Source organism: Streptomyces sp. ADI95-17 (assembly GCF_003846175.1).
GTDB lineage: Bacteria > Actinomycetota > Actinomycetes > Streptomycetales > Streptomycetaceae > Streptomyces > Streptomyces sanglieri.
This window is the reverse complement of sequence record NZ_ML123045.1, coordinates 1,195,183-1,251,238: the sequence shown is the minus strand read 5'-3', so window position 1 is coordinate 1,251,238 and position 56,056 is coordinate 1,195,183. Positions and strand designations below refer to the sequence as shown.

At 72.7% G+C, this 56,056-nt stretch carries 54 protein-coding genes, 3 pseudogenes and 1 riboswitch (2 of these 58 running past the window's edge); of the genes and pseudogenes, 31 read left to right on the top strand and 26 right to left on the bottom strand.

Annotated elements, in window-relative coordinates; genetic code table 11:
* On the bottom strand, window positions 1-615 hold the 5' portion of the coding sequence (locus tag EES42_RS13705; RefSeq protein WP_124718403.1) for a sterol desaturase family protein. It extends 264 nt beyond the left edge of the window; only the first 615 of its 879 coding nucleotides appear in the window; its start codon is at window positions 613-615; its stop codon lies off the left edge, out of view.
* A gap of 149 nt (window positions 616-764) precedes the next feature.
* Between EES42_RS13705 and EES42_RS46105 the strand changes: the two are divergent.
* A pseudogene (locus EES42_RS46105) lies at window positions 765-1,334 on the top strand (ATP-binding protein); the annotation flags it as partial.
* Between the two features lie 51 nt (window positions 1,335-1,385).
* On the opposite strand, the gene EES42_RS13695 reads toward EES42_RS46105, so the two are convergent.
* From EES42_RS13695 to EES42_RS13675, 5 genes are read right to left on the bottom strand one after another with little or no spacing between them, the layout of a single operon-like run.
* Window positions 1,386-2,099: a VIT1/CCC1 transporter family protein gene (locus EES42_RS13695; protein WP_124718402.1), complete on the bottom strand. Its 714-nt coding sequence runs from the start codon at window positions 2,097-2,099 to the stop codon at window positions 1,386-1,388.
* 25 nt (window positions 2,100-2,124) lie between these two features.
* Complete coding sequence (locus EES42_RS13690) at window positions 2,125-3,354, bottom strand: amidohydrolase family protein (RefSeq protein ID WP_124718401.1); 1,230 nt, start codon at window positions 3,352-3,354, stop codon at window positions 2,125-2,127.
* Window positions 3,354-4,631 (bottom strand): amidohydrolase family protein, encoded by a 1,278-nt coding sequence (locus tag EES42_RS13685; RefSeq protein ID WP_124718400.1) that lies wholly within the window; start codon window positions 4,629-4,631, stop codon window positions 3,354-3,356. Before EES42_RS13685 ends, EES42_RS13690 begins: the two co-directional genes overlap by 1 nt.
* 10 nt (window positions 4,632-4,641) lie before the next feature.
* The gene (locus tag EES42_RS13680) at window positions 4,642-5,526 is read right to left on the bottom strand and encodes an SDR family NAD(P)-dependent oxidoreductase (protein WP_124718399.1); all 885 of its coding nucleotides are present in this window, start codon (window positions 5,524-5,526) and stop codon (window positions 4,642-4,644) included.
* On the bottom strand, window positions 5,523-6,323 hold the full coding sequence (locus EES42_RS13675; RefSeq protein WP_124718398.1) for an acetoacetate decarboxylase family protein: 801 nt from the start codon (window positions 6,321-6,323) through the stop codon (window positions 5,523-5,525). Before EES42_RS13675 ends, EES42_RS13680 begins: the two co-directional genes overlap by 4 nt.
* A 127-nt stretch (window positions 6,324-6,450) precedes the next feature.
* Between EES42_RS13675 and EES42_RS13670 the strand changes: the two genes are divergently transcribed.
* The 6 genes from EES42_RS13670 to EES42_RS13645 all read left to right on the top strand — a co-directional run bounded on the left by EES42_RS13670 (window position 6,451) and on the right by EES42_RS13645 (window position 12,005).
* The gene (locus EES42_RS13670) at window positions 6,451-7,125 is read left to right on the top strand and encodes a TetR/AcrR family transcriptional regulator (RefSeq protein ID WP_124718397.1); all 675 of its coding nucleotides are present in this window, start codon (window positions 6,451-6,453) and stop codon (window positions 7,123-7,125) included.
* A gap of 37 nt (window positions 7,126-7,162) precedes the next feature.
* Window positions 7,163-8,161, top strand: coding sequence for a DEDDh family exonuclease (locus tag EES42_RS13665; RefSeq protein ID WP_124718396.1), 999 nt, complete (start codon window positions 7,163-7,165; stop codon window positions 8,159-8,161).
* A gap of 64 nt (window positions 8,162-8,225) precedes the next feature.
* On the top strand, window positions 8,226-8,459 hold the full coding sequence (locus tag EES42_RS13660) for a hypothetical protein (RefSeq protein WP_072482991.1): 234 nt from the start codon (window positions 8,226-8,228) through the stop codon (window positions 8,457-8,459).
* A gap of 71 nt (window positions 8,460-8,530) precedes the next feature.
* Complete coding sequence (locus EES42_RS13655) at window positions 8,531-9,346, top strand: SURF1 family cytochrome oxidase biogenesis protein (RefSeq protein ID WP_124718395.1); 816 nt, start codon at window positions 8,531-8,533, stop codon at window positions 9,344-9,346.
* A 99-nt stretch (window positions 9,347-9,445) separates the two neighbouring features.
* A complete protein-coding gene (locus EES42_RS13650; RefSeq protein WP_124718394.1) occupies window positions 9,446-11,245 on the top strand; it encodes a glycoside hydrolase family 15 protein in 1,800 nt (599 codons plus the stop codon).
* A gap of 4 nt (window positions 11,246-11,249) precedes the next feature.
* Window positions 11,250-12,005, top strand: coding sequence for an SDR family oxidoreductase (locus EES42_RS13645; RefSeq protein ID WP_124718393.1), 756 nt, complete (start codon window positions 11,250-11,252; stop codon window positions 12,003-12,005).
* Between the two features lie 66 nt (window positions 12,006-12,071).
* On the opposite strand, the gene amaP is transcribed toward EES42_RS13645, so the two are convergent.
* From amaP to EES42_RS13620, 5 genes are read right to left on the bottom strand one after another with little or no spacing between them, the layout of a single operon-like run.
* On the bottom strand, window positions 12,072-12,650 hold the full coding sequence (gene amaP, locus EES42_RS13640) for an alkaline shock response membrane anchor protein AmaP (RefSeq protein ID WP_206433468.1): 579 nt from the start codon (window positions 12,648-12,650) through the stop codon (window positions 12,072-12,074).
* 5 nt (window positions 12,651-12,655) lie between these two features.
* Window positions 12,656-13,342: a DUF6286 domain-containing protein gene (locus EES42_RS13635; RefSeq protein ID WP_124718391.1), complete on the bottom strand. Its 687-nt coding sequence runs from the start codon at window positions 13,340-13,342 to the stop codon at window positions 12,656-12,658.
* Window positions 13,339-13,692: an Asp23/Gls24 family envelope stress response protein gene (locus tag EES42_RS13630; protein WP_206433454.1), complete on the bottom strand. Its 354-nt coding sequence runs from the start codon at window positions 13,690-13,692 to the stop codon at window positions 13,339-13,341. Before EES42_RS13630 ends, EES42_RS13635 begins: the two co-directional genes overlap by 4 nt.
* A 5-nt stretch (window positions 13,693-13,697) precedes the next feature.
* Entirely contained in the window at window positions 13,698-13,889 is a 192-nt protein-coding gene (locus EES42_RS13625; protein WP_124718389.1) for a hypothetical protein, read from the bottom strand.
* A gap of 32 nt (window positions 13,890-13,921) precedes the next feature.
* Window positions 13,922-14,395 carry an Asp23/Gls24 family envelope stress response protein gene (locus tag EES42_RS13620; RefSeq protein WP_124718388.1) on the bottom strand — a complete coding sequence of 158 codons (474 nt, stop codon included), beginning with the start codon at window positions 14,393-14,395 and terminating at the stop codon, window positions 13,922-13,924.
* Between the two features lie 92 nt (window positions 14,396-14,487).
* Between EES42_RS13620 and EES42_RS13615 the strand changes: the two genes are divergently transcribed.
* Window positions 14,488-15,180 carry a hypothetical protein gene (locus tag EES42_RS13615; protein ID WP_124718387.1) on the top strand — a complete coding sequence of 231 codons (693 nt, stop codon included), beginning with the start codon at window positions 14,488-14,490 and terminating at the stop codon, window positions 15,178-15,180.
* A 77-nt stretch (window positions 15,181-15,257) separates the two neighbouring features.
* Here the strand turns inward: EES42_RS13615 and EES42_RS13610 are convergent, their stop codons facing one another.
* From EES42_RS13610 to EES42_RS13600, 3 genes are all read right to left on the bottom strand, one after another.
* Entirely contained in the window at window positions 15,258-16,049 is a 792-nt protein-coding gene (locus EES42_RS13610; RefSeq protein ID WP_124718386.1) for an enoyl-CoA hydratase/isomerase family protein, read from the bottom strand.
* Between the two features lie 150 nt (window positions 16,050-16,199).
* The gene (locus EES42_RS13605) at window positions 16,200-16,421 is read right to left on the bottom strand and encodes a helix-turn-helix domain-containing protein (RefSeq protein WP_018518904.1); all 222 of its coding nucleotides are present in this window, start codon (window positions 16,419-16,421) and stop codon (window positions 16,200-16,202) included.
* 342 nt (window positions 16,422-16,763) lie between these two features.
* Complete coding sequence (locus tag EES42_RS13600) at window positions 16,764-18,362, bottom strand: ABC-F family ATP-binding cassette domain-containing protein (protein WP_124718384.1); 1,599 nt, start codon at window positions 18,360-18,362, stop codon at window positions 16,764-16,766.
* A gap of 275 nt (window positions 18,363-18,637) precedes the next feature.
* On the opposite strand from EES42_RS13600, the gene EES42_RS13595 reads away from it, so the two are divergent.
* Both EES42_RS13595 and EES42_RS13590 read left to right on the top strand, forming a co-directional pair.
* Entirely contained in the window at window positions 18,638-19,528 is an 891-nt protein-coding gene (locus EES42_RS13595; RefSeq protein WP_124718383.1) for a KPN_02809 family neutral zinc metallopeptidase, read from the top strand.
* A gap of 97 nt (window positions 19,529-19,625) precedes the next feature.
* The gene (locus tag EES42_RS13590) at window positions 19,626-20,054 is read left to right on the top strand and encodes a VOC family protein (RefSeq protein WP_124718382.1); all 429 of its coding nucleotides are present in this window, start codon (window positions 19,626-19,628) and stop codon (window positions 20,052-20,054) included.
* Window positions 20,055-20,114: 60 nt separating this feature from the next.
* Here the strand turns inward: EES42_RS13590 and EES42_RS13585 are convergent, their stop codons facing one another.
* The 3 genes from EES42_RS13585 to EES42_RS13575 all read right to left on the bottom strand — a co-directional run bounded on the left by EES42_RS13585 (window position 20,115) and on the right by EES42_RS13575 (window position 23,506).
* Window positions 20,115-21,425 carry a hypothetical protein gene (locus EES42_RS13585; RefSeq protein ID WP_124718543.1) on the bottom strand — a complete coding sequence of 437 codons (1,311 nt, stop codon included), beginning with the start codon at window positions 21,423-21,425 and terminating at the stop codon, window positions 20,115-20,117.
* Between the two features lie 183 nt (window positions 21,426-21,608).
* Entirely contained in the window at window positions 21,609-22,736 is a 1,128-nt protein-coding gene (locus EES42_RS13580; RefSeq protein WP_124718381.1) for an alpha/beta hydrolase, read from the bottom strand.
* Window positions 22,737-22,846: 110 nt separating this feature from the next.
* Window positions 22,847-23,506, bottom strand: coding sequence for a class II aldolase/adducin family protein (locus EES42_RS13575; RefSeq protein ID WP_124718380.1), 660 nt, complete (start codon window positions 23,504-23,506; stop codon window positions 22,847-22,849).
* A gap of 209 nt (window positions 23,507-23,715) precedes the next feature.
* On the opposite strand from EES42_RS13575, the gene EES42_RS13570 reads away from it, so the two are divergent.
* From EES42_RS13570 to EES42_RS13540, 7 genes are all read left to right on the top strand, one after another.
* Window positions 23,716-24,987, top strand: a complete 1,272-nt coding sequence (locus EES42_RS13570) for an inorganic phosphate transporter (protein WP_124718379.1) — start codon at window positions 23,716-23,718, stop codon at window positions 24,985-24,987.
* A 44-nt stretch (window positions 24,988-25,031) separates the two neighbouring features.
* Window positions 25,032-25,262 (top strand): hypothetical protein, encoded by a 231-nt coding sequence (locus EES42_RS13565; RefSeq protein WP_124718378.1) that lies wholly within the window; start codon window positions 25,032-25,034, stop codon window positions 25,260-25,262.
* 151 nt (window positions 25,263-25,413) lie between these two features.
* Window positions 25,414-25,546, top strand: a riboswitch (cobalamin riboswitch).
* A gap of 144 nt (window positions 25,547-25,690) precedes the next feature.
* Complete coding sequence (locus tag EES42_RS13560) at window positions 25,691-26,704, top strand: cobalamin biosynthesis protein (RefSeq protein ID WP_124718377.1); 1,014 nt, start codon at window positions 25,691-25,693, stop codon at window positions 26,702-26,704.
* Complete coding sequence (locus EES42_RS13555; protein WP_124718376.1) at window positions 26,701-28,236, top strand: cobyric acid synthase; 1,536 nt, start codon at window positions 26,701-26,703, stop codon at window positions 28,234-28,236. The genes EES42_RS13560 and EES42_RS13555 overlap by 4 nt, the downstream gene beginning before the upstream one ends.
* A 58-nt stretch (window positions 28,237-28,294) precedes the next feature.
* Complete coding sequence (locus EES42_RS13550; protein ID WP_124718375.1) at window positions 28,295-30,313, top strand: putative cobaltochelatase; 2,019 nt, start codon at window positions 28,295-28,297, stop codon at window positions 30,311-30,313.
* A complete protein-coding gene (gene cobO, locus EES42_RS13545) occupies window positions 30,313-30,912 on the top strand; it encodes a cob(I)yrinic acid a,c-diamide adenosyltransferase (RefSeq protein ID WP_124718374.1) in 600 nt (199 codons plus the stop codon). The genes EES42_RS13550 and cobO overlap by 1 nt, the downstream gene beginning before the upstream one ends.
* A gap of 10 nt (window positions 30,913-30,922) precedes the next feature.
* On the top strand, window positions 30,923-32,296 hold the full coding sequence (locus EES42_RS13540) for a cobyrinate a,c-diamide synthase (protein ID WP_124718373.1): 1,374 nt from the start codon (window positions 30,923-30,925) through the stop codon (window positions 32,294-32,296).
* A gap of 55 nt (window positions 32,297-32,351) precedes the next feature.
* Here EES42_RS13540 and EES42_RS13535 read toward each other — a convergent pair whose 3' ends face one another.
* Window positions 32,352-33,074 carry a ZIP family metal transporter gene (locus EES42_RS13535; RefSeq protein ID WP_124718372.1) on the bottom strand — a complete coding sequence of 241 codons (723 nt, stop codon included), beginning with the start codon at window positions 33,072-33,074 and terminating at the stop codon, window positions 32,352-32,354.
* Between the two features lie 131 nt (window positions 33,075-33,205).
* Here EES42_RS13535 and cobC point away from each other — a divergent pair.
* Window positions 33,206-34,864, top strand: a pseudogene (cobC, locus tag EES42_RS44695) (Rv2231c family pyridoxal phosphate-dependent protein CobC); the annotation flags it as partial.
* 180 nt (window positions 34,865-35,044) lie between these two features.
* Here cobC and EES42_RS13520 read toward each other — a convergent pair.
* Window positions 35,045-36,148, bottom strand: a complete 1,104-nt coding sequence (locus tag EES42_RS13520; RefSeq protein ID WP_124718369.1) for an SCO1860 family LAETG-anchored protein — start codon at window positions 36,146-36,148, stop codon at window positions 35,045-35,047.
* A gap of 324 nt (window positions 36,149-36,472) precedes the next feature.
* Complete coding sequence (locus EES42_RS13515) at window positions 36,473-37,573, bottom strand: amidohydrolase family protein (protein ID WP_241196368.1); 1,101 nt, start codon at window positions 37,571-37,573, stop codon at window positions 36,473-36,475.
* 127 nt (window positions 37,574-37,700) lie between these two features.
* Here EES42_RS13515 and EES42_RS13510 point away from each other — a divergent pair, with 127 nt between their 5' ends.
* The 6 genes from EES42_RS13510 to EES42_RS13485 all read left to right on the top strand — a co-directional run bounded on the left by EES42_RS13510 (window position 37,701) and on the right by EES42_RS13485 (window position 43,591).
* The gene (locus tag EES42_RS13510; RefSeq protein WP_124718368.1) at window positions 37,701-38,807 is read left to right on the top strand and encodes a pyridoxal-phosphate-dependent aminotransferase family protein; all 1,107 of its coding nucleotides are present in this window, start codon (window positions 37,701-37,703) and stop codon (window positions 38,805-38,807) included.
* A 338-nt stretch (window positions 38,808-39,145) separates the two neighbouring features.
* On the top strand, window positions 39,146-39,676 hold the full coding sequence (gene ectA, locus EES42_RS13505) for a diaminobutyrate acetyltransferase (RefSeq protein ID WP_266494959.1): 531 nt from the start codon (window positions 39,146-39,148) through the stop codon (window positions 39,674-39,676).
* A 112-nt stretch (window positions 39,677-39,788) separates the two neighbouring features.
* Complete coding sequence (gene ectB / locus EES42_RS13500) at window positions 39,789-41,057, top strand: diaminobutyrate--2-oxoglutarate transaminase (RefSeq protein ID WP_124718367.1); 1,269 nt, start codon at window positions 39,789-39,791, stop codon at window positions 41,055-41,057.
* Between the two features lie 114 nt (window positions 41,058-41,171).
* Complete coding sequence (locus EES42_RS13495) at window positions 41,172-41,570, top strand: ectoine synthase (RefSeq protein WP_124718366.1); 399 nt, start codon at window positions 41,172-41,174, stop codon at window positions 41,568-41,570.
* A gap of 3 nt (window positions 41,571-41,573) precedes the next feature.
* The gene (thpD, locus tag EES42_RS13490; protein WP_124718365.1) at window positions 41,574-42,467 is read left to right on the top strand and encodes an ectoine hydroxylase; all 894 of its coding nucleotides are present in this window, start codon (window positions 41,574-41,576) and stop codon (window positions 42,465-42,467) included.
* A gap of 98 nt (window positions 42,468-42,565) precedes the next feature.
* Window positions 42,566-43,591: a VOC family protein gene (locus EES42_RS13485; RefSeq protein ID WP_124718364.1), complete on the top strand. Its 1,026-nt coding sequence runs from the start codon at window positions 42,566-42,568 to the stop codon at window positions 43,589-43,591.
* A gap of 248 nt (window positions 43,592-43,839) precedes the next feature.
* Here EES42_RS13485 and EES42_RS13480 read toward each other — a convergent pair whose 3' ends face one another.
* Entirely contained in the window at window positions 43,840-44,949 is a 1,110-nt protein-coding gene (locus EES42_RS13480) for an alkene reductase (RefSeq protein ID WP_124718363.1), read from the bottom strand.
* 151 nt (window positions 44,950-45,100) lie between these two features.
* Between EES42_RS13480 and EES42_RS13475 the strand changes: the two genes are divergently transcribed.
* Window positions 45,101-45,616, top strand: coding sequence for a MarR family winged helix-turn-helix transcriptional regulator (locus EES42_RS13475; protein WP_124718362.1), 516 nt, complete (start codon window positions 45,101-45,103; stop codon window positions 45,614-45,616).
* A 19-nt stretch (window positions 45,617-45,635) separates the two neighbouring features.
* Here the strand turns inward: EES42_RS13475 and EES42_RS13470 are convergent, their stop codons facing one another.
* The 5 genes from EES42_RS13470 to EES42_RS13450 all read right to left on the bottom strand — a co-directional run bounded on the left by EES42_RS13470 (window position 45,636) and on the right by EES42_RS13450 (window position 50,314).
* Entirely contained in the window at window positions 45,636-46,697 is a 1,062-nt protein-coding gene (locus EES42_RS13470) for an aminotransferase class V-fold PLP-dependent enzyme (RefSeq protein WP_124718361.1), read from the bottom strand.
* A 148-nt stretch (window positions 46,698-46,845) separates the two neighbouring features.
* Window positions 46,846-47,565, bottom strand: a complete 720-nt coding sequence (locus tag EES42_RS13465) for a DsbA family oxidoreductase (RefSeq protein WP_124718360.1) — start codon at window positions 47,563-47,565, stop codon at window positions 46,846-46,848.
* A gap of 102 nt (window positions 47,566-47,667) precedes the next feature.
* On the bottom strand, window positions 47,668-48,186 hold the full coding sequence (locus EES42_RS13460; protein ID WP_124718359.1) for a hypothetical protein: 519 nt from the start codon (window positions 48,184-48,186) through the stop codon (window positions 47,668-47,670).
* The gene (locus EES42_RS13455) at window positions 48,186-48,797 is read right to left on the bottom strand and encodes a DUF1349 domain-containing protein (RefSeq protein WP_124718358.1); all 612 of its coding nucleotides are present in this window, start codon (window positions 48,795-48,797) and stop codon (window positions 48,186-48,188) included. Before EES42_RS13455 ends, EES42_RS13460 begins: the two co-directional genes overlap by 1 nt.
* Window positions 48,794-50,314, bottom strand: coding sequence for an aldehyde dehydrogenase (NADP(+)) (locus EES42_RS13450; RefSeq protein ID WP_277426119.1), 1,521 nt, complete (start codon window positions 50,312-50,314; stop codon window positions 48,794-48,796). The genes EES42_RS13455 and EES42_RS13450 overlap by 4 nt, the downstream gene beginning before the upstream one ends.
* A 205-nt stretch (window positions 50,315-50,519) precedes the next feature.
* Between EES42_RS13450 and EES42_RS13445 the strand changes: the two genes are divergently transcribed.
* From EES42_RS13445 to EES42_RS13420, 6 genes and pseudogenes are all read left to right on the top strand, one after another.
* Window positions 50,520-51,290, top strand: a complete 771-nt coding sequence (locus tag EES42_RS13445; RefSeq protein ID WP_124718356.1) for an IclR family transcriptional regulator — start codon at window positions 50,520-50,522, stop codon at window positions 51,288-51,290.
* A gap of 12 nt (window positions 51,291-51,302) precedes the next feature.
* Window positions 51,303-51,521 (top strand): annotated as a pseudogene (locus EES42_RS13440) (GNAT family N-acetyltransferase); the annotation flags it as partial.
* Window positions 51,522-51,611: 90 nt separating this feature from the next.
* The gene (locus tag EES42_RS13435) at window positions 51,612-52,655 is read left to right on the top strand and encodes a hypothetical protein (RefSeq protein ID WP_124718354.1); all 1,044 of its coding nucleotides are present in this window, start codon (window positions 51,612-51,614) and stop codon (window positions 52,653-52,655) included.
* Window positions 52,652-53,905 carry a sensor histidine kinase gene (locus EES42_RS13430; RefSeq protein ID WP_241196367.1) on the top strand — a complete coding sequence of 418 codons (1,254 nt, stop codon included), beginning with the start codon at window positions 52,652-52,654 and terminating at the stop codon, window positions 53,903-53,905. The genes EES42_RS13435 and EES42_RS13430 overlap by 4 nt, the downstream gene beginning before the upstream one ends.
* Window positions 53,902-54,573, top strand: coding sequence for a response regulator transcription factor (locus tag EES42_RS13425; protein WP_124718353.1), 672 nt, complete (start codon window positions 53,902-53,904; stop codon window positions 54,571-54,573). Before EES42_RS13430 ends, EES42_RS13425 begins: the two co-directional genes overlap by 4 nt.
* A 64-nt stretch (window positions 54,574-54,637) precedes the next feature.
* A protein-coding gene (locus EES42_RS13420) for a penicillin-binding transpeptidase domain-containing protein (protein WP_124718352.1) crosses the window boundary here: on the top strand, window positions 54,638-56,056 show its 5' portion. Its footprint extends 33 nt past the window's final position; the window shows 1,419 of its 1,452 coding nt (coding positions 1-1,419); the start codon lies at window positions 54,638-54,640; its stop codon lies off the right edge, out of view.

Genomic DNA, 56,056 nt, shown 5'->3' with positions numbered 1-56,056 from the left:
GTTCCGGTCCAGGTAGCCGCCCTGCGACGCGTGGTGCACCCGGTGGTGGGAGGGCGTGTTCAGTACGTACTCGAAGGGCCTGGGGAGCTTGTCGACGCGCTCCGTGTGCACCCAGAACTGGTAGACGAGGTTGGCCGACGAGCAGAAGGCGAGCGCCGCCGGATGGACTCCGCACGCGATCATCGGCAGGTAGAACGGCCAGACGGTCAGCGAGGTCCAGGGCTGGCGCAGCGCGGTGGAGAGGTTGAACTTCCGGCTGGAGTGGTGGACCACGTGGCAGGCCCAGAGGATCCGGATGACGTGGTGGCCGCGGTGGGACCAGTAGTAGAAGAAGTCCTGTGCGAGCAGCATCAGCAGGACGGTCCACCACAGCACGGGGACGCGGAGCGGGGTCAGTTCGTAGACCGCGGTGTAGATCGCGACGATGGGCACTTTCCACAGCAGGTCGAAGACCAGGCTGCCCAGCCCCATGGTGATGCTGGTGACGGCGTCCTTCGCCTCGTATCCGGCGGCGTCCTCGTCGGGGTGGAAGTGGTGGAGGGCCATTTCCAGCACAGTGAGCAGGACGAAGGCCGGTATGGACCAGAGCACTACATCGGGCAGGTTCGGCGGCATGCCTGCACCGTAGAGCCGCAGGTCGGCCGGGGACTAGACGTTGTTACCAACAAGTATGCGAGACGCGGTGTCAGCAGTCTTTGGTGACTTCTGCCAACACCGGCGTCGTACGATCCCGTTACCGGGGCCGACGTGGAAGAGGAACTGCCGTGCAGGGGCTGGAAGTTGCGCTGGTCCGACTGGCGACGACGGTGATCGGGACGGTCACCAGGTCACTGATGACACCGAAGCCCGGCGCGGGCCTGGTCCCGGACCCGGTGCGCCCCCTCCCCCGACCGACGAAGCCGGACCGGCTGGCGAAGGTGCTCGGCGGCCGGCCGGCCCAGTCGTACGCCGGGCTGCCGGAGCACGAGCGGCTGGCCGCCGTGGACGCGGTGCGGGACACCTTCGCGGCGGCGGGCGAGCTGACGGCGGACCGGTTGTTCGCCGTGGACCTGGATCCGGAGCGGCTGGCCGCCGGGCTGCCGGCGCCCGCCGCGGGGCTGTCGGAGCGTGCGGCCGGGCTGTACGGGGAGCTGCTCGGCCGGTGCTGCGCACATGTCGTGGAGCAGCTGACCGCCGAGCCGTCCTTCGCGGCGCGCGCGGCGGTGGAGCAGACCCGCGCGGCGGAGCGGACGCGGGAGCTGGTGAAGGACGTACGGGAACGGGTCGGCCCGCGCCCGGATGCCGCCGCCCTGGACTTCGAGCGCCGGTACGCGGATTTCATGGCCGAGGCACATCGGCACCGAACTCTTCCCGCCCGAGCGGATCGTACGGCCCGGCTAGAGCCCTCAGACCCCCACCGCCCCCAACAAATGCCCCGCCCCATAGGTCACCGCCATCGCCAACGCTCCCCCGCCCATGTTCCGCAGCACCGCCGGCCCCACCCTCGCCTCGCCCAGCCGGGCGCTCCACCAGCCCGTGAGGGCCAGCGCGGCCAGTACCGACAGCACGGTCACCAGGAGCCGCAGCGACGAGGGCGGCAGCACGATCGCCAGCAGCGGCAGCAGCGCCCCCACCGTGAACGCCAGGAAGCTCGCGCCCGCCGCGTGCCACGGGTTCGTCAGCTGGTCCGGGTCGATGCCCAGCTCCACCACCGCGTGGGCGCGCAGCGCATCGCGTTCGGTGAGCTGGACGGCGGCCTCGCGGGCGACCTCGCGGCTCAGGCCCTTGCCCTCCAGCAGGCCGGTCAGCTCGACCAGTTCCGCCTCGGGTGCCTCCGTCAGCTCCTGCTTCTCCGTCGCCAGCGCGGCCATCTCCGAATCGCGCTGGGTGGAGACCGAGACGTACTCGCCCGCCGCCATCGACATGGACCCGGCCAGCAGTCCCGCCAGGCCGGCGGTGAGCAGGGTGCCCCGGTCGGCCGTGGCGCCGGCCACGCCGACGACCAGTCCGGCGGTGGAGACCACCCCGTCGTTGGCGCCGAGGACCGCGGCACGCAGCCAGTTCAGCCGCGTACCGAGCCCATTGCCGTGCGGTTCGTCGTGCGCCCGGGTATCCGTCACCCGGGGATGGTCTCACCCCGCCCGGTCACCAGACGCGTACCGACCCGCCCGGGGCGAAGGCGGGGCTGGTAGCGCCTGCCGGGATCTCCTTCAGCGGCTCGGCGATCTCCTCGACCGTCGGGCCGACCTCCGCCGCGACGCGGTCGAGCGCGGCCAGGTCGAAGCCGTAGACGCGGGCCGCGTTGCCGCCGGTCATCGCCGCGACCTCCTCGGGCTCCACTCCCGCGTACGCGATCCGCAGGGCCTCCCTCGTGTACGGGGCGGTGCCCTCGTCGTGCGGGTAGTCGCTGCCCCACATGATCTTGTCGAGGCCGATCCGGTCGCGCATCGGCACCTCGTGGGGGCGCATGAAGCTGGCGCCGACGAAGCAGTTGTCGCGCCAGACCTCGCCGGGGCTCGCGCCCATCGAGGCGGCCAGGCCCGCACCGAACCTGGATTCGGCGGTGGTCGCCCGGGCCGTCGCCGCGACCAGGCGGCCGTGGTAGTAGTCCAGCATCTCCACGACGCCCGGGATCCAGCCGGAGCCCTGTTCGGTGAGGACCAGTTTCAGTCCGGGGTGGCGGCGGAAGGCCCCGCCGAAGATCAGGTGCCACAGCGCCCGGTGGGAGAACCAGGTCGTCTCCACCATGAAGACGGCTCGGGCCGCCGGTTCGTCGCCGAGCGGCGGGGAGGCCGAGCCGCCGTGGTGGTTCACCGGTACGTCCAGCTCCTCGCAGACGGCCCACAGCGGGTCGTACGTCTGCGAGTACAGCTCCGGGACACCCGAGCCGGGCGGGGCGCCGGGCAGCAGGATGCCGCCGGTGAGCCCCGCCTCCTTGGTGCGGCGGATCTCGCGGACCGCCTCGGCCGGGTCGTTGAGGAGGATCTGCGCTACGCCCGCGCGCCGGCCCGGTGCCTGCGCGCAGAAGTCGGTGAGCCAGCGGTTGTGGGCGCGCAGGCCGGCCCAGCGCTGTTCGTACTCCGCCCGCGAGGGCGCGGGCGCCATCAGCGAGGCGGAGGGGAAGAAGGGCGGGATGGTGTTGGGGAAGACGACCTCCGCGACGATGCCGTCGGCCTCCAGTTCGGCGAGGCGGCGCTCCGAGTTCCAGTTGCGGTCGGCGGTGTCGGCGAGGAGGTCCTCGTACGGATTGACGTACGTCGCCGCCCATGCGTCGAAGTCGTCGTGGTACTTCGTCTCCAGGTACGGCCGGTAGTCGAGGAGGTCCGCGCCCGCGTGGCAGTCGGCGGAGATGACGGTGTAGCGCTCGCGGGGCATCAGTCGACCCCCAGGGCCGGGAAGTCGTGGCCGGTCAGCCAGTGCCGGCCGGTCTCGCGCGAGCGGGCCCAGGACGCCTCGACCGCCGCCTGGTCGGGGCTCTGGCCCAGTTCGGCGGGGGTGGGGCCGATGCGTTCTGCGATCGGGGCGAGCTTTTCCGTGTCGAAGCCGAACACCTCGGCGGCGGCTAGGCCCAGCATGCGGCGGGTCTCGGCGACGGGGATGTCGTGGAAGGTGTCGCGCAGCCACTGGGCGGTGTTCGGCCAGGTGCCTTCGGGGTGCGGGAAGTCGCTGCCCCACAGGATGTTGTCGACGCCGATCTCGTACCGCTGGGCGAGTTCGCGGCGCTTGGTGTTGGTGGCGCAGATGAAGACCTGGCGGTCCAGGTACTCGTGCGGGGGCCGTTTCAGTTCGGCGAACGGCGAGAGTTTCTTGCCGCCGTGGGCGCCGAGGTAGAGCCGGTCCATGAACCAGAGGAGGTTCGGCAGCCACCAGCAGCCGGACTCGGCGACGCCGAACCGCAGCCCGGGGTGGCGTTCGAAGGCGCCCGACCAGAGCAGGAACCAGAGCGGGCGGGACGGCCACCAGGTGACCTCGGAGACGTAGATCCCGAGGTGGTCGCCGTACTCGTGGCGCGGGGCCGCGCCGGAGTGGGTGACGACGGGCATGCCCGTCTCGGCGGCGGCCGCCCAGACGGGGTCGTAACGCCGGTCGTGGTAGGGGGCCTTGTCCACCCACATGGAGGGGATCATCAGCGCACCGAGGCCGGACCCCTTCGCCCGGTGGATCTCCGCGACGACCCGGTCGACCTCGCCGGTGACGGGCAGCAGGGCGACCCCGCAGTGGCGTTCGGGGTTCTGCGAGACGAAGTCGGCGAGCCAGCGGTTGTGGGCCTGCGCGCCCGCCATGCCCAGCTCCGGGTCCTGGTCGCCGGAGAGGCCGAGGCCCACGCCGAACGGGGCGGCGGTCCGGCTGTCGACGGCGTCCGCGTCGGGGAAGACGACCTCGGCGGCCACCCCGTCGCCGTCCAGTTCCTTCAGGCGCCGGGCGGCGTCCCAACCGCCTTTCAGGCCCTCCTCGTTGTCGTGGAACCACTTGTCGGCGAAGGCCTCGTTGCGTACGCCGAGGCGGGTCATCTCCTCGCGGCGGCGGTCGCGCCCGGCGAGGAAGTCGTCGAATTCCCGGTGGAAGCGGGGGTCGAGATAGGGCCGGTACTCCTCGGTGGGCAGCCCGGCGTGGCAGTCGGAGGAGATGATCAGGTAGGGGTCGTCGGTCATCGCTCGCTCCTCAGTCGAGTATGAAACTCTCCAGGTACGACGGATTGGCCCGGTCCAGCATCGACTGCGACCTGGCGCGGATCTGCCGGTCGCTGTGCTCGCTGTCCGGCAGCATCCAGAAGCGGTCGGCGCGGATCCCGTCCACGACGGTCGCCGCGACGTCCTCCACCGGGGTGAACTCCACCTCGTGGCCCGCCTCCCGCATGGCGGACTCCCACTGGCCGAGGCTGCGGTACGGGGTCCTGCGGGGGCGTTCCTTGGCGTACCGCTCCGGCCGGTTGCGGTGCGACTCCCACAGTCCGGTGCGGAGCATGTGCGGGCCGGGGAAGAGCACCGAGGCGCCGACCGCCGCGCCCTCCGCCCGCAGATGCGCGTACAGCGACTCGGTCATCGTGACGACGGCGGACTTGGTGACCGCGTACACGGAGGCGGTCGGCATCGGGGCGATCCCGCCGTCCCCGGACGAGGTGTTGACGACATGGCCGGGGCCGCCGTCGGCGATCATGCGCGGCACGAACGCCTGGATGCCGTGGAAGACGCCCCACACATTGACGGCGAACGCCCACTTCCAGTCGTTCGGTTCGTGCTCCCACATCCGGCCCTCGGCCCCGGAGCCGACACCGGCGTTGTTGCACAGCACATGCACGGCGCCGAAGGCGTCGTACGCGGCTTCGGCCAGCGCCTGTACGGAGTCGCGTTCGCCGACGTCGACGGCCCTGGCCAGCACCTGCGCACCGTCCTGGCGCAGTTCGCCCGCCGCCTTGCCGAGCGCGCCCTCCTCCACGTCGGCGAGGACGACCTTCAGTCCCTCGGCGGCGAACCTGCGTGCCATCGCGAGGCCGATGCCGCTCGCGGCGCCGGTGACGACGGCGACCTGGCCCTCCTCCAGTCTCATCGGACGCTCCCTTCCGGCGGTCCGTCGTGGATCTGCTGCGGGTCGTCGTAGCGCTGGTGGATGTACGGCAGCAGCGCCTCGCCGCTCACCCTGGCCACGGCCCTGCCCCGCTGGTCGCTGGTCTTCTCGCCGATGGTGAGCTCGACCAGCCGGCGTACCGGGAGGTCGGCGACCGGGTCGTACACCGACTCGCGCAGCACCACGTCGCCCGAGATCCGTTCCAGTCTGCGGACCTTCTCGTGGCGGGTGCAGTGGACCAGGACGGGGTCGGAGTCGAAGCCCTCGCCGTCCACCGCGGGCAGGTACTTGAAGTAGAAGTCGAGCTTGCCGGCCGGTTCGGGCAGGGGGAGCGGTCCGCTCACCGCGCCGCGCACCTCGACGAAGGCGATGCCGTGCCGGGCGAGCGCGGCGCGGACGACGAGGCCGTCGCGTTCGACGGTCACCTCGCCGAGCTTCTTCGGTTCGCCGAACACCTCACGGCCGCCGATCAGCGCCCGTTCATGGGTCATCGGCATGACGAGCGGATACCAGCCCTCGTGGCCGTCGTGGACGGCGGCGACCGCGACGGAGCCGGCGCCGAGCGGGTAGCCGGGGAGTTCGACCGTACTGATGCCGGCCCGGACGAGCGGGCGCTCGGCGGGCTTGAGAGGTGGCGGGAGGACGGCCGCCACCGCGTCGGGGTCGCTCTCCCAGAGGGCCACCACGCCGGTGGACCAGATGTCGGGGAGCTGGGAGCGGGCCGCGCGGGCCGCCGCGATCTCGGCCTCGGTGCGCGCGCCGTACCGTACACGTGCCATGTCGTACCACCCTTCTCGGTCGTCCGTGGATCGGTACTCCGTGCCGGGTTCTGTAACACAGTTACACCGGCGCGGATGAAGGGTAAATAGGCGTGCACGTAACGGAGTCCGAGAATCGAGGAGCGCTGTGGCGCGATCGTCGCTGACCCGCGAAGAGGTCCTGGACACGGCCGCCGCCCTGCTGAAGCAACACGGCCCGCAGGCCCTCACCATGCGCGCCCTCGCCGCGGAGCTGGGCACCGCGGTCACCTCGATCTACTGGCACGTCGGCAACCGTGAGTCGCTGCTGGACGCCCTCGTCGAGCGCACCGTGCGGGAGATGGGCACCCTGCGCCCGGCCGGCCGGACCCCGGCGGCCCGCATCGTCTCCGTCGCCCGCGCCCTGCGCCGCGAGCTGCGGGCGAGGCCGCATCTGATCGCGATGGTCCACGAACGGGGGCTCACCGAGCGGATGTTCCTCCCCGCGCAACAGGCCCTCGTCCACGAGGTGCACGCCGCGGGGCTGCGCGGGGCACGGGCGGCCGCGGCGGTGCGGGCGGTGCAGTTCCAGACCGTCGGTTTCCTGCTCGTCGAGCGCAACCGGGAGCGGTCCCCCGTCCAGTCCCCCGGCGAGGGCGATCTGTGGACCGCGTCCGCCGCGGACGACGACCCGGCACTGGCCCGCGCCCTGGCCCGGCCCGCCGACCCGGACCGGCTGTTCGCCGATTCCGTACGGGCCCTGGTGGAAGGGCTGCTGGCGGGCCCCGTACGACAGGGGCCGGGCGGCGGAACCGGGACGCGGGGGCAAAGGACGGCCGAATAGCCGAATAGGAGACTGTCAGTCGCGGCCCGTATTCTCTGTGACCATGCTCGACGACCGCCAGACCGCAGCACCGTGGCCGACCGCCTACCCGCAGGGGTACGCGGTCGTCGACGTGGAGACCACCGGACTCGCACGGGACGACCGGATAGTGTCCGCCGCCGTCTACCGCCTGGACGCCCAGGGCAACGTCGAGGACCACTGGTACACCCTCGTCAACCCCGAGCGCGATCCCGGCCCGGTCTGGATCCACGGCCTGACCAGTGAGGTGCTCGAAGGCGCCCCGCTCTTCCCGGAGGTCGCAGCCCAGCTCTCCGAGCGGCTCGCGGACCGCGTCCTCGTCGCGCACAACGCGGCCTTCGACTGGTCGATGCTGGCCCGGGAGTACGCCCGGGCCTCGGTCGTCGCCCCCGTCGAGCAGCGGCTGTGCACCATCGCGCTCGCCAAGGAGCTGCGGCTGCCGCTGCCCAACCACAAGCTGGCGTCGCTGGCCGCGCACTTCGGCGTCGTGCAGCAGCACGCCCACCACGCGCTGGACGACGCCCGGGTGCTGGCCGAGGCGTTCCGGCCGAGTCTGCACGCGGCGGCGCGGGGCGGGGTACGGCTGCCGCTGCTGGAGTGCCGGCCGCTGACCGAGTGGTCGGACTCCCCGGTCACGCCGCGGATCGGCTATCAGCCTTCGTACGGTCAGAACAGCTGGCGCGCCTCGCGCAAGCGCCCGGCGTGCCCGTATCCGAACCCCGGGCGGTACGAGAAGGACAAGCCCCTGATGCAGGGCATGCGGGTGGCCTTCTCCGGGGACACCTCGGTGGACCGCGAGCTGCTGGAGGACCGGGCCGTGGAGGCGGGGCTGCACGTGGCGACCAGCGTCTCCCGGCTGACCAGCCTGCTGGTCACCAACGACCCGGACTCGGCGACGTCGAAGACGGTCAAGGCGAAGTCGTTCGGCACCCCGATCCTGGACGAGAGCGCCTTCACCCATCTGCTGCGCGATGTGGCACCCGCTTGCGGCCAGGTGCCCGCGCCGTCATCGGAGTGAACCGGCGGCGACTCGCCCGCCCACCGCTCGCCCGCCGCCGTCCCGGCGTCCCACCCTGTGGCGCATGGCACGTTGTGAGGTTTGCGGAAACGACTACGGGATGTCCTTCGAGGTGCACGCGCAGGGCGCGGTGCACGTCTTCGACTGCTTCTCCTGCGCCATCCACCGCATGGCACCCATCTGTGAGCACTGCCGGGTCCAGATCATCGGCCAGGGCGTCGAGGTCGACGGGCACTGGTTCTGCGGCGGCCACTGCGCCCGCGCCGAGGGGAAGGTGGGCATCATCGACAAAGTCTGAGCAGCGGCCGCCGCGTCCTCTTCCCCGACCCCTGCGCGATGCGCCCCACGGCACAGTTGTACCGTCGTGGGGTGTACCGCTTCCTGTTGACCCGGCAGTGGCTGATCCTCGCCCTCCTCGCCCTCGTCCTGATTCCCACCATGGTCGAGCTGGGCTTCTGGCAGCTGCACCGGCATGAGCACAAGGTCGCGCAGAACGCCCTGATCTCCCGCAATCTCAAGGCGGCACCGGTGCCGGTCGCCTCGCTCACCGCCCCGGGCCACACGGTCCCGCGCTCCGACTACTGGCGGACGGTGACGGCCACCGGCACGTACGACACCGCGCATCAGGTGGTCGTGCGCCGCAGGACCTCCGCCGACGGCCGGATCGGCGTCCACGTACTGATCCCGCTCGACCTCAAGGGCGGCGGCACGGTCCTGGTCAACCGCGGCTGGGTGCCCTCCGCCGCGAGCCAGCAGGCCTTCCCCGACGTGCCGGGCGTGCCCGCGGGCGAGGTGACCGTCACCGGGCGGCTCAAGGCCGACGAGACGACGAGTACCAGCGGCATCAAGGACATCTCGGACCTGCCGGACCGCCAGGTGATGCTGATCAGCAGCACCCAGGAGGCCGAGCGGCTCGCCCGGCCGGTGCTCGGCGGCTACATCGAGCAGACCGCGCCGGAGTCCGTCGGCGACTCCCCGGAACTGATCGAGGCCCCCGACGACGGCTCGATCGGCCCGCACATGGCGTACGCCGTGCAGTGGTGGCTCTTCGCCGCCGGTGTCCCCGTCGGGTACGTGGTGCTGGCCCGCAGGGAGAAGCGCGACCGGGTGGAGGCGGCGGCGAAGGCCGCTGCCGGGGAGCAGCAGCCCGCCGGGCCGGAGAAGCCGGAACCCGCCACGGCCTGACACCGTGTCCGCCGGATGCGGGCCGCGACGATCCCGGCCGGGTGACTCCCGCGGGCCGGGATTGCTTAACGGGGGCCGGGTTCGGGAACACGCCAGAACGTGACCCCACGCATCGAGGACTACGCCCTCATCGGCGATCTCCAGACGGCCGCCCTGGTCGGCAGAAACGGTTCTGTCGACTGGCTCTGTCTGCCCCGCTTCGACTCGGGCGCCTGCTTCGCCGCCCTGCTCGGCGACGAGGACAACGGCCACTGGCGGATCGCCCCGAAGGGCGCGGAGACCTGTACTCGGCGCGGCTACGCGGGTGACTCCCTCGTCCTGGAGACGTTCTGGGAGACCCGCACCGGCACGGTCAAGGTCATCGACTTCATGCCGCAGCGCGACCGGGAACCCGACGTCATGCGGATCGTCGAGGGCGTCAGCGGCACCGTCGAGATGAGCTCCGTGATCCGGCTGCGCTTCGACTTCGGCTCGGTCGTGCCGTGGATGCGCCGCTCGCAGGGGCACCGGGTGGCGGTCGCCGGTCCGGACTCGGCCTGGCTGCGCAGCGAGCCGTCGGTCAAGACCTGGGGCCAGCAGTTCTCCACCTGCTCGTCGTTCAGCGTCTCCGCGGGCGAGAAGGTGGCGTTCGTACTGACCTGGCACCCCTCGCACTCGCCCCGCCCCGAGCTGGTCGACCCGTACGAGGCGCTGGAGAACACCCTGTCCGACTGGGCCGAGTGGTCCGCCCGGTGCAAGTACCGGGGGCCCTACCGGGAAGCGGTGATCCGCTCGCTGATCACGCTGAAGGCGCTGACCTTCGGCCCGACCGGCGGCATCGTGGCGGCGCCCACCACCTCGCTCCCGGAGGAGATCGGGGGCGTACGGAACTGGGACTACCGCTTCTGCTGGCTGCGGGACTCCACGCTGGCCCTCGGCGCCCTCGTCTCTGCCGGTTACCTGGAGGAGGCGGCCGCCTGGCGGGACTGGCTGCTGCGGGCGGTCGCCGGGGATCCGGCCGACCTCCAGATCATGTACGGCCTCGCGGGCGAGCGCAGACTGCCCGAGGCGGAGCTGCCGTGGCTGCGCGGCTACGAGAACTCCGCCCCGGTCCGGATCGGCAACGCCGCGGTCCGCCAGCGTCAGCTCGATGTGTACGGGGAGGTCATCGACTCCTTGCGGCTCGCCCGTGAGGCGGGCCTCGACGACAAGCCGCACGCCTGGAATCTGCAGCTCAGCCTGCTCGGCTTCCTGGAGTCCACCTGGCGCGAGCCGGACGAGGGGCTGTGGGAGATCCGCGGCCAGCGCCGTCACTTCGTGCACTCCAAGGTGATGGCCTGGGTCGCCGCCGACCGCGCCGTACGCGCTCTGGAGAACAACCCTTCGCTGGCCGGCGACGCCGACCGGTGGCGGGCGATGCGGGACGCCGTGCACCGGGAGGTGTGCGAGAAGGGGTACGACCCGGAACGGAACACCTTCACGCAGTCCTACGGATCGCGGAACCTGGACGCCGCGACGCTGCTGATCCCCCGGACCGGCTTCCTGCCGCCGGACGATCCCCGGGTGATCGGTACGGTCGACGCGGTCCGGGCCGAGCTGGGCAGGGACTGCCTGGTCCGCCGCTACAGCACGGACGGCGCCTCGATCGACGGGCTGCCCGGCAGCGAAGGGGCCTTCCTGGCGTGCTCGTTCTGGCTGGCCGACGCCCTGCGCCTGACCGGGCGAACCGAGGAGGCCCGGGATCTCTTCGAGCGGCTCCTCGCTCTCCGCAACGATGTGGGGCTGCTGGCCGAGGAGTACGACACCGTCGGCCGCCGCCAGCTGGGCAACTTCCCGCAGGCGTTCAGCCACATCGGCCTGGTGGGCACCGCCATGGCACTGGCCGGGGAGGACACGCTGGAGCCCGACGCGGCAGGATAGGGCCATGGATCTTGGACTGAAGGACCGTGTGTACATCGTCACCGGAGCGACCCGGGGGCTGGGCAACGCCACGGCGCGGGCGCTCACCGACGACGGGGCGCGGGTGATCATCACCGGCCGGGACGAGAAGCGTGCCGAGGCGGCCGCCGCCGAACTGGGGCCGGACGCGGTCGGCCTCGCCGCCGACAACGCCGACCCCGCGTCCGCGCGGCGCCTGGTGGACGCGGCGCACGAGCGGTTCGGCCGGCTGGACGGCATCCTCATCAGCGTCGGCGGGCCGGCCCCCGGTTTCCTCGCCGACAACACCGACGAGCAGTGGCAGTCGGCCTTCGAGTCGGTGTTCCTGGGTGCGGTGCGGCTCGCCAGGGCCGCGGCGAACGTGCTCGGCGAGGGCGGCGTCATCGGCTTCGTGCTCTCCGGCTCCGTGTACGAGCCGATCCCCGGGCTGACCATCTCCAACGGCCTGCGTCCCGGCCTGGCCGGTTTCGCCAAGTCCCTGGCCGACGAGCTCGGTCCGCGCGGCATCCGGGTGGTGGGCGTGCTGCCGGCCCGGATCGACACGGACCGGGTGCGTGAGCTGGACGCCCTCTCGGGCGACGCGGAGGCCGCCCGGGCGGCCGGCGAGGCACAGATCCCGCTGCGGCGCTACGGCACTCCGGAGGAGTTCGGCCGGACCGCGGCGTTCCTGCTCTCGCCCGCGGCCTCGTATCTGACGGGCATCATGGTGCCGGTCGACGGCGGCTCCCGGCACGGCTTCTGAGCCGGAGCCCGCTCCCGGTCGCCGGCCGGAACCGTCCGGCGGCCGGGAGGGCCACGGCAGCGGCGGTCAGCTCACCCGCTCCGCGCGGTGCCTGACCGCCCTCAGCCGCACCTCGGCCGGCAGCTCGGCCAGCCCCGCCGAATCCCGCGCATGGGCCAGCGCCTCGTCGCTGAGGCGGCCGAGCGCCTCGTCCGGCGCCGCGTGCGGCTCCATCAGCAGGCGGATCCTGGCGTGCGGCGAGCTGCGCCGGCCGGTCAGCGCGACCTGGGCGCGGGCCACCCCGTCCAGCGTCCCCGCCTCACCGGCGAGCACCCCTTCCAGGGCCCGGCCCCGCAGCAGCGCCCCCTCGCCGTCCCCGCTGTCCACCAGGACCTCGGAGAGGCGGGCCCGGCGCAGCTGGGCCAGCAGCCACCACAGGGCGAGCACGACCACGAGGGCCAGGACGGCGATGACCGTCGGCCACCACCAGCCCTGGTCGCGCCAGCGGTACCGGTCGGCCGCGCTGATGAGCACATCGTCCTTGCCGTACCAGGGCCACCAGGACGGCACGGCGAGGCCGAGACCGGCGGCGAGCACCGCGCCGCCGCCGCAGATCAGTACCAGCCCGGCGAGGCCGAGCAGTATCCGGTTGACGTTCCTGAGCAACGGGTTCACCCCTTCTTCGCGGGCCGGCGGACATGTACGGACAGGCTCGGCGGCCGGGCCAGCCCCAGCTCCCTGATGCCGGTCCCGAGCACGGTGTCCAGGTCGGCCCGTACGTCGTCGAGTTCGCGGAAGTGCGACACGGCGCGCACCACTGCCCTGCCCCGGCCCATCCGGACCCGCACCGACTGCACCCCGGACACCTCGACGGCGCGGTCGCGCAGCACCAGTGCGGCCGCGGATCGGTCGAGTGCGGCGCGTACGCCGGGGCGGTCTCGGCGCATGGGCAGCAGGGCACGGAGGCCGGGAGTGGCGGCGAGCACCAGCAGCCACAGGCCGATCGCCACGGCCGCCGCGGCGGCACCGAGCAGCCAGGCGCTCTGCAGCGGGCGCTCGGCGAGCTGGTCGGCCAGCGACCGGCGCCAGCGCATCGCCGGGTGGCCGGCCCGCACCGCCGCCACGTCGTAGAGCAGCAGTCCGGCGCCGCCGAGGACCAGCAGCGCGAGGACCGCCGCGGGGATCCGGCGCGCCGACCAGAAGCGGCCCGCCCCGGCAGCGCCCGCCCGCCGGGCGGGCACGGGGTCGTACGCGGCGGAGGAGGCGGACTGGTCGAGTTCGAGCACGTCCCCCTCTTCGACGGGGCCGGTGGCGGGCGGCCCCGGAGTCGGCCGCTCCGGTCCGTGGGGTCCGGTCACTGGATCCTCCCCTGTGCCGCGGCGCTCGCTCCCGTCGGGTGCAAGCGCTCGACCTGTACGGCCACCTCGGGCACTTCCATCCCCGCCAACGCCCTTACCCGCTCGGCGACATGCCGACGCACGCCGCCGCACTGGCGGCCGATGTCGCAGGGGTAGCCGAGCTCCAGGCTCACCCGTACCCGGGCGGTGTCCCGGTGCACCGTGACGGTGGCACGCGGCGGGGCACCCTGCTCCGGCGGCTCGTCGACCGCCTCCTTCGCCGCCTGCGCGGCGATCTTCGCTACCACCCGGTCCGCGATCCGGGTCTCCCCGCGCTCGCCTGCGGCGGTCCGGTCCTTCACCCCCGACAACGCCGTCACCGCCGCCGGTCGCCGCGCTCGCGACTCCGGAAGAAGTCGCCGAGCTCCAGGTCGCCCTCCAGGAGGCGACCGACTACGAAGCCGACCGCCCCGAGTGCGGCCACCAGCAGAAAGGCCCCGAAGCCGCCGAAGTACCCGGCGAATGCGAGCGCCATGCCGGCCACCATGCCGACCACAGCCATGCTCATCGTGCACTCCTCAACTGCCTCTCGCCGGAGGCCTACTGGAGACGTGGCTCCGGCTGGTCCTCGTCGTCGTCCTCGTCGGGCAGCTTCACGTCGCTCACCGCGATATTGACCTCGACGACCTCCAGGCCGGTCATCCGCTCGACCGCCGCGACCACGTTCTCCCGTACGTCACGGGCCACGTCGGAGATCGACACGCCGTACTCGACGACGATCTCCAGGTCGAGCGCGGTCTGCGACTCACCGACCTCCGCCTTCACCCCGCGGGTGACGGACTTGCCGCCACCGGGTACCCGGTCGCGCACCGCTCCGAAGGTGCGTGAGAAGCCGCTGCCCATCGCATGGACGCCGACCACGTCGCGGGTGGCCATGCCCGCGATCTTCTCGACCACGCCGTCGGCGATGGTCGTACGGCCGCGAGTGGCGGGGGCTCCCCCGCCACGCTTGACGAGCGGGCTCGATTCCTTGTCGGGGCTCTCGGGGCGGTTCCGCTGCGTGGTGTCGGTCATCGCCATCTTTCCCTTCTGGACAGATTGGAACTCTTTGCCCACATTAGGTGCGCTTGCTCCGTAGCGCGCCGTGGATGCGGCAGGCTGGGGCAATGACGACTGACGGCCCACGCAGGGCGGACGGATGGACAGCGGCGGTCCGGCAACGGCTCGGCCTCGGCCGGCTGCTTCCGCTGGGCGGTCCGGCGGACGGGGCCTGGATCGCCGAGCGGGCCGCGGTCGCGGTGCTGCGCCGCGCGGTGACGGGGCCCGGCCCCGTGCTCGGGGAGCTGAGGATCTCGCTGGCCGATCCGGACGGGGCGCCGGAGGCGGAGGTGGAGCCGCCGCCGAGCGCGCTGCGGCCGGGCCCGCTGCGGATCGAGGCGACCATGTCGGCGGTGTCCGGTCAGCCGCTGCCCGCCGCGGCCGAGGCGCTGCGTTCGGCGTTGCTGACGGCGGCCGGCCATCGGCTGGGCCTGGTGGTCGCGGCGGTGGACGTCCGGGTGACGGAACTGCTGGACGCGGCACCCGAGCCACCGGCCGCCGTCCCGGCCGAGGTGCGCGACGCCGAGGCGGAGGGGGCCGTGGGGGCTGCGGCGGCGGGTGTCGCGGGTGTGGTGACGCTGACCCGGGTGCTGGGGCATGCGGTGCACGCGCGTCCGGACCATGTGCGGGTCGAGCTGGCGACGGCCCCGGACCACCGGGCGCTCGACGTGGCCCGTGCGGTGCGGGGCGCCGTGGCGGCCGCGGTGGAGGGCGATCCCACGGTCGCGGTGCTGGTCACGGCGGTGATGGAGCGGGAATGAGCGTGGACCCGCCCCGGAGATCGCCGCTCCGGTGATCGCCGCGCCGGGGCGGGCCCATCGCGATCGGGGACCGCCGCTCAGTCGGTGATGCCCGCCAGATCGCGCAGCCGACGGCCCTGCGCGGCTCGTTCGGCGACGCGCTGTTCCTCGTAACCACGCGAGACGGCGCCGCTCAGCAGCGCCTTGGTCTCCACGACGGCGTCGCGCGGGGCGGCCAGCAGTGCGCCGGCCAGATCGCGGGCCGCCGCGTCCAGCTCACCGGCGGGGACGACGAGATTGGCCAGGCCGGTGCGCTCGGCCTCCTCGGCGTGCACGAAGCGGCCCGTGGCGCAGATTTCGAGCGCGCGGGCGTACCCCACCAGGTTGACCAGGGGGTGCGTACCGGTGAGGTCGGGCACCAGACCGAGGCTGGTCTCGCGCATGGCGAACTGCACGTCCTCGGCGACGATCCGCAGATCGCAGGCGAGGGCGAGCTGGAAGCCGGCACCGATCGCATGCCCCTGGACGGCCGCGATCGACACGATGTCGTTGCGGCGCCACCAGGTGAACGCCTCCTGGTACTCGGCGATGGTCGCGTCGAGCTCGGCCTCCGGGCCGCGCGCCATGTCAAGGAAGGACGGCTCGCCGTCGAACCCCTCGGGGGTGAACGCCTGACGGTCGAGTCCCGCGGAGAAGGACTTGCCCTCGCCGCGGAGCACGACGACCCGCACACTGCCGGGCAGTGCCCGTCCGGCCTCCGTCAACGCCCGCCACAGAGCGGGGGACTGAGCGTTGCGCTTGGCCGGATTGGTGAGGGTCACCGTGGCGACCGCGTCGTCGACGGTGAGTCGTACGCCGTCCTTGTCGAGCACAGAGTCGAGCGAGGTCATGGGGCGCCTCCGGTTCGGTTCAGTCAGCATGCAGAGCTAAGTGACTGAACAGTAACCACCCGGTCGACATCACTGCCGGCCGGGTGGCCACCGCCGAAAACCGGTGAACCCCGGGGCGGGCCTGACGGCCTGCCCCGACCGCGCGGGCCGTCAGGCCGTGGCGGCCTTCTTGCCCCGTGTCGCTCCGCCGCGTCCCCGCAGCGTGACTCCGGACTCACTGAGCATCCGGTGGACGAATCCGTAGGAGCGGCCGGTTTCTTCGGCCAACGCCCGGATGCTCGCACCGGAGTCGTACTTCTTCTTCAGGTCTGCCGCGAGCTTGTCGCGCGCGGCGCCGGTTACCCGGCTGCCCTTCTTCAGAGTCTCGGCCACCCGTGCCTCCTCATGGGAAGTGCGCTCTGGACTCTCATGATCACCCCTCGGGGGCCTCCTGGCCACCCATTCGGCAAGGTCCGTGCAACCCGGTCCCCCGCCGGGGAACGGGCCGACACGACCGGAATCCCGCATTCCGTGGGGCTGTGGCGGCGGACGGAACGGGGCCCGGGACGAATCGGCAGGTCAGGGCCACACGGGGAACAGGACCCCCGTACGGGTGCGCCCGGCAGGTATCTGCCGGGCGCCGCGCCGAGGTACGAGACGTACTCACGCAGATGATGGATCACGCGTAGGCCGAATGATCCAGACGGAGTGGATCAGACGGGCGTCGGGGCGGGATCAGGCCAGGGCGACCAGGTCCCGGTAGTCCGCGCCCCACAGGTCCTCGACACCGTCGGGCAGCAGGATGATGCGCTCCGGCTGGAGTGCCTCGACCGCTCCCTCGTCGTGGGTGACGAGGACGACGGCGCCCTTGTACGTGCTCAGGGCGCCGAGGATCTCCGCGCGGCTGGCCAGGTCGAGGTTGTTGGTCGGCTCGTCAAGCAGCAGCACATTGGCGGAGGACACCACCAGGGTCGCCAGGGCGAGACGGGTCTTCTCGCCGCCGGAGAGGACACCGGCGGGCTTGTCGACGTCGTCGCCGGAGAAGAGGAAGGAGCCCAGCGTCTTGCGGACCTCGACCAGGTCGAGGTCGGGCGCCGCGGAGCGCATGTTCTCCAGGACGGAGCGGTCCGGGTCGAGGGTCTCGTGCTCCTGGGCGTAGTAGCCGAGCTTGAGACCGTGGCCCTCGATCACCTTGCCGGTGTCGGGCTGCTCGGCGCCGCCGAGGAGCCGGAGCAGGGTGGTCTTGCCCGCGCCGTTGAGGCCGAGGATGACGACCCGGGAGCCCTTGTCGATGGCGAGGTCCACATCGGTGAAGATTTCCAGCGAGCCGTACGACTTGGACAGGCCCTCCGCCATCAGCGGGGTCTTGCCGCACGGTGCGGGCTCGGGGAAGCGGAGCTTGGCCACCTTGTCGGAGACCCGGACGGCCTCCAGGCCGGAGAGCAGCCGCTCGGCACGCTTGGCCATGTTCTGCGCGGCGACGGTCTTGGTGGCCTTCGCGCGCATCTTGTCGGCCTGCGAGTTGAGGGCCGCGGCCTTCTTCTCGGCGTTCTGCCGCTCGCGCTTGCGGCGCTTCTCGTCGGCCTCGCGCTGCTGCTGGTAGAGCTTCCAGCCCATGTTGTAGATGTCGATCTGCGAGCGGTTGGCGTCGAGGTAGAAGACCTTGTTGACGACCGTCTCGACGAGCTCGGCATCGTGGGAGATCACGATGAAGCCGCCGCGGTAGGTCTTGAGGTAGTCGCGCAGCCAGACGATCGAGTCGGCGTCGAGGTGGTTGGTCGGCTCGTCGAGCAGCAGGATGTCGGCGTCCGAGAAGAGGATGCGGGCCAGCTCGACGCGGCGGCGCTGACCGCCGGAGAGTGTATGGAGCGGCTGTCCGAGCACCCGGTCGGGCAGGCTGAGCGCGGCGGCGATGGTGGCGGCCTCGGCCTCGGCGGCGTACCCGCCCTTGGTGAGGAACTCCGTCTCCAGACGCTCGTACTTCTTCATCGCCTTCTCGCGGGTGGCGCCCTTGCCGGTCGCCATCCGCTCCTCGTTCTCCCGCATCTTGCGCAGGATCTCGTCGAGGCCGCGGGCGGAGAGGATCCGGTCGCGGGCCAGCACGTCGAGGTCGCCGGTGCGGGGGTCCTGCGGGAGGTAGCCCACCTCGCCGGAGCGGGTGATGGTGCCGCCGACGGGGTTGCCCTCGCCCGCGAGGCACTTGGTGAGGGTGGTCTTGCCCGCTCCGTTGCGGCCGACGAGGCCGATGCGGTCGCCCTTGGCGATACGGAAGGAGGCGGACTCGATGAGAATGCGGGCGCCGGCGCGCAGCTCGATGCCGGAAACGGTGATCACGGTAAAACTCCAGGGCGGTTGGACGGCGGACGGGACGAGGGCGGAGGTGTCTCGACGCCGCTAATGCACAAGGAGAATTGCCATACGGGCCATTCTACTGGCGGTGTGCAACTGCTTTTCCGCATGCGTCCACGGCACTTGCCGCACGGCCACCCGGCGTCGCCGCCCCACTCCACCGCGCAACGAAACAGGGCATAGCGGTGTGAACTATCCGATACTCGGCGGAGGTGTGGAGGCGGTGGGAGCACCGCGGCCGGAGCGGAGGGTGGTGCGCCATGCAGTTCGACGACGACGCCGACCTGGACACGTCCGAGGTCCAGGATGTGCGCGGCAGCCGGATCCCGGGCGGCAGGGCCACCGTGGGCGGCGGCATCGCCGGTCTCGTCGCACTGATCCTGGGGCTGCTCTTCGGCGTCGGCCCGGAGCAGCTCGGTCTGTCGGACGGCGGCCCGGCCACGTCGCCGACCGCGTCGACGGCGGCGCAGGTGGAGCAGTCCTGCCGCACCGGGAAGGACGCGAACACCAGGGACGACTGCCGGACCGTGGCCGTGGTCAACAGCGTGCAGGACTTCTGGCGGCAGGAGTTCCAGCGCCGCCAGGGCACGTACACACCGTCGCGCACGGTCCTGTTCAGCGACCGGATCGGCACCGCGTGCGGCTCCGCGACCTCGGCGGTCGGGCCGTTCTACTGCCCGGGCGACCGGCAGGTCTACCTGGACCTGGGGTTCTTCGACGAGCTGCGGACGAAGTTCGGCTCCAGCGGCGGCCCGTTCGCCCAGGCCTATGTCGTCGCCCATGAGTACGGCCACCATGTGCAGGACCTGATGGGGACGCTGAACCGGTCCCAGGACGGCCGGACCGGCTCGGACAGCAACGCGGTCCGGGTGGAGCTCCAGGCGGACTGCTACGCCGGGGTCTGGGCGCACCACGCGACGACCACGCCGGACGAGTCGACCGGACGGCCGCTGATCACCTCGCTGACGCAGGCGGACATCCGGGACGGGCTCGACGCGGCGGCCGCGGTCGGCGACGACCGGATCCAGGAGAAGTTCCAGGGCCGGGTCACTCCGGAGTCCTGGACGCACGGCTCGGCCGCGCAGCGCCAGCAGTGGTTCACCACCGGCTTCCGCAGCGGCGACATGGCCGACTGCAACACCTTCCGCTGAGGTCCGCGGCCGTGCCGGGCCGTTGTCGGTGGCGGATGGAAGACTGAGACGCGGATCACAGAACCGGGTCACGGGAGCACGAAAAGGGGTGAGCGTCATGGCAGGCGCACCGGCCGGCGTTCCGACGATCTATCCGACGATTCTGTACGACGACGCGAAGACCGCGATCAGGACGCTGACGGAGGGCCTCGGCTTCACCGAGGAAGCGGTGTACGAGGGCGAGGGCGGACAGGTGCTCCACGCCGAGCTGTCCTGCGGCAACGGCAGGGTGATGCTGGGCTCCAAGGGCCGCGGGGGCGTCTTCGCCGAGGCGATGCGGGGCGCGGGCCCCGCCGGTGTCTACGTCGTGGTCGACGAGGTCGACGAGCACCATGCCCGGGCGGTGGAGTACGGGGTGGAGATCCTGATGCCGCCCACCGATCAGGACTACGGCTCGCGCGACTACATGGCGCGGGACGCCGAGGGCAATGTGTGGAGCTTCGGTACGTACGCGCCGGGGGCGGCGGACCGGGCCGACACGGCCTGAGCGCGCGCAGGCCCCGATCCGCCGGGCGGGCCCGGGGCGGACCCGTCCGGCGCGGGGGTGTCAGGCGCCGCCGGTGTGGACCTGGAACGCGGCCCGGCGCACCGCCTTGGCCAGCGCCGGGTCCGGATGCGCGGCGGCCAGGGCCACCAGCACCTGCACGGTGCGCGGGTGGCCGACGGCGCGTACCTCGTCCAGCAGGGCCGGCACCGTGCCCTGGACGGCCGAGTCGAGGTGGCGGACCAGCAGCCCGGTCTCGCCGTGGTCGGCGACGGCCGCCGCCGTGTCGACCCAGAGCCAGGTGGCCTCCTCCCGGCTGAGGACGTCCTGGGCGTCCTCGGGGTCGGTTCCGTCGTACTCGGCCAGCCAGAGCAGCGCGTAGGGGCGCAGCGAGGGGTCGGCGACGACGGCGCGGACCTCGGGCTCGGCCGGGGCGCCGACGACCCGGAGCGCCTCGAAGGCGAGCCCCCGCAGCAGCGCGTCCTCGCCGCGGGCGACGGCGAGGAGCTCCGCGACGGCGCTGCCGACGGGGCGGGCGGCCAGCCAGGCGCGGTATTCGTCGCGGGCCGGGCCGGGGGTGAGCCGGGCGCAGCCGAGCAGCATGTCGGCGGCGGACTGCTCGATGTTCCCGGCCGGACTCTGGGCCGCGACGCAGATCTGTTCCAGCTTGACCCAGACCGCCCAGTTGCCGAGCGGGGTGAGGGTGGCGTGGCCGGCGCCGAGGGTGAGTGCCCCGACGGCGGCCAGGCCCTCCAGGGCCCAGTCCAGCAGGAGCGCCACCAGGGCGGCGGGGTGTGCGGGGGGCGCGGTCTCGGCCGGTGCGGGCAGCGGCTGGGGGCCGTAGGGCACCTCGCAGCGCTCCTCGCGCAGTTCCGCGACGCGCTGGCCGAGCAGGTCCAGCAGGGCGGGCACGGTGACCGGGCCGGCCGAGAGCTGGAGCAGGGAGAGGACCTGCGGCACGGCCTCGACGGCCTCGGCGACCGCGGTGGACTCGATGTCGGCGGGCGCCGGATGGACCAGCGACCAGGCGTCGAAGAGCGCCACCCAGCCGCGGAGCACGGCGGAGTCGTCGCGGTCCCAGGCGCGCAGCCGCCAGCCGGGGCGTGCCTGCTCGCCGTGCAGTTCGACGAGGCCGGCGAGCCGGGCCCGGTCCCAGCCGGAGCGCACCTGGGCCGGGGACAATTCCAGGGCTGTCGCGGCCCGTTGGAGCGCCTGGGCGGCGAGCGGTGGTGCGCCGGGGATCGCGCCGTCGGCCGCCCAGCGGGCGATCCGTACGGCGTCGGCGAGGGCCGTCCTGGCCTGCCGGGCCAGTTCCGACCGGGGCGGGGTGCCCTCCGGTGGGCGGGGTGCCGGCCTGGTGCGCCGGGTGGTCACGGCCTTGCGAGCGGTGGCAAGGGGTCGCGGGCGGACAAGTCGCAGCCTGGAGTCGCGCGGGTTACGGGACGTCACGGGGAGCAGTCTTGCTCCTGACGGCCCGAAAGCCCAAACGGAACCCGAATTCCCGGTGGGGACCGGTGGGACGGGCCCGGGACCAACCGGCCGATCCCTCGCATCAGGTCACATCAGGGGCGTGAGGAAGCGGCGCAGGGTCTCTTCGTAGTGCGCCGGGTCGGCATTCCACATCGCCGCATGCGGAGCCTGCTCCACGGCGTGCAGGGCGATCAGGTCCGGGCGGCGGGCGGCGAGGTCGCGGGAGGGCTGCCAGGGGGCGAGCCGGTCGTCGGGCCCGTGGAAGATCAGGGTCGGCACGTGCAGCGCCGGGGCGAGGGAGCCGTCCAGCAGCCGGGCGCCGTGCAGTCCGGTCTGTCCCTCGGCGGCACGGACGGCGAGCGGCAGCAGGGCGGACGGGACGCCGCGGGCCACGGCCAGGGCGCGCAGCGTGGTGACCCAGTCCAGCACCGGGGAGTCGAGGACGAGGCCGCAGATCCGGTCGCGCAGCGCGGAGTTGACGGTCGCGAGCAGCGCCATGGAGGCGCCGGTGGACCAGCCGTGCAGGACGACCTTCTCGGCTCCGTACCGCACGGCGAAGCGGATCGCGGCGTCCAGGTCGCGCCATTCGGATTCGCCGAGATGAGCGAGGCCGTCGGGGGAACGCGGGGCTCCGGCGTCGCCTCGGTAGGCCAGGTCGAGCACGGGCAGCCGCAGGGCGTGCAGGAACCTCATGATGTTCATGGGGTGTTCTCTGGTGGTGCCGAGGCCGTGCACCGTGATGACCCAGGTGTCGCGCGGGCCGGGCAGGAACCAGGCGGGCAGGGTGCCCAGTTCGCCGGGGATCTCGACGTCCCGGTGGGACAGGCCCAGGGCCGAGGACGGGTCGCCGCTGTGCAGCTGCGGGGTGACGCGGACCTTGGAGCCGGTCTCCAGGCTGCCGCGGTCGACGCGTTCGAGCCGGCGGACGACGGTGTCGGGGGCGTGGTGGGCGTCCTCGATCACCGGGCCGACCACGGCGTGGACGTCCTTGCCCGTCAGTCCGTACGTGCCGGGCCGCAGGGCGGTGAAGGAGCGGGTCAGGGTGACCTGCCCGGCGGCCGTGGCGTGCACGGTGAGTCTGCGGTCGGCGGGGAGTGGCCGCCCGGACGGCGCCCTGAGGGCGGCGTCGCTGGCGTACCGGCCGGCCGCGACCGCTGCCGCACCGACGCCGAGGATCGTGGTGACGGCTGCTGCCGTAACTGTTGCCGGGCGCACCGCTTCAGTGTCGTGGCGGGTGCGGAACCCTGCCAGCGGGCGGGGGCCGTCCGGCGGATCGGGGGCGGACGGCCCCGGGCGGTCCGGTGGACCGGCCGGGTCGAGCCGGGTCAGCCGGGCTGTCCGTACCCCTTGAGGGCCTCCCGCACATCGTCGAGCTGCTCCGGGGAGAGGAGGCTCGGGCTGCGTCCGGGGACGGAGCTCGCGGCGAGCCAGAGCCGGCAGAGCCATTCCAGCTGGGCCGTGCGGTCGTACGCCTGGTCCAGGGTGGCTCCGTAGGTGACGGTTCCGTGGTTCTGGAGCAGGCAGCCCGTGCGGTCGCGCAGGGCGGCGAGCATGTTCGCGGCCAGTTCCTCGGTGCCGTAGCGCGCGTAGGCGGCGACGCGGACGGGGCCGCCCAGCATGGCGGCGGCGTAGTGGACCGACGGGATCTCGGGGACCAGTGTGGAGACGGCGGTGGCGTGCACCGCGTGGGTGTGCACGACGGCGGCCGCGTCGGTGTTCCGGTAGACGGCGAGGTGGAGCGGGAGTTCGCTGGTGGGGGCGAGCTCGCCGAGTACGCGGTTGCCCTCCGGATCGACGCCGACGACGTCCTTCGGGCCCAGCCGGTCGTACGGCACTCCGCTCGGTGTGACCAGGATGGTCGTGCCGACCCGGGCCGACACGTTCCCCGACGTCCCGACGACCAGGCCCTCGGCCGCCGTCCGCCGGGCGGTGGCGACGACACCGTCCCAGGCTCGTCCGATCGCGTCCCGCTGCTGATCGCTCATGCGCCGATCCTGTCAGCCGCGGAGGCGGACCGGTATGGGGTCCGCCACAACCGCGCACCGCGGGAGAGCCGGGCCACGCCTGCCCCGAGGACAAGCGGAATGTCTGGGCTCCGCTTTGGAACACCCCAACGCCCTGCTCAGTTCATCTTCCGTTCATCCAGGTTGCCTACGGTCCACATGCCAATGACGTCGAACGATTGCCTGGGTAAATGGAACACATCACGCTGCTACTCGCGATTGTGATCGTGACAGCTCTAGTGTTCGATTTCACGAACGGTTTCCATGACACCGCGAACGCGATGGCGACCACCATCTCGACCGGTGCACTCAGACCGAAGACCGCGGTGGCCATGTCCGCCGTTCTCAATCTCGTCGGCGCGTTCCTGTCGGTGGAGGTCGCCAAGACGATCTCCGGCGGGATCATCAACGAGGACGGGCTGCGGACAGAAGTCATCTTCGCGGCACTCGTCGGCGCCATTCTGTGGAATCTGCTGACCTGGCTGGTCGGGCTGCCGTCCAGTTCGTCGCACGCCCTGTTCGGCGGTCTGATCGGCGCGGCCGTGATGTCGGCCGGCTGGTCCTCCGTCAACGGCGGCACCGTCGTCACCAAGGTGCTGCTCCCCGCGGTCGCCGCCCCGATCGTCGCCGGTCTGGCCGCGCTGCTGGCCACCCGGCTGACGTACCGGATCGGCGGCAAGGTCCGTGACGAAGCCCAGCAGAAGGCCACCGCCAAGGGCTACCGGGCCGGCCAGATCGCCTCGGCCGGACTGGTCTCGCTCGCCCACGGCACCAACGACGCGCAGAAGACCATGGGCATCATCACCCTGGCCCTGGTCACCGGCGGTGTCCTGCACCCGGGCTCCAACCCGCCGGTCTGGGTCATCGTCGCCGCCGGCACGGCCATCGCGCTCGGCACCTATCTGGGCGGCTGGCGCATCATCCGCACCATGGGCAGCGGCCTCACCGACCTCAAGCCGCCGCAGGGCTTCGCCGCCCAGACCAGTGCGGCCACGGTCATCCTGGCCTCCTCGCACCTCGGCTTCTCCCTCTCCACCACCCAGTCCTGCTCCGGCGCCGTGATGGGCGCGGGCCTCGGCCGGCAGGGCGGTGTGGTCCGCTGGTCCACCGCCACCCGGATGTTCGTCGCCTGGGGTCTGACCCTGCCGGCCGCCGGTCTGGTCGGCGCGGGCGCGGAGCTCCTCACCAAGCAGGGCACCTGGGGTGTCGTCGTCGTGGCGGCGCTGCTGGTCCTGGGCTCCGGTGCGATCTGGCTCGTGTCGCGCCGCAAGCCGGTCGGCCACGACGATGTCGCGCCCTCGGACGGCGACGCCGAGCCCGCGGGCGTCGTCACCACGGCCATCGCCGCCGTCAGCCCGCCGCCCACCGCGGCCGCGGCGCAGGCACCGGCCCAGAACCTCATGACCACCATTCCGGCCCCGGCCGGAACCACCCAGGACCCGGCGCGACCCGCCACCGTCTGAGCCGGCCGACAGGCCGGCCGTCCAAGGCCGTCTAAGGATTCAGCATGAACATCGACTGGGCAGCCCTCGGCTCCGTATTCGGCGTCTCCCTCGTTGTCACCGTCGCGCTGGTGGGCCTCTTCACTCTGGGCATCGTCGGCCTCTCCAAGCAGCCGGAACCGGCGGCGCAGGGCGGCTCCGGCGGCTCACTGCTGCTGGCCCGCGCCGGCGCGTACGTCTGCTTCGGGCTGTGCGCGGCGGCCGTCGCGTACGGGATCTATCTGATCGTCGCCTGAGCCACTCCCGCGCACGCTCCCCCGTCGGGCCGGACACCCCAGGTGTCCGGCCCGATGTGGGTATCAGCACACTGCGCCGTCGCAGGTCAACGGCAGGTTGACGGGCGTTCGCGGAGCGTGGTGGACTGCCGGAGCCAATTACGGCGACAGCAGAGGAAGCCGGTGCGAATCCGGCGCGGTCCCGCCACTGTCACCGGGGAGCGGTCCCCCACCACCGGAAGTCACGGCTCGCGCGAGCGGGCTGGAAGGCCGGGGGAACCGCGGATCCGGGAGCCAGGAGACTCTCGTCGCCGGTCACGTCGAACCAGGGCGCGGACCCTGAGTGAGGACATATCGCCATGCCTGGCTGCCGTGCGTCCGCTGTTTCGGCGCTCTCGACGAGAGCCGCCTGTACGAAGGTCCGCCGAGGCGCGACGGCCGGCTGAGCCGTGCGAGCCGACCGCATCTTCGCGTACGGCGCCACGGCCGGTCTGATCGGCGATCTGCTGCTCGGTGACCCCCGCAGGGGACACCCGGTCGCCGCGTTCGGACGGGCCGCGGCGGACGTCGAGCGCCTGCTGTGGCGCGACCACCGCGGCTGGGGCGCGCTGCACACCCTCGTCTGCGCCGGAGGCGCCGCGGGTGGTGCCGCGCTGATCACCCGCGCCGTGCGCCGCAGCCCCGCCGCCTCCGTGGCGCTGACCGCCGCCGCCACCTGGTCCGTCGTCGGCGGCACGTCCCTGGGGCGTGAGGCGCGGGCCATCGGCGGCGCCCTGGCCGCCGGTGACATCGAACTGGCCCGTGAGCGGCTGCCGCATCTGTGCGGCCGCGACCCGCACTCCCTGGACGGACCGCAGATCGCCCGCGCCGTGGTGGAGTCCGTGGCGGAGAACACCTCGGACGCCGTGGTCGGCGCGCTGGTGTGGGGCGCGCTGGCCGGGGTTCCGGGACTGGCCGGGTTCCGGGCCGCCAACACCCTGGACGCCATGGTCGGGCACCGCTCGCCCCGGCATCTGCGCTACGGCTGGGCCTCGGCCCGCCTCGACGACCTCGCCGGCTGGCCGGGCGCCCGGCTCACGGCCCTGCTCGCCGTCGCCGCCGGGGGGCGCCCGCGGGGAGCGGTCCGCGCCTGGCGGGCCGATGCCGCCAAGCACCCGAGCCCCAACGCGGGCCCCGTGGAGGCCTCGTTCGCGGGTGCGCTCGGCGTACGGCTCGGCGGGACCCTCGCGTACGGCGGCCGGGTAGAGCACCGCCCCGTGCTCAACGGGGAGACGGGCCGGGCCGTGGAGACCGCGGACATCGAGCGCGCGGTGCGGCTGTCGCGCCGGGTGAGCGCGCTGGCGCTGGGCGTCTGCGTGGCGGGGCGGCTCGGCGCGGCCCTCGCCGCGCGGCGGATCGCCGGGCGCCGGACCACCGGGACGAACGTGGCGGGGCCTCGCACCGCAGGACGGAGAAACGCATGAGCGGCGGGCTGCTGGTCGCCGGTACCACTTCCGACGCGGGCAAGAGCGTCGTCACGGCAGGCATCTGCCGCTGGCTCGTGCGCCGGGGCGTGAAGGTGGCGCCCTTCAAGGCGCAGAACATGTCGCTCAACTCGTTCGTCACCCGCGAGGGCGCCGAGATCGGGCGCGCCCAGGCCATGCAGGCCCAGGCCGCCCGCGTCGAACCGAGCGCACTGATGAACCCGGTCCTGCTCAAGCCCGGCAGCGACCGCTCCAGCCAGGTCGTCCTGATGGGGAAGCCGGTCGGCGAGATGAGCGCGCGCGGCTACCACGGGGGCAGGCAGGAGGCGCTGCTCTCCACGGTCGTGGACTGCCTGGAACAGCTCCGGTCCACGTACGACGCGGTGATCTGCGAGGGCGCGGGCAGTCCGGCCGAGATCAATCTGCGGCGCACGGACATCGTGAACATGGGCATCGCGCGGGCGGCGCGCTTCCCGGTGGTGGTCGTCGGCGACATCGACCGCGGTGGGGTCTTCGCCTCGTTCTTCGGTACGACGGCGCTGCTCGCCGCGGAGGACCAGTCGCTGATCGCCGGGTATCTCGTCAACAAGTTCCGCGGCGACGTCTCGCTGCTGGAGCCGGGTCTGGAGATGCTGCGGGACCTCACCGGCAGGCCGACGTACGGGGTGCTGCCCTTCGCCCACGGCCTCGGCATCGACGAGGAGGACGGGCTGCGGGTCTCGCTGCGCGGGGCGGTGCGCGAGTCGGTCGTCGCGCCGCCGCACGGCGAGGACGTGCTGCGGGTCGCGGTGTGCGCGGTGCCGCTGATGTCGAACTTCACCGATGTGGACGCGCTGGCCGCCGAGCCCGGTGTCGTCGTCAGGTTCGTGGACCGCGCCGAGGAGCTGTCCGACGCCGACCTGGTCGTGGTGCCGGGCACCCGGGGCACCGTGAAGGCGCTGGCCTGGCTGCGCGAGCGCGGCCTCGCCGACGCCCTGGTGCGGCGGGCGGCCGAGGGCCGGCCGGTCCTCGGCATCTGCGGCGGCTTCCAGATCCTCGGCGAGCACATCGAGGACGAGGTCGAGTCCCGGGCCGGTCACGTCGACGGCCTGGGGCTGCTGCCCGTACACATCCGCTTCGACCGGGAGAAGACCCTGGCCCGGCCGGTCGGCCGGGCGCTCGGCGCGCCGGTCGAGGGGTACGAGATCCACCACGGCGTGGCGGACGTGCTCGGTGGCGAACCGTTCCTGGACGGCTGCCGGGCCGGCGCCGTGTGGGGCACCCACTGGCACGGCTCGCTGGAGAGCGACGAATTCCGCCGCCGCTTCCTGACCGAGGTCGCACGGGGCGCCGGCCGGCGTTTCGTCCCCGCTCCGGACACCTGCTTCGCGGCGCTGCGCGAGGAGCAGCTCGACCGCCTCGGCGATCTCGTCGAGGAACACGCGGACACCGACGCGTTGCTGCGGCTCATCGAGTCGGGCGCGCCGTCGGGGCTCCCGTTCATCGCCCCGGGAGCACCGGGGGCACCAGTAGCACCGGGGGGACGCCGGTGAACGGCGCGGGCCGAGGCCGCCTTTTTCATGAACATTCATTCGCAGGAGGGATCGCCCCGTGAGCACGCATTTCCCGTTCACCGCCGTCGTCGGGCAGCAGGACCTGCAACTCGCCCTGCTTCTCAACTCCGTCGCACCGAACATCGGTGGCGTCCTCGTACGGGGTGAGAAGGGCACCGCGAAGAGCACCGCCGTGCGCGCGCTCTCGGCGCTGCTGCCGGAGGTGGACGTCGTCTCCGGATGCCGTTTCTCCTGCGCCCCCGAATCGCCCGACCCGGCGTGTCCGGACGGCCCCCACGAGCCGGGTACCGGCGTGTCGCGGGACGCCCGCATGGTGGAGCTGCCGGTCGGCGCGTCCGAGGACCGGCTGGTCGGGGCGCTCGACATCGAGCGGGCGCTCGCGGAGGGCGTGAAGGCCTTCGAGCCGGGCCTGCTGGCCGACGCGCATCGCGGGATTCTCTATGTCGACGAGGTCAACCTCCTCCACGACCACCTCGTGGACCTGCTGCTGGACGCGGCCGCCATGGGTGCCTCGTACGTGGAGCGCGAGGGCGTCTCCGTACGGCATGCCGCCCGCTTCCTGCTCGTCGGGACGATGAACCCCGAGGAGGGTGAGCTGCGGCCGCAGTTGCTCGACCGGTTCGGGCTGACCGTCGAGGTCGCCGCGTCCCGGGAGACCGATCAGCGGGTAGAGGTGGTGCGGCGGCGGCTCGCGTACGACGACGACCCGGCGGGCTTCGCGGCCGGGTGGGCCGGCGAGGAGGACGCGTTGCGGGCGAGGATCGTCGCCGCGCGGGCCCTGCTGCCCGAAGTGCGGCTCGGGGACTCGGCGTTGCGGCAGATCGCGGCCACCTGTGCGGCCTTCGAGGTCGACGGGATGCGCGCGGACATCGTGATGGCGCGGACGGCCACCGCGCTGGCCGCCTGGGCGGGCCGTACGGATGTGCTCGCCGAGGACGTGCGCCAGGCTGCCCTGCTCGCGCTCCCCCACCGGCGCCGGCGCAATCCGTTCGACGCGCCGGGGCTCGACGAGGACAAGCTCGACGACACGCTGGAGCAGAACAGCGGCGGGGACGACGACCCGGACCCGGACGGCCCCGGTGGCGGCGGCCGTCCCCCGCAGGGCAACGGCCCCGACACGCCGCCGGCGCCCGAGGGCGAGGCCGGCGACGCGCCCGCGCCGTCCGTGCCCGAGCAGGGCCAGGAGCAAGGGCAGGGACAGCCGTCCGGTGGCGGTGACCGGCAGCCGGTGGGCGCCACCGAGCCGTTCCGCACGAAGATGCTGAGCGTCCCCGGGCTGGGCGAGGGCGCGGCGGGACGGCGGTCCCGGGCCCGTACCGAGCACGGGCGTACGACCGGCGCGCGGCGTCCGCAGGGCGCCCTGACCAAGCTGCATCTGGCGGCCACCGTGCAGGCCGCCGCTCCGCACCAGCGGTCGCGGGGCCGGTCCGGGCGCGGTCTTGTGGTCCGGCGGGACGATCTTCGGCAGGCGACGCGGGAGGGGCGCGAGGGGAATCTGGTGCTCTTCGTGGTGGACGCCTCCGGGTCGATGGCCGCCCGGCAGCGGATGGCCGCGGTCAAGGGCGCGGTCCTCTCGCTGCTGCTGGACGCGTACCAGCGCCGGGACAAGGTCGGGCTGATCACCTTCCGGGGCAGGGACGCCGAGGTGGCGCTGCCGCCGACGTCCTCGGTGGACGCCGCGGCGGCACGGCTGGAGCTGCTGCCGACCGGAGGGCGCACCCCGCTCGCGGCCGGACTGCTCAAGGCCCACGAGGTGCTGCGGGTGGAGCGGCTGCGTGATCCGTCGCGGCGGCCGCTGCTGGTCGTGGTGACCGACGGGCGGGCGACCGGCGGCCCCGATCCGGTGGCGCTGGCCTCCCGGGCGGCGCGGCTGCACGAGGCGCAGGGCGTCGCGTCGGTCGTCGTGGACTGCGAGTCGGGGCCGGTACGGCTCGGCCTCGCGGGAAGCCTCGCCCACGATCTCGGGGGCGGCGCCGTCACGCTGGAGGAGCTGCGGGCCGACTCGATCGCCGGGCTCGTCAAGGACGTTCAGGAAACCAACAGGAGGGCCGCGTAATGCCGCAGGGACAGCCGACCACCGTGCCCGACGACGGGCTCACGACCCGTCAGCGCCGCAACCGCCCGCTGCTGATGGTGCACACCGGCATCGGCAAGGGAAAGTCGACGGCGGCCTTCGGGCTCGCGCTGCGCGCCTGGAATCAGGGGTGGCCGATCGGCGTCTTCCAGTTCGTCAAGTCGGCGAAGTGGAAGGTCGGCGAGGAGAACGCGCTGAAGGTCCTCGGGGCGAGCGGCGAGGGCGGCTCGGTCGTCTGGAACAAGATGGGCGAGGGCTGGTCGTGGGTGCAGCGCGACGGCCAGATGGACAACGAGGAGGCGGCGCGCGAGGGCTGGGAGCAGGTCAAGCGCGACCTGGCGGCCGAGACGTACCGGCTGTACGTCCTCGACGAGTTCGCGTACCCGATGCACTGGGGGTGGATCGACACCGACGAGGTGATCGAGGTGCTGCGCGAACGCCCCGGTGCGCAGCATGTGGTCATCACCGGGCGCAACGCGCCGCAGAAGCTGCTGGACGCCGCCGATCTGGTGACCGAGATGTCGAAGGTCAAGCACCCGATGGACGCCGGTCAGAAGGGCCAGCGGGGCATCGAATGGTGAGGGACTGGCAGTGAACACTCCTCGTCTGGTGATCGCCGCGCCCTCGTCGGGCAGCGGCAAGACCACCGTCGCCACGGGGCTGATGGCGGCCTTCGCGGGGCGGGGCCTCGCCGTGTCCCCGCACAAGGTCGGGCCCGACTACATCGACCCCGGCTACCACACGCTGGCCACCGGCCGGCCGGGGCGCAACCTCGACGCGTACATGTGCGGCCCCGACCGGGTCGCCCCGCTGTTCGCGCACGGGGCGGCCGGCTGCGACCTCGCGGTGGTCGAGGGCGTGATGGGGCTGTACGACGGTGCGTCGGGCCAGGGCGAGCTGGCGTCGACCGCGCAGGTGGCGAAGTTGCTGCGGGCGCCCGTGGTGCTGGTCGTCGACGCGTCGTCGCAGTCGCGTTCCGTGGCCGCGCTGGTGCACGGTTTCGCCTCGTGGGATCCGCAGGTGCGGCTCGGCGGGGTGATCCTGAACAAGGTCGGCTCCCAGCGGCACGAGGCGCTGCTGCGGGACGCGCTGGAGGAGTCCGGTCTGCCGGTGCTGGGGGTGCTGCACCGGGCCGAGCAGGTGGCCGTGCCGTCGCGCCATCTGGGTCTGGTGCCGGTCGCCGAGCGGCGGGGTGACGCGGTGGGCGCGGTCGCGGCGATGCGGGAGCAGGTGGTGGCGGGGTGCGATCTGGAGGCGCTGATGGCGCTGGCCCGTTCCGCGCCGCCGCTGCCGGGCGAGGTGTGGGACGCGGCGGAGGCGATCGGCGGCTGCGGCGGGCCCGTGCCGCTGTCCGCCCCCGCCGGGGCCCCGGTCGTCGCGGTGGCCTCCGGTGCCGCGTTCACCTTCTCGTACGCCGAGCACACCGAGCTGCTCACCGCGGCCGGGGCCGAGGTCGTGCCGTTCGACCCGCTGCGGGACGAGGCGCTGCCCGAGGGTACCCGGGGGCTGGTCGTCGGCGGGGGGTTCCCGGAGGTGTACGCGGGTGAGCTGTCCGCCAACGCGGCGCTGCGCAAGGCCGTCGCCGGGCTGGCGGAGTCCGGGGCCCCGGTGTCCGCCGAGTGTGCCGGGCTGCTGTATCTGGCGCGTTCGCTCGACGGGCTGCCGATGTGCGGGGTCCTCGACGCGGAGGCCCGGATGTCGAAGCGGCTGACGCTCGGCTACCGGGAGGCCGTGGCGGTCTCCGACAGCGTGCTGGCGGCCCCCGGCACCCGGGTGCGCGGCCACGAGTTCCACCGCACCGTGCTGGAGCCGGGCGCCGGCGCCGATCCGGCGTGGGGCATGCACCAGCCGGAGCGGCGGGTCGAGGGGTACGTACAGCGGGGCGTGCACGCCAGCTATCTGCATACCCACTGGGCGGCGGCGCCCGGCATGGCCCGCCGGTTCGTCGAGCGGTGCGGGGAATGAGCCGGAGCGGGAACCGGTGCCGGAAGCGGTGAGGCGCCCGGGGGCGGTGCGTTGCTCAGTCCGCGATGCCCACCACGAGCCAGATGAAGCCCACCCCGGCCACGGTGCACAGCAGCGTGGAGCGGGCCGGGTGTTCGTGGTGTGCCTCGGGGAGGATCTCGGCGGCGGCCAGGTAGAGCAGCGCGCCGCCGAAGAAGCCGAGATAGCAGCCGAGGAGTTCCGCCGGAAGGGTGAACAGGAGCGTCGTCGCGGCGCCCACGATCGGCGCCAGCGCGTCCGCGAACAGCATGACCAGGGCCTTGCGGCGGGCGTTCCCGTACAGGCTGGTGATCGTGTACGTGTTGAAGCCGTCGGCGAAGTCGTGCGTGATGACGGCGAGCGCGACGGCGGCTCCCATGCCCGCGCCCACCTGGAAGGCCGCGCCGAGGGCGACGCCGTCCATCAGGCTGTGGCCGACCATCGCCGCCGCCGCCGTGAGCCCGACCTGCGGCACCCGCTCCTCGCCCGCGCCGTGTGCCGCCTGGCGCACCGCGAGCAGCCGCTCCACCAGGTGGGCGACGAGGAAGCCGCCGACGAACAGCAGCAGGGCTGCCGGGACGCCGAAGACGGCCTCGCCCGCGGCGTCGATCGCCTCCGGCAGCAGGTCCAGGCCGACCACACCGAGCATCAGCCCGCCGGCGAAGCCGAGCACCAGGTGGCGGCGGTCGGTGACGCGCTGGGCGACCCAGCCGCCTGCCAGGGTCATCAGGAACGCGCCGAGCGCGACGAACACCGCCATGCGCTCTTGCTAGCCGATCGACCCCGGTGCGCGCATCTCAGCGCCTCCCCGCTCCCCCACTCCTCGTGAAAGGCCGCTCCATGTCCGAAGCCGACGCGCCCGCCGCGCCGCCCGCCGACGGGCTCGGCGCGTCGCTCTCCGTCGGAATCGGCGCGTCCAGGGGCGCGCCGGTCGAGGAGATCCTCGGGCTGGTCCGGGACACCCTGCGCGCGGCCGGGCTCTCGCCGGTGGGCATCGCGGAGCTGGTGACCGTGGACGCCAAGGCGGACGAACCGGGCATCGTCGCCGCCGCCGAGGCGCTCGGCGTACCGCTGCGGACGTACCCGGCCGGGGAGTTGGCCCGGATCGAGGTGCCCAATCCGTCCGGCGCGCCGCTCGCCGCGCTCGGAGCGCCGTCGGTCGCGGAGGCCGCCGCGCTCGCGGCGGGCGGTGAGCTGCTGGTGCCCAAGCGGAAGTCGGCCCCGACGGGGCGGGCGCCGATGGTGACCTGTGCGGTGGCGCGCCGCGGTCCGCCCTGACGGCCGTCCGTGACGCCCGCGACAGCGGACGCACCTCCCCGTCCCGACCGTTGCGTGAAGCCCGGTGCCGGGCGCATAGTCGTTCTGCCGTACTCAGAGGATCGACCGGGACGGCCGCGGCAGCCGGCCTCCCGTACCCACGACGACGGCCATCACCACCATCCCCCCACGGCGGTCATGCACACTCCCACTGAAAATCCCGACGCGACAGGCGCGGGCGCGCACGATCTGCGGCACCACGGTGACGCGGAAGTACGGGGACGGGACCGGGATCTGACCGATCTCGCCGTCAACGTACGGGCCGGTACTCCCCCGGCCTGGCTGAGGGAGCGGATAGCCGGGTCGCTGGGCTCGCTCGCCGCCTACCCGGACGGCCGGCCCGCCCGGGCAGCGGTCGCGGACCGGCACGGGCTGCCGGTGGAGCGGGTGCTGCTGACGGCGGGTGCGGCGGAGGCGTTCGTGCTGATCGCGCGGGCGCTGCCGGTCCGTCGCCCGGTCGTGGTCCATCCGCAGTTCACCGAGCCGGAGGCGGCGCTGCGCGCGGCCGGGCACGAGGTGGGGAGGGTGCTGCTGCGGGCCGAGGACGGATTCCGGCTTGACCCGTCGGCGGTGCCCGAGGACGCGGATCTGGTGGTGGTCGGCAATCCGACCAACCCCACGTCGGTGCTGCATCCGGCGGCGCTGGTGGAGCGGCTGGCCCGTCCCGGCCGGACGCTGGTGGTCGACGAGGCGTTCATGGACGCGGTGCCGGGCGAGCGCGAGACCCTGTGCGGGCGTACGGACGTCCCCGGGCTCGTCGTGCTGCGGAGCCTCACCAAGACCTGGGGGCTCGCGGGGCTGCGGATCGGCTATGTGCTGGCCGATCCGGGGACCGTCCGCGCGCTGGAGGAGACCCAGCCGCTGTGGCCGGTGTCGGCCCCGGCGCTGACCGCCGCCGAGGCGTGCATGGAGCCGCGGGCGCTGGCCGAGGCGGCCGCCGCCGCGGAGCGGATCGCGGTGGACCGGGCCCATCTGGTGGCGGGGCTCCGGGAGTTCACCGAGGTGCGGGTGGCGGAGCCGGCCGAGGCGCCGTTCGTCCTGGTCCGGCTGGAACAGGCCGCGGAGGTACGGGAACGGTTGCGGATGCTGGGGTTCGCGGCGCGGCGAGGAGATACGTTTCCCGGGCTCGGTCCGGAGTGGCTGCGGCTGGCCGTGCGCGACCGCGCCACGACCAACCGCTTCCTCCAGGCGTTCGACCAGGCGCTGCAGACGCTGGGCGCGGCCGTGCGCTGACGGCCTGCGGCTGCTGGTGGGGGTCGTACGTTGACGGCCTCCGCTGCTGGTGGGGTCGCGTGCTGACGGCCTGCCGCTGCCCACGCTCCGTCGCGCGGCCGCGGGGAGCGGCGCACCGTCACACGTACGCCACTCCCCGCTCCCGCTCCCCTACTGCCCCCCTCAGGTCTCCCGGAGGGATCAGCCCTGGGCGCGCCGCCTGGCCACGACCACGGCCCCGGCGCCCGCCGCCAGCAGTACGGCCGCGCCACCCGCGATGTACGGGGTGGCGGAGCTGCTGCCCGTCTCCGCGAGGTTCGAGTCGACGGCCGGTTCGTTGCCGGTGCCGGTCTGGGGCTTCACCCCGCCGTCGCTGTTGCCACCGCTTCCGCCGTTGCCGCCGTCACCGGACCCACCGCTGGTCGAACCGCCATCGCTCGAACCACCATCGGTGGACCCACCGCCGCTCGAACCACCATTGCTCGAACCGCCATTGCTGGATCCGCCGTCGCTGGAGCCTCCATTGCTCGTGCCTCCATTGCTCGTACCGCCGTTGCTCGTACCGCCGTTGTCGCCGTTGCCCGGCCCGGTCGACTTCGGCGTCTCGCAGGTCGCCTCGGCGAGCGTGATCTCTCCGCGTACATCGGCGACGTTCAGCTTGAGCGGGTTGACGGAGACCTTCAGCTGCAACGCGGTCGCCGCGGCGGTGCGCGAGGTGGTGTGCGTCTTCGAGAGGTCCAGGGTCACCTCACCGACGGCCGGGACCTTGACCTGCGTGGTGCCGCCCGCGGTGAGGTCGATGCGCTTGCCGAGGACCGATACGTGCCCCAGCACGTTCGACTCGGCGACCGGCTTCCGGCCCACCTCGCAGACCGCCTTGGACGTGACCTTCTCCACCTCGATCAGCGAGAGCACCGGCAGTCCGGGCACATGGACCCGGGCCTTGGCCACATTGCTGTAGCCCTCGGCCCGGTGCTTGTCGGCGGTCGCCTTCGCGGTCGCCACATCGGCGGCGAGCACACTGACCGGCCGGCCGCCGTCCACACCGTCGAGCCGCACGCTGAGCGCGGTCTCCTTGGCGTCGGCGGGTGCGTGCACCTCGTTGAGCGTGGCCCTGAGCGGCACGTCGACCGTCTTGTTCAGGAGCGAGACGTCGAGTGCGGTACGGAGCACGACCGCGCTCGCCCTGCCGCCACCCGTGGTCGTGGTGGTCGCGGTGGCGGCCTGCGCCGGGGCGGCGACCAGCAGCGCGACGGGAGCGGCAGCGACCGCCAGGGCGGCCAGGCGGAAGGTGTTGCTGTTCAAAGTGGTGGAACCCCCACAAGAGACATGGAGCCACCGGTGCCGTCCAATGGGGGACATCGAGAGCTCCGGTGGCCTCGACCCCGAAAGCTTTACGCACGGAGGGTGAACTGGCGGACACCTGACGTGAGTTCACCCCAAAGGGGGGTTTCCGTGCCTGTATTCGAATATCTCGGTACGTTCGTTCCTCCGGATCACCCGATCCGCTGAGCGCTCACCGCGCCGCAGCCGACTGCGCCGGGGTGCGCGCGAAAGTGTCTCAACGACGGGGCAGGGGTTCGGTAACTGCCCGTCAACACGGCGCACCCCGGTCACGGGCCGCCGGACTCAGCCGATCACCCGCCCGTTCAGGACCACCCGCCGAGGTGCCGCGAGCACCCGTACGTCCGCCCGCGGGTCCTCGTCGTACACCACCAGGTCCGCCGGGGCGCCCTCCTCCAGAACCGGCCGCCCCAGCCACTGCCGCGCGCCCCAGGTCGTCGCGGACAGCGCGTCCAGGGCCGGGATGCCCGCCTTCACCAGTTCGGCGACCTCGTCCGCCACCAGCCCGTGGGCGAGCACCCCGCCCGCGTCGGTGCCGACGAAGACCGGCACCCCGGCGTCGTACGCCGAGCGGACCGTGTCGTAGCGCCGCTCGTGCAGCCGCCGCATATGTGCCGACCAGCGGGGGAACTTGGCGTCGCCGCCCGCCGCGAGCGAGGGGAACGTGGCGATGTTGACCAGGGTGGGGACGATCGCGACCCCTCGCTCGGCGAAGAGCGGAATGGTGTCCTCGGTGAGCCCGGTGGCGTGCTCGACGCAGTCGATCCCGGCCTCCACGAGATCGCGCAGCGAGTCCTCGGCGAAGCAGTGCGCGGTGACCCGGGCGCCGAGCCGGTGCGCCTCGGCGATGGCCGCTTCGACCGCCTCGCGCGGCCAGCAGGCGGTCAGATCGCCGACCTCCCGGTCGATCCAGTCGCCGACCAGCTTCACCCAGCCGTCACCGCGGCGCGCCTCCTGCGCGACGTACGCGACCAGCTCGTCCGGCTCGATCTCATGGGCGTAGTTGCGGGTGTACCTGCGGGGCCTGGCGATGTGCCGGCCGGCCCGGATGATCTTCGGCAGGTCCTCGCGGTCGTCGATCCACCGGGTGTCGGCCGGCGACCCCGCGTCCCGCAGCAGCAGCGCACCCGCCTCCCGGTCGGCGAGGGCCTGCTTCTCACTGGTCGCCGCATCCACGGCGCCGTGGTGGTCGAGCCCGACGTGGCAGTGGGCGTCCACCAGACCCGGCAGCACCCAGCCGGTGACGGTCACCGCCCCGTCCGCGCCGGCCGGCCTCCCGTACGAGATCCGCCCGTCGACCACCCAGAGCTCGTCCCGGACGTCGTCGGGACCGACGAGCACCCGTCCCTTCACGTGCAGCACCTGCGATGCCTTGTGATCACTCATGGGCAGCACTGTACGAGGCGGCGTACGGGCCCCGGCTCCCCTCACGGCCCTGGGTACGCTTCGACGGAAGCACCGCCCGTACGCGACACCGCGCACCGACCCGATCCGACCCGAAGAGAGCACCACCGTGACGCACCCCTTCCTCGACCTCGCCCCGCTCACCGCCGCGCACTTCGCGGCCATCGAGAAGCGGGTGGCCGGCCTCCTCGCCACCGAGCAGGACGTCGTCATCATGCAGGGCGAGGCACTGCTCCCCCTCGAAGGCTGCATCCGGGGCGGCGCCCGGCCCGGCTCGACCGCGCTGAACGTCGTCACCGGTCCGTACGGGCAGACCTTCGGCAACTGGCTGCGGGACTGCGGTGCCCATGTCGTCGATCTCGCCGTTCCGTTCCACACCGCGGTCACCGCCGACCAGGTCGCGCGGGCGCTGGCCGAGCACCCGGAGATCGACTTCGTCTCCCTGGTCCACGCGGAGGCGGCGACCGGCAACACCAATCCGGTCGCCGAGATCGGCGAGGTGGTCCGTTCGCACGGGGCGCTGTTCATGCTGGACGCCGTCGCCTCGGTGGGTGCCGAGCCGCTGCTGCCGGACGCGTGGGGCGTCGACCTCTGTGTGATCGGCGCGCAGAAGGCGATGGGCGGCCCGGCCGGGGTGTCCGCGGTGTCGGTGAGCGAGCGCGCCTGGGAGCGGATCGCCGCCAACCCCGAGGCTCCGCGCCGTTCCTACCTCTCGCTGCTGGACTGGAAGGAGCGCTGGATCGACGGCGGCCGCAAGGCCCTGCTGCACGCGCCGGCCCAGCTGGAGATGCTGGCGCTGGAGGCCTGTGTGGAGCGGATCGAGACCGAGGGACTGGACGCGCTGATGGCACGTCACGCCGCGGCCGCCGCGGCGACGCGGGCCGGTGCGGTGGCGCTCGGCGGCGGCCTCTCGCCGTACGTCCACGAGGCCGCGGAGGCGGCGCCGGTCGCGACGACGCTGCGCGCCCCGGAGGGGGTCGACGCCGCCGAGCTGGTCGCGCGGGCGCTCGCGGCCGACCCCTCGCTGCCGCTGATCGCGGGCGGGGGTGCGCTGTCCAAGGAGATGATCCGGGTCAATCACTACGGTGTGGATGCGACGCGGGGCGCGGTGCGGTCCTCGCTCGCGGCTCTGGGGGCGGCGCTGGCCGATACGGGCCGGCAGGTCGACTTCGAAGCTGCCCGCAAGGCCGTTTCGGAAACCTGGCCGAGCGAATAAATCCGGGCCGGGCGCCAATATCTTCCGAATGCGGGGAGCTGCTTTATTCAGAGCAGCTCCCCGCATTCTTCTGCCCGGTTTCCCGAACCCTAAACACCCGAGTTCCCAGAGTCTCCGCGCGGACCCGAACCACACAATTCCGTTGCGTCGCCCGAGAGTTACAACCATGTGACCGACTCCACATCACGACCGTTATGCCGGATAAATAGCCACCAAAACGTAAGAAATCGCGGTCCGATCGCGCCGGGGCACGCGCCCGCGTGATAACACAGAAGACCATCCCGCCCAACCCTTCTCCTCGATGCAATTTGGAAATTTGCTGGGTAAATTCAATTTGCATGACCGCCGCACCAGCAGATTTTGCAAGTGCCCAAAACGAATTCATCACCATCGACACCCCACGAGTGGAGGACGGGGCCGCGATCTGGCGCATCGCCCGCGACTCCGAGGTCCTGGACCTCAACTCCTCGTACAGCTACCTGCTGTGGTGCCGTGACTTCGCGGCGACCTCCGTGGTCGCCCGGGGCGAGACCGGTGAGCCCGTCGCCTTCGTGACGGGGTACGTACGGCCGGACCGTCCCGGGACGCTCGTCGTCTGGCAGGTGGCCGTCGACCACGCCCACCGCGGGGCGGGGCTCGCCGGAAAGCTGCTGGACGCACTGACCTCCCGGGTCGCCGCCGCACAGGGCCTGGCCTCGGTCGAGACGACCATCACCCCGGACAACACCGCGTCGGACCGGCTGTTCACCTCCTACGCGCAGCGCCACGACGTGGCCCTGGACCGCGAGGTGCTCTTCGACGGCGGGCTGTTCCCCGAGGGCGACCACCTGTCCGAAGTCCTGTACCGCATCGGCCCGTTCCACGCCTGAGCCCGCCCGGCCACCGCCACACCCGTACGTCCCGGCCCGGACCGACGGGGCGCCGCCACGCCCGAGCACGCCCGCACCGCCGCCCACCCCCCTCTTGAGCAGGAGATCCCCTGTGACCATCACCCCGCCCGCGCTGAGCGTCTTCGAGACCCTGGAGTCGGAGGTACGGAGCTACTGCCGCGGCTGGCCCGCCGTGTTCGACCGTGCGCAGGGCGCCCGGCTGACCGACGAGGACGGCCACAGCTACCTCGACTTCTTCGCCGGTGCGGGGTCGCTCAACTACGGCCACAACAACCCGGTGCTGAAACGCGCGCTGATCGACTACATCGAACGCGACGGCATCACCCACGGCCTGGACATGGCCACCACGGCCAAGCGCACCTTCCTGGAGTCCTTCCAGAACAACGTGCTGCGCCCGCGCGATCTCCCGTACAAGGTGATGTTCCCCGGCCCGACCGGCACCAACGCGGTCGAGGCGGCGCTGAAGCTGGCCCGCAAGGTGAAGGGGCGCGAGTCCATCGTGTCGTTCACCAACGCCTTCCACGGCATGTCGCTCGGCTCGCTCGCCGTCACCGGCAACGCCTTCAAGCGGGCCGGCGCCGGCATCCCGCTCGTGCACGGCACCCCGATGCCGTTCGACAACTACCTCGACGGCCAGGTGCCCGACTTCCTCTGGTTCGAACGGCTCCTGGAGGACCAGGGCTCCGGGCTCAACAAGCCCGCCGCCGTGATCGTCGAGACCGTCCAGGGCGAGGGCGGCATCAACGTGGCGCGCCCCGAGTGGCTGCGGGCGCTGGCCGATCTGTGCCACCGCCGCGACATGCTCCTGATCGTCGACGACATCCAGATGGGCTGCGGACGCACCGGGTCGTTCTTCTCGTTCGAGGAGGCCGGCATCGTCCCCGACATCGTGACCCTGTCGAAGTCCATCAGCGGCTACGGACTGCCCATGTCCCTCTGCCTGTTCAACCCGGAGCTGGACATCTGGGGGCCGGGCGAGCACAACGGCACCTTCCGCGGCAACAACCCGGCGTTCGTCACGGCCGCCGCCGCGCTGGACGCCTACTGGGCGGACGGCCAGATGGAGAAGCAGACCCTGGCCCGGGGCGAGCAGGTAGAGCAGGCGCTGCTCTCGATCTGCGACGAGCACACCGCTCTCGGCGCGCGGTACCGGGGCCGGGGCCTGGTCTGGGGAGTGGAGTTCACGGACGAGGCACGCGCCGCCGCGATCTGCGCCCGCGCCTTCGAACTGGGGCTGTTGGTGGAGACCTCCGGCCCGCGCAGCGAGGTCGTGAAGCTACTGCCGCCGCTGATCGCCACCCCCGACGAGCTGGACGAGGGCCTGCGCACGCTGGCCCGCGCGGTCCGCGACACCGCCTGAGCCACCCCGGCCCGCCGCCGAAGCGGGCCCCGACGAGAAACCGCACAGCGGAAGTCGCCGCGGTGGAGCACACCACGGCGGAGGACACCGCAGAGAGAAAGGCACCGACCCACCGTGATCGTCCGATCGTTCAGTGACATCGAGAACACCGACCGGCATGTGAAGGCCGCTTCCGGCACCTGGGAGAGCAAGCGCATCGTGCTCGCCCGGGAGAAGGTGGGCTTCTCGCTCCACGAGACCACGATGTACGCGGGCACCGAGACGTCGATGTGGTACGCGAACCACATCGAGGCCGTCCTGTGCGTCGAGGGCGAGGCCGAGCTCACGGACGACGAGACCGGCGAGAAGTACTGGATCACCCCGGGCACGATGTACCTGCTGGACGGTCACGAGCGGCACACCATGCGCCCGAAGACCGACTTCCGCTGCGTCTGTGTCTTCAACCCGCCGGTCACCGGGCGGGAGGAACACGACGAGAGCGGCGTCTACCCGCTGCTGACCGAGGAGGGCTGAACCATGACCACCGATGTACGCACCGATCTGTACCCCACGCGCGGCACAGCCGAGATGACCACCCCTCGCCAGGACCCGGTGATCTGGTCGCCGCCCGGTGCCCCCGGCCCGGTGGCGGTGCGGGACCTCCAGGGCTTCGAGCGCGACGGCTTCCTCACCGTCGACCAGCTCATCACCCCCGACGAGGTCGCCGTCTACCACTCCGAACTGGACCGGCTGATCGCCGATCCGGCGGTGCGGGCCGACGAGCGCTCGATCATAGAGCCGAAGTCGCAGAAGGTGCGGTCGGTCTTCGAGGTCCACCGGATCAGCGAGGTCTTCGCCCGGCTGGTCGCCGACGAACGGGTGGTGGGCCGGGCCCGGCAGATCCTCGGCTCGGACGTGTACGTCCACCAGTCCCGGATCAACGTCAAGCCGGGCTTCGGCGCCTCGGGGTTCTACTGGCACTCGGACTTCGAGACCTGGCACGCCGAGGACGGGCTGCCGAACATGCGGGCGGTGTCCGTGTCGATCGCACTGACCGAGAACCACGACACCAACGGCGGGCTGATGATCATGCCCGGTTCGCACAAGTCGTTCCTCGGCTGCGCGGGCGAGACGCCCAGGGACAACTACAAGAAGTCCCTGAAGATGCAGGACGCCGGAACCCCGTCCGACGAGGCCCTGACGAAGATGGCCGACCGGCACGGCATCAAGCTCTTCACGGGCAAGGCGGGTTCGGCGACCTGGTTCGACTGCAACTGCATGCACGGCTCGGGCGACAACATCACCCCGTACCCGCGCAGCAACGTCTTCATCGTCTTCAACAGCGTGGACAACGCCGCCGAGGAGCCGTTCGCGGCACCGGCGCGGCGCCCGGAGTTCATCGGGGCGAGGGACTTCACCCCGGTGCGCTGAGGTGACCCGCCGGCGGAGCGGAGCGGTATTCGTCGCTCCGCCCCGCCGGCCCCGAAATCGCTGGACCGGAACGGAGGCCGACGGCGAAGGTAAGGCCCATGACCTCACTCGTACGGCACATCACCATCGACTGCTCCGACCCCTACGGACTCGCCCGCTTCTGGTCCGGGGTGCTCGACGCCCCGGTCTCCGGCCAGGACGCCCCCGGTGATCCCGAGGTGCTCCTCGAATCCCCCGGTGCCGCGCTGCTCTTCATCCGGGTGCCGGAGCCCAGGAACGGCAAGAACCGCGTCCACCTGGACATCCAGCCTCAGGACCGGACCAGGGACGAGGAGGTCGAGCGGCTGCTCGGCCTGGGCGCCACCCTCGTCGCCGACCACCGCAAACCGAACGGGCGGGGCTGGGCGACGCTCGGCGACCCCGAGGGCAACGAGTTCTGCGTCGAGTGCGGTGCGGCGGAGCGGGCGGCCCTGACCGGGGCCCGGCTGCCGGTCACGGCGGACGACGTGACCACCGCGGTACGTCTCGCGATCGCCGCGCTCCGGGAGTACCCGGGGGACGACTGGCACGCCCCGGCGGGGACGCTGGAGTGGACCTGCTGGGAGACCGCCGAGCATCTGAGCGACGACCTGTTCTCCTATGCGGCCCAGCTGGGCCTGCGGCAGCCGCCACTGGACGCTTACGTCCCGTACCGCTGGAGCGCCGACCGTGAGGGCGGTCCGAAGAACGCGGTCTTCGCGGACCGGTCGGCCGGAACCGCGGGGCTCTTGCGGACGTTGGAGGCATGCGGCGCGCTGCTCGAATCGATGGTGCGGACGGCCCCGCCCGGACTCCGCGCGTACCACTCCTACGGGGTGTCCGACCCGGAGGGCTTCGCCGCGATGGGGGTCGTGGAGACCCTGCTGCACGCGCACGACATCACCGCGGGCCTGGGGGGCGGCTGGACCCCGCCCGCCGGCATCTGCGACCGGGCGCTGGCCCGGCTGTTCCCGGACGCCCCGAAGGACGCCGACCGGTGGGCCGTACTGCTCTGGGCGACCGGCCGCGGCGAGCTGCCCGGCCACCCGCGCGTCACCTCGTGGAAGTGGCGCAGCGCCCCGCTGGACGAGTCCGGCCGGGAATAGTCCAGGAGCGGCGGGCCCCGCGGGCGGCCCGGTCCGGGATGTTGCGGGAATCGGTGCCGTGAAGCATCAGCAGATCCTGGACAAGCTGGCCGCCCGGGGACTCGTCCGGGCGATGGACGAGGAACTCGCCCGCTGGGTGAAGCACCGGATGAGCCCCCAAAAAAGGCCCCCGAGTTCGCGCCCCGGCAGCTTCCCCCTCGTTCCCGATTCGACGGCTCGTTCCCGCTTCGACGGCCGTCGACCTCACCTCAGCCGACGCCACCACCCTGTTCCTGAACGGCCTGGACCTGGACGTCGTCCAGCGCCGGGTAGTCGACGTACCCCTTCGCGCCCCCGCCGAAGAACGTCGACGGGTCCGGGGTGTTGAACGGGCCGCCGGCCTTCAGCCGGGCCGGCAGGTCCGGGTTGGCGATGAACAGGGCGCCGTACGCGATGATGTCGGCGAGCCCGTCGTCGACCAACGAGTGGTCGTCCGGTCCGGTCGGCCCGTCCGTCAGCGCGCTGAGGACGAAGGTGCCGGAGAACTGCTTGCGCAGCGCGAGGGTCAGTTCGCGGATCTGCACCGCCTCCAGGACGTGCAGGTAGGCGAGGCCGAGCGGCTCTATCTCCCGTACCAGCGCGGTGTAGACGGCGTCCGGTGCGGGCTCGTCGATGTCGTTGTACGGGTTTCCCGGCGAGATCCGCAGCCCGGTCCGCACCGCGCCGATCTCGGCGGCGACGGCCTTGACCACCTCGACGGCGAACCGGATGCGGGCCTCGTCCGAGCCGCCCCACTCGTCGTCGCGCAGGTTGGTGTTGGGGGCGAGGAACTGGTGGATGAGGTAGCCGTTGGCGCCGTGCAGCTCGACCCCGTCGAAGCCGGCGTCGATCGCGTTGCGGGCGGCCGCCGCGAAGTCGGCGACGGTCTGCCGGACCTCGTCGCCGGTCAGTTCGCGCGGGGTGGTGAAGTCCGCCATGCCCGTGCCGGTGAAGAGCTGGCCGGCGGGCCTGACCGCTGACGCGCTGACCGGGGTCAGCCCGTCCGGCAGCAGGTCCGGGTGGCCGATCCGGCCCGCGTGCATCAGCTGGGCGAAGATCCGGCCGCCCGCCGCGTGCACCGCGTCGGTGACCTTGCGCCAGGAGGCGACCTGCTCCGCGCTGTGCAGCCCGGGGGTGGAGGGGTAGCCCTGGCCCACCACCGACGGCTGGACGCCCTCCGTGATGATGAGGCCCGCCGAGGCGCGCTGGGCGTAGTACTCGGCGACGAGATCCGTGGCGGTGCCGCCCTCACCGGCGCGGCTGCGGGTCATCGGAGCCATCGCGATGCGGTTGGCGAGCCGGGTGCCGGACAGGGCGATGGGGTCGAATGCGGTGGTCATGGGGACTCCCGGACTATTTATGTGGTCGGCCAATTATCTGCGCCGACGCCACTGTAACCCATTACTTGGCCGGCCAATGTAAAGTGGGTGGAAAGCCGCCGGAGCCCGGCATCGGAGCCGGGTCCGGAGCGTCGCCCCGAGGAGTCACCCCATGAAGGCCGAACCCGCCGGACCCGCAGACCCCGCCTGTCCGGACCTGCCGAGCGCGGCCCTCGGCGGCCCCGTCAGCCATGCGCTGGCCCGGGTCGCCCGGCTGCACCGGATCGCCGCGGGCAGGCTACTCAAGGGGCTCGGGCTCTACCCGGGCCAGGAGTTCCTGATGATGTGCCTGTGGGATGCCGGTGCGGTGCGCCAGGCCGAGCTGATCAAGGCCGTCGACCTCGACCCCTCCACCGTCACCAAGATGCTCCAGCGCCTCGAACAGACCGGGCACGTGCGCCGCCGCCCCGACCCGGACGACCGGCGGGCCGTCCTGGTCGAGGCCACCGACGACAGCTGTGCGCTGCACTCCGACGTCCAGCGGGCCTGGACGGACCTGGAGGACCACACCCTCGCCGGCCTCGGACCCGCCGAACGCGAGGAGCTGACCCGGCTGCTTGCCAAGGTCGAGGCGAACCTCTGCCGGGAGGCCGGGGAAGCCGGGGACTGCCCCGGCTCCCCCGGCTGATCCACTCCGGCGGGCGGCGTCAGCCGGCGAGCACGTCCAGGGCCCGGTCCACATCGGCCTGCGTGTTGTACAGGTGGAAGGCGGCGCGCAGACTTCCCGCCCGGTTCGAGACCACGATGCCGGCCCGCGCGAGCTCCGGTTCCCGCTCGCCCAGTCCGGGCACGGCCACGATCGCCGACTCCCCCGGCACCGCCTCGTGCCCGAGCCCGGCCAGCCCGGCCCGCATGCGGGCGGCGAGCCCGGTGGCGTGGGTGTGGACGGCGTCCACACCGACCTCGTTCAGCAGCGCGAGGGACTGTTCGGCGCCGTGGTACGAGAGGAAGGCGGGCGGTTCGTCGTAGCGGCGCGCGGTCCCGGAGAGCTGCCCGACCGGGCCGTAGGTGCTGTTCCAGGGGTCGGCGGCGGCGTACATGCCGGCGAAGAGCGGCGGCAGGGTCCGCTGCGCCTCCTCGGTGACGGTGAGGAACGACGCACCGCGCGGGCAGAGCAGGAACTTGAAGCCGCCGGTGACGGTGTAGTCGTACTCCCCGGCGTCCAGCGGCAGCCAGCCGGCCGACTGGGTGGTGTCGAGCAGCGTCCGGGCACCGTGGGCACCGGCCGCCGCCCGCACCGCCTTCAGGTCGGCGATCCGCCCGTTGGACGACTGCACGGAGGACAGGGCGACGAGCGCGGTGTCCGGCCCCACCGCGTCGGCCAGCCGGTCCAGCGGGGCGTACCGCATCCTGAGGTCGCCGCGGACCGCGAAGGGACTGACGACGGAGCTGAACTCGCCCTCCGGTGCCAGGACTTCGGCCCCCGGCGGCAGTGCGGCGGCGACCAGCCCGACATGCACGGCGACCGAGCTGCCGACGGCGACCCGGTCGGCGTCGACCCCGGAGAGCCGGGCGAAGCCGGACCGGGCCGCCTCCACCGCCTCGAAGTCGCCGGAATCGGCCCGGCTGCCCGAGCCGATCGCCTCGGCGAGCGCCCGCACGGCCGCCACGGTCCGCCGGGGCAGCAGCCCGCAGGTGGAGGTGTTGAGGTAGGTCGTCCCCGGTGCGAACTCGGCGTCCACCGCACTGCTGAGCGAAGTAGTCTCCATGCGCCCAGCCTGGGGCCCCCTCACCTCCCGGTCAATCACGAGAAGCCGAGGGGAACACCCGAGCAGCGCTTATGCGTGGTGCCGGTACAGCACTGCCTGTGCATGGCGCCGGGACAGCACCGTTTGCGCATGGCGCCGGGGACGAACCTCAGGCGTTGCCGCCGGCCTGCGGGACCTCGCAGGCGCCGTCGGCGTCGCACGCCGCCGCGTCGCCGCCGATCGCGGTGAGCGGGCGGTCCTTCCACGCCTGCTCCAGCGCCTGCGCGAAGACCTCGGCGGGCTGGCCGCCGGAGATGCCGTAACGCCGGTCGAGCACGAAGAACGGCACCGCGTTGGCGCCCAGCTCGGACGCCTCCCGCTCGTCGGCCCGCACCTCGGCCGCGTACGCCTCCGGGTCGGCGAGAACGGCGCGCGCCTCGTCGGCGTCGAGCCCGGCCTCGACGGCCAGCTCGACCAGCACGCCGCTGTCGTAGACGGACCTCTCCTCGGCGAAGTTCGCCCGGTAGGCGAGGCTCAGCAGCTCGTCCTGGCGGCCGCGGGCCTTGGCCAGGTGGAGCAGCCGGTGGATGTCGAAGGTGTTGCCGTGGTCACGGCCCTCGGTGAGGTAGCCGAGCCCCTCGGCCTGCGCGTTGGCCGCGACGTTCGCCTCCATGGACCGCGCCTCTTCGCGGGTGCGCCCGTACTTCTGCGCCAGCATGTCGATGACCTGCGCGGTGTCGCCCTTGGCACGGCCGGGGTCGAGCTCGAAGGACCGGTGCACGACCTCGACCTGGTCGCGGTGGGCGAATCCCGCCAGGCCCTTCTCGAAGCGGGCCTTCCCGATGTAGCACCAGGGGCAGGCTATGTCGCTCCAGATCTCGACGCGCATGTCTCTTCTTCTCTCCGTGTCCTCGTACGTACCGCTCGGGTGCGGAGCCACCCTCCGCTCCCGTGCACAACGCGGGAGCGGAGCTTCTCATTCCCGGGCCGCTCAGCCGTCCTGGTCGTCGAGCTCGACGATCGGCCGGTCGGCGACCACCGCGACCAGGATCATCGGCGCGTCGCCGTCGCACTGGTTGAGGGAGACCGCGACCCACCGGTCGTCCACCGGCCCCCACACCCTCAGGTCCCCGAGACAGTCCGCGTCGCACAGCGCCCGGTACAACGGCGGCAGGGGCTCACCCGCGAGGTCGCGGAAGATCGGCACCCGCATGCCCACCGTACGGTGGGCGCCCCACCGGCGGTCCAACTCGCCCACGAGATCGGCGAGATGACCCGAGGCGGCCTCCTCGGCCTCCTCCCACGCACGCTCGTACACACCCACGAGGTCGTCGCTCTCCCAGAGCGGCACGATCCGGAAGCCCTCGCCCGCGGTCGCGGACCACTCCCCGGTGTCCGGCTCCCCCTCGTCGGCCGTGGGCCCCGCGGCCGGCACGGGACCGGCGAGCAGCGTCTCGATGTCGGACACCGCGCGGCCGGTCCCGAACACCTCCCCCGTCCGGGCGGTCATCAGCTTCCGTCCCGCAGGTCGTCCGGACCCGTCGTGCGGAACTCGATCCGGTCGAAGGAGGCTTCGCAGCCCTCGCCCGTCGGTGACTGGACCAGGAAGCCGACCGAGGCGTCGGCCGCGCGCTCCGGGTCGCCGAGGGCGAAGACGCGGACGAAGGTCCACTTCTCGCCGTCGGCGGAGGCGTGGAAGGCGAACGCGTCGCCCGTGCGGCTGACGCGCAGCCAGCAGGTGCCGGTGTCCACGGTGAAGGAGTTGACGTCGTCGGAGCGGCCCCGGGTGACGACCGTGCAGACGGTGGGGTGGTCCGGGGAGAGCTCCAGGCAGAGCTTGGCCCACTCCCGTTCCCCGACGTGCAGGTAGAGCACCCCGGCGTCGAAGGCGGCAGCGAAGCCGACCCGGACCCGGGCGATCAGCTGGAAGTCGCCGCGGGGCGCGGCGCCGAGCAGGCGGGGGGCGTCGCTCGCGGTGTCGAGGCCGGCGCCGCCCGGCGGTACGAACCGGTCCTGGCGGGCGCCCGCCCTGCCGGTCAGTACGCCGCCCTCGTACGTCCAGTCGCCATCGGGCCCGAACGGGCCGAGCGCGAAGGGGAGTTCGGGCAGGTGCGGGGTCACGCGCGGCGTCCGTCCACCCGGCGGGGAAGACCCTGGGGGTTGTCCTCGCGGAGCTCCGGCGGGAGCAGGGCCTCGGGGGTGGTCTGGTAGGTGACCGGGCGCAGCCAGCGCTCGATCGCGGTGGCGCCGACCGAGGTGGAGGTGGAGGTGGTGGCCGGGTAGGGGCCGCCGTGGTGCTGGGCGGGGGCGACGGCGACGCCGGTCGGCCAGCCGTTGACGAGGACCCGGCCGGCCAGCAGGGTGAGGGCCGCGAGGAGTCCGGGGGCGTCGGCGTCGGCGCCGTCCGTGGCGGTCTGGAGGGTGGCGGTGAGGTTGCCGGGGAGCCGGGAGAGCACGGCAGTGACCTCGTCGTGGGAGGTGTAGCGGGCGACCACGGTGACCGGGCCGAAGCACTCCTCCAGAAGCTCGTCGTGCGGGCCCTCGGCGGTGAGCAGCTGCGCCGGTACGGTGAGGAAGCCGGCCGAGACGGTGTGGTCGCCGCCCGCGCCGGGGGTGACCGGGGCCTGGACGCCGGGGAGTTCGGCCCGGGTCCGTACGCCCGCGAGGAAGGCGTCGCGCATCCGGTGGTCGAGCAGGACCGCGGCCTCGGTGTCGCTGACCGCGGCGATCAGCGACTCCAGCAGCCGGTCGCCGGCCTCACCGGCCGGGGCCAGGACGAAGCCGGGCTTGGTGCAGAACTGGCCCGCGCCCATGGTCATCGAGCCCCCGAGCCCGGCGCCGATCTCCTCGGCGCGCTCGGCGGCGGCCGCCCCGGTGACGACGACGGGGTTGAGGGAGCCCAGCTCGCCGTGGAACGGGATGGGGCGGGGGCGGGCCGCCGCCGCGTCGAACAGGGCGCGGCCGCCGCGTACCGAGCCGGTGAAGCCGGCGGCGGCGACCAGCGGGTGCCGGATCAGCTCGACGCCGGCGTCGAAGCCGTGCACCAGGGTCAGTACGTCCTCGGGCAGGCCGGCCTTGGCCGCCGCCCTGCGCAGCACGGAGGCGCAGAGTTCGGAGGTGGCGGGGTGGTCGGGGTGCGCCTTGACGACGACGGGGCAGCCGGCCGCCAGCGCGCTCGCGGTGTCGCCGCCGGGGACGGAGAAGGCGAGCGGGAAGTTGCTGGCCGCGTAGACGGCGACGACACCGAGCGGGATCTTGTAGCGGCGCAGGTCGGGCCAGGGCGGGGTGCGGGTGGCGTCCGCGTGGTCGATGTGGATGTCGAGGTAGGCGCCCTCGTCGACGACCTCCGCGAAGGCCCGCAACTGGGCGGCGGTGCGGGCGAGTTCGCCGGTCAGCCGGGCCGGTCCGAGTGCGGTCTCGGCGTCGGCGGCCTCGATGACGTGCTCCCCGGCCTCGGTGAGCAGATCGGCCGCGATACGCAGGAAGGCGGCGCGCACGGTGCGGTCGGCGAGCGATTCACGTACCGCGTGGGCGGCCCGGACCGCACGGTCGATCTCCTCCGCTGTAGCCTCCACCGCAACCTGCTCACGCGGGTTCCCGGTGCGGGGGTCGACGCTCCAGACTGGTGCTGCTGCCACCGTGATTCCTTCCGCTCCACTGCCGCACATCAGAGTTTGTTCGGTATTCTGAACATTGTTCCTGATCGTGAATATGAAGCGACTCTATTTCCGGGCGTTCGATGTTGGCAAGAAGCCGCCCGGTTCTGGAAGTCGCCCGGTTCGAGAAGTCGTCGGGTGCGAGAAGTCTCAGGGTTTCGTGAGTGGGCTGGAAGGGCGTGGGGCGATGTCGGTTGCCGAATCCGGTGGGGGACAGGTCAAGTCCGCCGTGCGGACGGTGGAACTGCTCGAATACTTCGCGGGGCGGCCGGGCATGCACTCGCTCGCCGCGGTGCAGGAGGCCGTCGGCTATCCCAAGTCCAGCCTGTACATGCTGCTGCGCACGCTGGTGGAGCTGGGCTGGGTGGAGACCGACGCGACGGGCACGCGGTACGGGATCGGCGTACGGGCCCTGCTGGTGGGCACCTCGTACATCGACGGCGACGAGGTCGTCGCGGTGGCCCGCCCCACCCTGGACCGGCTCTCTGACGACACCACGGAGACCATCCACCTGGCCCGGCTCGACGGGACGAACGTGGTGTACCTCGCCACCCGGCAGTCCCAGCACTATCTGCGCCCCTTCACCCGTGTGGGGCGCCGGCTGCCCGCGCACTCCACCTCGCTCGGCAAGGCGCTGCTGGCCACCCACAGCGACGAGCAGGTCCGCAAGCTGCTCCCCGAGACGCTGCCCGCACTGACCGAACACACCATCACCGACCGCGAGAAGCTGATCGAGGAGCTGCACCTCATCCGCGAGCAGGGGTACGCGGTGGACCGCGAGGAGAACACCCTCGGGCTGCGCTGCTTCGGCGTGGCCGTCCCGTACCGCACCCCCGCCCGCGACGCCATCAGCTGCTCGGTACCGGTCGCCCGGCTCACGCCCGCGCACGAGCAGATGGTGAAGGACGCGCTGTTCGACGCCCGGGACCGGCTGACGCTCGCCACCCGGAGGCTCTGACCCATGGAGACCGACCGGGCGCGGTGGGGCCGCGGGCTCGCGACGGCCGCGCTGCCGGCGCTGCTCGACGCCGTACCGGAGCGCCCGCTGCACGCACGGGCCGCCGCCGACAGCACCGGCTCGCGCCGGGTGCTGGAGAAGTGCGGATCCACCGTCACCGGCAAGGACCAGGGATACGCGCACGCCCGCGGCGCGGAGACCGACGAACTGTTGTTCACGCTGCCGGGATGACCTGACGACGATCCGTCTCCGCCGCGCGGCGGAGACGGATCGTCACAGGGCACGACGTGCTGGAGCGGACCGCACGGGAGCGTGGTGGTCATGACACAGACACCGTCGTCTCCGCCCGCCGCCGCACCGCGGCCGGGCGCCCGCGCCGCGCTCCGCGCCCTCGCGATCGCCGCCACCCTGCCGTACATCGCGCTCAAGACCGCCTGGATCCTCGGCAGCCGCGTCGGCATCCCCGTCGGCAGCCCGCTGCTCGACCACCGCACCACGATGGTCGTCGCCAACGGCTTCACGATCCTTATGGACAGCGCCGTCGTGGTCCTCGCCCTGCTGCTCACCCGGGCGTGGGGGCGGCGGGTGCCCGCCTGGCTGCTCGTCCTGCCCATGTGGGTGGCGTCCGGGCTGCTGCTGCCGATCATGACCGGGTACCCGTTGCAGCTGGTGGTCGGCCTGGCCCACGGGGACGGTCCAGGGAGCGGCGGTCCCTCCTTCCTGGACGGCTGGGTCTTCGGCGTCGTCTACGGCGGCTTCATCCTCCAAGGCCTGGCCCTCGGCACCCTCTTCGCGCTGTACGCCCGGGACCGCTGGGGCCATCTGTGGAGGGGCGCGCTGCGGGACCTTCCGCCGAGCCCGACCGGACCTGCCCTGCGGACCACCGCGGCCATCGCCACGCTGCTCGCCCTCGCACCGGCCGTCATGCATCTGGTGTGGGCCACCGGCTCGACCGCGGGGGTCGCCGAGGGCGCGATCGCGGACCGGAACCACGTCTCGTACGTCATGGAAGCGCTCAACGCCCTCTTCCCCGCCGTCGCCGCCTCCGGTGTGCTGCTGCTCGCCTTCCGCCGCCGCTCCGCGCTCCCCCTCGCCGTGCCGCTCGCCCTGGCCTGGGGCGGCTCCGCGGCCTCGGCCTGCTGGGGCGGGTGGATGAGCCTCGCCGCACTGGCCACGGCCGGGAACCCTTCCGAACAGACCACGCCCGCGATGATGTTGACCTACGGTGTCCAGATGTTGCTCGGAGCGCTGGTGGTCACCCTCGGCGGGCACTTCCTCTCGGAACGCGCGGCCGTCGCGCCCGTCCGGCCGCCGGGCCGCCCCCGGGCGACGCCTGCCGCACGGCCCTCCGGCGCCCGCGCGTGACGCTGCTGTTCGGGCACCGGGCCCGGCTGCGCTGGCTGCACCTGATCATCGGCGGCGCGCTGCTGATGCCGTACTTCCTGGCGGCGCTGGTGATCATCGGCCGGCTCCGACCGGACCCCGGCCCCTTCTCGCCCCTCTCCCACCAGCTCACCGCGTTCGTCTGCGCCCTGCCCATGGCCGCGGTCACCGCGTTCTTCGCACCGGCCCGGCAGCTCTCGGTGGCCGCGGCCCGTGCGCTGTGCGGTGTCCCCGGCGACCGGCCGCTCGCCGACGGGCCCGCCAGGACCCAACAGGCGCAGGTGCGCACCGTCGGCTGGTTCACCCTCCACCTCGCGCTCGGCGGCATCGTCAGTGGCCTGACGCTGGCCATGCCCCCGCTCGCCGGGACGATCATGGCGCTGCCGTTCTCGCAATCGATGCGCGACTCCCGGGTCTTCGGTCTGCCCGAGGCGCTGGACCGGCCGTGGATTCTCGCCCTGCTCCCCTTCGCCGGACTCGCGATCCTGGTGGCGACGGCCGGGTGCGCGGCGCTGGCCGGAGCGCTGCTGGCCGGCCGGGCGCCGGTGCTGCTGGGCCCGACGCCTCAGGACCGGCTGGCCGCGGCGGAACGCCGGGCGGCCGATCTGGCGGTGCGCAACCGGCTCGCCCGGGAGCTGCACGATTCGGTCGGCCATGCGCTGAGCGCCGTCACCCTCCAGGCGGGCGCGGCCCGCAGGGTCCTGGACATCGACCCGGAGTTCGTCCGCGAGGCGCTGACCGCGATCGAGGAGACCACCCGGCGCACGGTCGGCGAACTCGACTCCGTACTGGGCCTGTTGCGCGGCGGCGAGGACCACGGGAGGTCCGCGGCGACCGGTCCGGCGCTCGACGCGCTGGACGGGTTGCTGGAGCGTTGCGGGGTTCCCGTCTCCTGTGCCGTGCGGGGCGATACCGGCACGGTCCCGGCCGCCGTGTCGAGGGAGGCGTACCGGATCGTCCAGGAGGGGCTGAGCAACGCGCTGCGGCACGGCGGGCACGGGGTGCCGGTGGAGCTGCGGGTCACGGTGCGGGCGGCGGAGCTGGCGATCATCATGGACAGTCCACTGCCGGAGCGGGCCGCGGTGGTGCGGCCCGGGGGCGGCCGCGGGCTGTGCGGCATCGCCGAGCGGGCCGTGCTGCTGGGCGGCCGCGCGGAGGCCGGACCGCACGACGGCGGGTGGCGGCTGGCCGCCCGCCTCCCTCTGCGCAGGACCGGACAGGAGAGCCGATGAGCACGACGGTCCGGGTGGTCCTCGCCGACGACGAACGCATGGTGCGCACCGCGCTGCGCGTCATCCTGGACGCGGAACCCGGTCTGGAGGTCGTCGGCGAGGCGGCGACCGGCGCGGAGGCGGTATCCGTGGTGCGGGAGCTGCGCCCCGATGTGGTGCTGATGGATGTGCGGATGCCGCAGACCGACGGCATCCGGGCCACCGAGCAGATCCTCGGCACGCTCGACCGGCCCCCGAGGATCATCGTCGTCACCACCTTCGAGAACGACTCCTACGTGTACGACGCGCTGGTCGCCGGGGCGGCCGGCTTCCTGCTGAAGCGAGTGGCCGCCGAGGACCTCGTGCGGGCGGTGCGGCTGGTCGCCCGCAGCGACACGCTGCTGTTCCCGTCGGCGGTACGGGCGCTCGCGGCCGAGTACCGGAGACAGGAGCCCGAGCCTCCGCAGTGGGCGTCCCGGCTCACCGACCGGGAGGCGGAGGTGCTGCGGCTGATGGCGACGGGGCTGACCAACGCGGAGATCGCCGGGCGGCTGGGCGTGGGGCCCGCGACAGCGAAGACGCATGTGGCGGCGGTGCTCGCGAAGACCGGCGCACGGGACCGCACCCAGGCCGTGATCGCAGCGTACGAGTCGGGTTTCATCGCCCCCGGGCGTCCCGGCCCGTCATGAGAAACCGGTGAGAATCACCGCATTCGGGAACGGTGCGCGGCGCCACGTTCGTCGTCCGGGCGGGATGAACAGAACGATCAGGCGAGCCTCGGTCTTCTGCCTGCTGCTGGTTCTCGCCCTGCTGGGGCGGGCGACCTGGGTGCAGGCGTACCAGGCGAAGGCGCTCGCAGACGACGAACACAACCGGCGGAACACCATCGCGCAGTACGCGCAGCCGCTCGGCGACATCATCGTGGCCGGGAACCCGGTCACCGGATCGAAGAGGACGGTGGACAGTGACCTCGCGTACAAGCGCACCTACACACAGGGCGAGCTCTACTCGGCCGTCACCGGCTACAGCTCGCAGGCGTACGGCGCCACCCAGCTCGAAGGGATCTACAGCCATGTGCTGGACGGCACCGACGACCGGCTGAAGAACCCGCTGAGCGCGGTGACGCGCAAGCAGGCGGAGCCGGGCAACGTCCTGACGACGATCGACCCGGACGTGCAGAAGGCGGCGTACGAGGCGCTCGGCGACGACAAGGGGGCGGCGGTCGCGATCGACCCGAAGACCGGCCGGATCCTGGGCATGGTCTCCACCCCCTCGTACGACCCGTCGAAGATCAGCGGGACCACGGACGGCGAGGACTGGCAGCGGCTGCTCGACGACGAGGACAAGCCGATGGTCAACCGCGCGCTGCGGCAGCCGCTGGCGCCCGGTTCGACGTTCAAGCTGGTGGTGGCGGCCGCGGCGCTGGAGGACGGGCTGTACGGCTCCGTCGACGAGCGCACGGACAGCCCCAATCCGTACCCGCTGCCCGACACCAGCAGGTTCCTGGAGAACGAGAACCCCTCGGCGCCCTGCGAGAACGCCACGCTGCGCACCGCGCTCCAGTACTCCTGCAACAACGTCTTCGGGAAGATCGCCGTCGACCTCGGTCAGGACAAGGTCAGGGCGATGGCGGAGAAGTTCGGCTTCAACACCGACAAGCTCGATGTGCCGGTGCGGGCCAGCCGAAGCGTCTACCCGACCGGCATGGACCGGCCGCAGACGGCGCTGTCGGGCATCGGCCAGTTCGAGGTGACCGCGACGCCGCTGCAGATCGCGATGGTGTCGGCGGCCCTCGCCAACGACGGCGAACTGGCCGCGCCCCACATGGTGTCCTCGGTGACCGACTCCAAGGGCAACTCGCTCCAGGACTTCGCGGACGGGGACACCGAGCGGGTCGTCTCGCAGTCCACCGCGGAGCAGCTGCGCAGTGCCATGGTGACCGTCGTCGAACAGGGCACCGGCACCAACGCCCGGATCGCCGGGGCCGAGGTGGGCGGGAAGACGGGCACGGCGCAGAACGGCGTGGGCAACAGCAAGAGCCCGTACGCCTGGTTCACCTCGTACGCGAAGGACGCCGCCGGCGGCAAGGAGGTCGCGGTCGCCGTGGTCGTCGAGGACTCGGGCGCGGCGCGCTCCGAGATCAGCGGCAACGGCCTGGCGGCGCCGATCGCC

Coding starts and splice junctions, on each gene's coding strand:
- EES42_RS13690 (WP_124718401.1), bottom strand. CDS start 3,354: ATGCCCCGCGAGCGCTACACCGTCATCTCCGCCGACTGCCACGCGGGC.
- EES42_RS13685 (WP_124718400.1), bottom strand. CDS start 4,631: ATGACCGACGACCCCTACCTGATCATCTCCTCCGACTGCCACGCCGGG.
- EES42_RS13680 (WP_124718399.1), bottom strand. CDS start 5,526: ATGAGACTGGAGGAGGGCCAGGTCGCCGTCGTCACCGGCGCCGCGAGC.
- EES42_RS13675 (WP_124718398.1), bottom strand. CDS start 6,323: ATGGCACGTGTACGGTACGGCGCGCGCACCGAGGCCGAGATCGCGGCG.
- EES42_RS13660 (WP_072482991.1), top strand. CDS start 8,226: ATGGCACGTTGTGAGGTTTGCGGAAACGACTACGGGATGTCCTTCGAG.
- EES42_RS13645 (WP_124718393.1), top strand. CDS start 11,250: ATGGATCTTGGACTGAAGGACCGTGTGTACATCGTCACCGGAGCGACC.
- EES42_RS13625 (WP_124718389.1), bottom strand. CDS start 13,889: ATGAGCATGGCTGTGGTCGGCATGGTGGCCGGCATGGCGCTCGCATTC.
- EES42_RS13620 (WP_124718388.1), bottom strand. CDS start 14,395: ATGACCGACACCACGCAGCGGAACCGCCCCGAGAGCCCCGACAAGGAA.
- EES42_RS13615 (WP_124718387.1), top strand. CDS start 14,488: ATGACGACTGACGGCCCACGCAGGGCGGACGGATGGACAGCGGCGGTC.
- EES42_RS13610 (WP_124718386.1), bottom strand. CDS start 16,049: ATGACCTCGCTCGACTCTGTGCTCGACAAGGACGGCGTACGACTCACC.
- EES42_RS13595 (WP_124718383.1), top strand. CDS start 18,638: ATGCAGTTCGACGACGACGCCGACCTGGACACGTCCGAGGTCCAGGAT.
- EES42_RS13590 (WP_124718382.1), top strand. CDS start 19,626: ATGGCAGGCGCACCGGCCGGCGTTCCGACGATCTATCCGACGATTCTG.
- EES42_RS13575 (WP_124718380.1), bottom strand. CDS start 23,506: ATGAGCGATCAGCAGCGGGACGCGATCGGACGAGCCTGGGACGGTGTC.
- EES42_RS13570 (WP_124718379.1), top strand. CDS start 23,716: ATGGAACACATCACGCTGCTACTCGCGATTGTGATCGTGACAGCTCTA.
- EES42_RS13565 (WP_124718378.1), top strand. CDS start 25,032: ATGAACATCGACTGGGCAGCCCTCGGCTCCGTATTCGGCGTCTCCCTC.
- EES42_RS13555 (WP_124718376.1), top strand. CDS start 26,701: ATGAGCGGCGGGCTGCTGGTCGCCGGTACCACTTCCGACGCGGGCAAG.
- cobO (WP_124718374.1), top strand. CDS start 30,313: ATGCCGCAGGGACAGCCGACCACCGTGCCCGACGACGGGCTCACGACC.
- EES42_RS13535 (WP_124718372.1), bottom strand. CDS start 33,074: ATGGCGGTGTTCGTCGCGCTCGGCGCGTTCCTGATGACCCTGGCAGGC.
- EES42_RS13515 (WP_241196368.1), bottom strand. CDS start 37,573: ATGAGTGATCACAAGGCATCGCAGGTGCTGCACGTGAAGGGACGGGTG.
- ectA (WP_266494959.1), top strand. CDS start 39,146: ATGACCGCCGCACCAGCAGATTTTGCAAGTGCCCAAAACGAATTCATC.
- thpD (WP_124718365.1), top strand. CDS start 41,574: ATGACCACCGATGTACGCACCGATCTGTACCCCACGCGCGGCACAGCC.
- EES42_RS13485 (WP_124718364.1), top strand. CDS start 42,566: ATGACCTCACTCGTACGGCACATCACCATCGACTGCTCCGACCCCTAC.
- EES42_RS13480 (WP_124718363.1), bottom strand. CDS start 44,949: ATGACCACCGCATTCGACCCCATCGCCCTGTCCGGCACCCGGCTCGCC.
- EES42_RS13475 (WP_124718362.1), top strand. CDS start 45,101: ATGAAGGCCGAACCCGCCGGACCCGCAGACCCCGCCTGTCCGGACCTG.
- EES42_RS13470 (WP_124718361.1), bottom strand. CDS start 46,697: ATGGAGACTACTTCGCTCAGCAGTGCGGTGGACGCCGAGTTCGCACCG.
- EES42_RS13465 (WP_124718360.1), bottom strand. CDS start 47,565: ATGCGCGTCGAGATCTGGAGCGACATAGCCTGCCCCTGGTGCTACATC.
- EES42_RS13460 (WP_124718359.1), bottom strand. CDS start 48,186: ATGACCGCCCGGACGGGGGAGGTGTTCGGGACCGGCCGCGCGGTGTCC.
- EES42_RS13445 (WP_124718356.1), top strand. CDS start 50,520: ATGTCGGTTGCCGAATCCGGTGGGGGACAGGTCAAGTCCGCCGTGCGG.
- EES42_RS13435 (WP_124718354.1), top strand. CDS start 51,612: ATGACACAGACACCGTCGTCTCCGCCCGCCGCCGCACCGCGGCCGGGC.
- EES42_RS13425 (WP_124718353.1), top strand. CDS start 53,902: ATGAGCACGACGGTCCGGGTGGTCCTCGCCGACGACGAACGCATGGTG.